This window comes from Streptomyces sp. NPDC002838, assembly GCF_040295365.1.
GTDB lineage: Bacteria > Actinomycetota > Actinomycetes > Streptomycetales > Streptomycetaceae > Streptomyces.
Genome location: NZ_JBEOVF010000023.1, coordinates 113,200 through 157,047, shown reverse-complemented (window position 1 = coordinate 157,047; position 43,848 = coordinate 113,200). Strand labels below are relative to the sequence as shown.

The window sequence follows — 43,848 nt, the reverse complement described above, 5'->3', positions numbered from 1 at the left end:
TCCGCACCACACGACACCGCCACCGCGTCGGGCACCCGCACCGCCTGCGCCTCGAACCACTCATGCACAAACCCACCCACGACATCCCCCTGCGGCACGGTCACGGTCCATTCACTGAGTCACGGAAGGTATGCATCGACTTCGATCTCGATCAGCAATTCGGGCAGCACCAATTTGCGGACCTCGACGATCGACGTCGCCGGCCGGGCGTCCCCGAGGAATTTCTTGTGCACGGCGCCCACGGCCTGCCACGCCTCGATGTCCGTGACAAAGAACCGCGTCCGCACGACATCGGCCCAGGTGGCCCCGAGCTGCTCCATCGCCTCGCCCGCCCGACGCATGGCCTCCGCGGCCTGTACGCCCATGTCCTGCGTGTCCGCGCCGATCAGGCCGCCCGCCGTACATCCGGAGACACAGACGAGCGGTCCGAGCCGCACCGCGCGCGAGTAGCCGAACTCGCGCTCGAACATGCTGCCCGAGTTGACCGTCCTCATGTGATTCCTCATGTCACCACTCCCTCTCGTCCGGACTATTCGGTGAGCTTGTGCTGGCCAGCGGCAATGCTCTGTTCCCAGTTCTTGCCGTCGAACTCCGCGTACTCGATGCTGTCCGCGAAGTCGAGCGATTCCAGGCACCGGGCGTTCACGCTGAAGAAGCCCTCGGGGTGCGAACGCGGTCGGTAGAAAGGCATGATTCCGCACACCACACAGAACGTGTGGTCTGCGATCTTCGTACCGAACCGGTACGGCTTCAGAAACTCCTGCCCGCGATGCAGGACAAAGAATTCCTCGGGCATCATCAGTTCCTGATGGCCGGATTTATAGCAGATCCCGCAGTTGCACATAGAGATCGTGAGATTCTGAGTCAGGGCAATCGAGAACGATACGTTCTCGCAGTGGCAGCTCCCGTCGACCCACTGACGCCCGGGGAGGTCGGTAAGCGCTTCGTGAGAGGTGGTCACGGTTGGCAGTCCTTTTCTCAGTTCGATCGGTTCCGGTAGTAACGGCCCTCGTGCACGTATCCGTCGAGCTCTCGGGCGAGTGCGTACTCGCGCACATCCGACAGACGATTGATGAACCCCTTGCCGTTGAAGTTCAGCGACGTGTTGCACAGCACACCGACGCCCGATGCCCGGTCCACGGCCGTGAGCAGGGCGTGGATACGCGGGTTCTCCTCGGCCGTGACGGTCTGCACCCGTGCGCTCGCGTCGACGTGGGTCACACCGGGGATCAACTCCGGCTCCCGGACCCGCTGGAAGAAGAGCATGAACGGGCTCGGCCCCGACCACTCGAAGTACCGCGACACGTCCTCGAGCCGGCACATCGGCGCCACGGGCCGGTACCCCTCGCGCCCCTTGATCCAGTTCAGGCGTTCCTGGATGCCGGGCGTCTGTGGGGAAGCGAGCAGCGACCGGTTGCCCAGCGCCCGCGGACCGATCTCGGCCTTGCCCTGGGCCCAGGCGAGGACCGCGCCGTCGGCGAGTGCGCGGGCGATGACGGCGGGATCGTCGGAGACGAACTCGAATTCGGCGCTCTCCTCCGGGCAGTCGACCACGAAGTCCTGCCCGCTGTAGACGTTCCAGGAAATCTTGGATTCCCCGGAGAGATGACGCTGGGCATCGATCGCGGTGCCGATCGCGGATCCGGAGTCGTTCGGCACGGGGGGCACGAAGACATCCCGGAAGAGGCCGCTGTCACGCCATTTCGCGTTCCAGTCGCAGTTCAGGCCGCAGCCGCCGGAGACGAGCAGCGGATATCCCTCGACGAAGACCTCCCGGGCGGAGTCGAGGAAGGAGTGGAAGATCCGCTCGGAGTGCCGCCAGGCCAGGTTCTTGAACTCCTGGCTCTCCACACCCACGTTGTAGAAGGGGCTGTCCAGGAAGTCGGACTTTGCCGCCTCCTTGAGGATCTTCCCCCTCGCGAGCACCGAGTCGATCAGCTTCCGCTGCTCGGGGGTGTCCTCGAGGGCGTCGGAGAACGCGGTGAGCGCCATCATCTTGCCGGCGTTCGAGTAGCGGAATCCGCCGTTCTCGTCGGTGGTCGTCGGATCGGCGAGGGCGAACACGTACTGGTACTTGTTGCCGGGGTCGAGCATGACGGACCGGAGCAGCTCGACCTCGCCGCCGGGCCGGTACAAATAGAGGCTGCCGATGTTCCCCTCCCAGACCAGGCCATAGGCCGGCTGGTCCGGCGCGAACGGCGACATGCCGAAGGCCGACATGAGATGTGACCGCTCGTGCGTCGAGGTGAAGGTGGTGACCTCCCGGCCGAAGATCCGTGACTTCCCGGTCCGTGTCTTCTCCTCGGACCAGCCGAAGTAGCCGGCGCCGAGCTGCCGGTCCGTGGAATGGAACCCCTTGGCCCAGCCGCTGATGCAGATGACGTCGGGAATGCCGTCGGTGTTCGCCATGGCCTCGGCGACCGCAGCCGGGGTGACTTCCCCGTACCGCGGAAACGAGTCTTTCTCGCTCTCGTACGAGAAACGGAGCTCGCCGTCCTCGACAAGCGCCACGGCACCGTCGTGCCCCGGCTTGAAGGAGAGAATCCTCACGGTGTTCCCTTCGACGTGCGTAGTTGCGGAATCTCGAGGAGCCGATCGGCCATCGCGGTGACGACGGATTCGGCGGCGGCGAAGTTGAGCCGGACCCAGCCGGGCACGCCGAACTCGCCGCCGTCGGCGGCAACGATCCCGACGTCGCGCAGCAGGGCCGTGGCGCCGGCGTCCTGCGGCAGCCAGGACCGCAGGTCCAGCCAGGCGAAGAAGCCTCCCCGGGGCCGCGGGGCGTGCGGGGACAGCACCGACATCGCGGCTTCCAGGTGCCGCGCGTTCCGCTCCAGTTGAGCGGTGACCCGGGCCGGCCAGTGCGCCCCGCCCCGGTGGGCAGCGGTCGCGGCGACCAGAGCGAGGGCCGAGGTGGCGGGCGAGCACCGGCGGTCACGCGCGTCCCAGGCCGACACCAGTTCGTCGGTACCGAAGACCAGATGGGCACAGGGCAGACCGGAGAGCCCCCATGCCTTGGTCACCGAGTGGGCGACGATCGAGTGGGCAGCCGCCTCGGCGCTCACGGCGGCGTACGGAGTGTGCCGGCCACCACCGAGCACCAGGGGTGCCTGGATCTCGTCGGCGAACACCAGGCCCCCGGACGCCTCCACGGCCTCCGAGATCTCGGCCAGTTCCCGGGCGGGGGACACGGCGCCGGTCGGATTGTCCGGGTTGCACAGGACGACGAGCGCCGGCTCCCCGCCCATCGCCCGCTCCAGCGTGTCCGCCCGGTTGACCCACGCACCGTCCTCGATCTCCGCCGCGACGCGCAGCACCCGGCGGCCGAGCCGGCGGGGGATCTCCGCGAGCGGTCCGTAGCCGGGGCTCGGCACCACCACGGGCCACTCCTCCGGCACGCAGTACCGCAGCACTGACCAGTACCCGGGCAGCACCCCCGGCGTCACCCGCGTGGCCTCCGGCGCCAGCCGCCAGCCGTACTGTGCGGCGGCCCACGCGGCAAACGCGTCACAGCATTCCGCGACGGCCTCCGGCTCCGGATACCCGAACCAGCTCCGCGCCACGGCGTCGTGGAGGGCCGACCGCACCTCCGGCGCGGTGCCGAAGTCCGTCTCCCCGACACCGGCGGCGACCGCGGCGGCCGGCGCTTCACTCCACTTGAGCAGGGCCCGTATCTCGTCGAGACCGGAAGCCGGAGCCCGGTGGCCGACTACACCCATCGGATGATGCTTTCGCCGAGTCTGCCGAAGAAGTAGTTGACGGCCACCCGCGGCTCATCGGCCTGATGCAGTGTCACCGCGTGCGGAATAGCCCCGTTGATCAGGACCAGATCACCCGTCCGCGGCTGGACGTCGATGTAGTCGTACGCGTCGAGGAAGCTCCCGGGGTACGGATAGCCGGAGTGGGCGATGCCGAGTTCGTGGCGTACCGCCGTGTTCGACATGACGTTCCATAGCCGGAGCTTTCCGCCCTCGGCCGGGCTCGACGTGTAGAGGTTGACCGCGATCACCCCGTCGTCGGGGATCCGCTGCGGCTCGAAACCCTTCTGTTCCGGATCGCGCAGCTGGCCGATGTCGTCGTGCGCGTCGAGCAGATAGTCGGTGCTCGGCAACCATGCCGACATCCGTGCGGTCGCCACGGGCGACCCGTGCCAGACGGCTGGCCGGTTCCGTGCGGAGGAGCCGGACAGCAGGGCGGCGCTGATCTCGTCGTTCAGGTGCTCGAGCGGATCGCCAGCCGCCTTGAGCAGCTCCGACAACACCTCGCTCGTACGATCGATCTGAGCTCGGTAGTCCTCGAAGGTACGGCGGTAGTGGTAGGCGCCGAGATACTTCCCCCACACCCCGTCCTGCCGCTCCTCGACCTCCGGGCACTGCAGGAAAGAGCTGGTCAGATGTTCGGCGTCGGCGGCCGAGAGGAACCACGGAATCCTGATCGCCGGCACCGCGCCCGAGCACAGGTCGCGCAGGGCCGTTCCGATGTCTTCGACGGCGTGATCGACGCAGCGGAACCGGCCGGGGTCGCAGTAGTGGTCCACGCGCATCACCGATCACGCACGACCGCGACGTCCACCCGACACGGGTGGCGGTCATGGGGCCGGCGTGAGTCGTAGTCGTACGACACATGCCCCTCGGCCGTGGGCTTGCGGCTGAAGAACGTCAGCACGTCACGCGTGGCCCGAGCCGTCGGGTGCTCGGCCCGGAGCGGCGACACGGAGTGCTTCCGTTCGTGGTCGACCACGAGAAGAATGTCGAGCAGATCCCAGTGCTGAGCCGTCGCGATGCGGTACTGGGGATCGATCTCGTCCCAGCGCACCCCGTTGACCTGCGCCATCTCGTGGACGTCGGTGACCGCCGAGTCCCGGCGCATGTTCACACGGCTGAGGAAGGTCGTCATCGACAGATCGACGCCGTCGCTGTGCACCCCTTCCAGCGCCGGCTCGCCGATCAGGTCCGGGGTGGTGATGGTGCGGGCGTTGAAGACCGTCGTGATCCACTGGTCGGACGAGTAGTCGAGCAGCGGCCGATGCCGGGGGTCCAGCGTCGCGAGTATGTACGCGTTGATCGTGAGGAGACCCTGGAACGCGGCATTCGCGCACAGCCGGGGGTCGAGTTCGTCGAAGACCCGCAGCTGCCCCGAGTCGAATCGGTCGAAGTCCTCCTCGGCCGTGAGCACGAACGGCTGGGGCTCGGTCCGGTACGCCTGGTGCGTATCGAAGTCGGTGCAGAACCGCCCGTTGCTCGCGGCCCGGAACGGCAGGGTCGGGTCGGAGCGAAGCAAATCGCTGAGCACGCCCATCTCATCCATCGCCGACTGCGAAACGCCGAGGGCGGTCAAGATTTCCCGGGTCTCGGCCGCTGGCACGAACGTCCAGCGCTGCCGGTCGATGGTGGCTCGATGCTCATTTAAGAGAGGATGGATTGCGCGTTCGACGCCCAGCACGAGATCCCTTCCTTACGAGATTCGGTCGACAGGGTCTACACCGGCCTTTGCGGATCCGCTGCGGTCACACACGGTGACGGCCTCTGCTAGAGACCCCGCAGGGCAGCCGGACAAGCACACGGTTCGAGCTCGCGCCCGGTAGTGAGGCGGGCGCGTGCTGATCGAAGGCTCACGGGTGGATTCCTCCCCGTTGTCGCTGGTGCGTAAGGCCGCGACAGCCATGGGATCGATCGACATAGCCCTGAGACTCACTGTTGGCGCAACGTGATGATCTCACCTTGAATGTCACTCCCCGTATACGCCTGTCGCCGACGGCGACAACAGCTTTCCAAGCTGAGTCGCATGGCGTTAGTCCGAACGCAGTGTCACTGCCGTGATTGTCACGTCGACGGGCAATGGGCGGAACCTCGAAAAATACAGGCTCCGAAGCCGGGTTCCCTGTGGTAGGAACGGGATCCGTTCTGCCCAGGTGGCGGTGATCGGGATGTTCGGGCAGGGCCTCAACTTCTCGACGAGCTGCCTGCTAGAGGACACAGTGACGACAGCTTCCGGATGGCACCAGCGGGACCTCCCCCGCCTGGTGGACACGCTGATACTGGATCTTGATTGATCCGGAGGAAGCGAGAAGGCCGCCGATGGCGATGAAGGACTACTCGGACGAGTTCAAGGGCGATGCCGTGGCTTTGTACGAGTCCACCCCCGGGGCGACGTACAAGAGCATCGCTGCCGACCTGGGAGGGCAGCCGGGCGACGTTGCGCGAGTGGGTGCTGCGGGCCCGGGAGCGGAACGGGGGCGCAACCGCCGCTCCGGCCGCTCAGCCGGCTGCACGAACGCCGCTGCCGACTGACGCGGACGGTGCGGCCGTGGCCCGAATCCGGCAGCTAGAGGAGCGGGTGCGGGAGCTGGAGGCGAGCGAGGAGAAGCCGACCGCCGAGCGGGACATTCTGTGCAAGGCGGCCAAGTATTTCGCCGGGGAGACGCGCTGGTGAGTCGCTGCCTGTTCGTTGAGAACCACCAGGACGCCTACGGCGTGAAGCGGCTGTGCCAGGTGCTTGAGCTCAACCGCTCCAGCTACTACAAGTGGCGCTCCGGCGCCAAGGCCCGCGAGCCAGCGGAATTCACCGACCTGACGCCCCGATAGACGAAAGGTACCGCTGAACTGCAAGGATGCGAGTGTCTAGGTCGTATCCAGCGCAAGAGTCGGGGCACTTTTCTGGTGAGCGAGCGTACAGGGTGGGACCGTCGGCTGGTCGTGGAGGCCGACGGAAAGGGGCTGCTCGGGCATGCGGGAGCGGTCCTGCTGCGCAAGCTGGCGGACCGCGTCGGCCTGACGAGCGCGCCGGCCGCGGTGATGCCGCAGGGCAGCGGGGTCGGATGGCGCGAGCGCGCCAAGTGATCGTCCAGCTCGCCGTCGCCATCGCGCTGGGCGCGACGAACCGCTGGAGACCGAGCACCTGCAGGCTCACCACCGGTTCCTGTTCGGGCCGGGCGTCTCGGACTCGACGATGCGCCGCACGCTGGCTGCCCTCGACGAGACGGTGCTCGCGAAGATCGGCCGGGTGCGGGCCCGGTTGCGTCGGCACGTATGGAGCCAACTGACCCTGCGGCCGGGAGGGTTCCCCTGGCCGACTATGGCGGGCAAGCACACCTGCACCGATGGATCGTGATCGATATGGACGCCACGATCATCACTGCGGCCTCCAAGAAGCAGGGAGCGACGGCGACCTGGCAGAGGATCTTCGGCTTCCACCCGCTCGCGGCGTGGTGCGCGAATACGGCCGAGTGCCTGGCGATGCGCCTACGTCCGGGCAACGCCGGATCGAACACCACGTCCGATCACATCAAGGTGCTGACCGAGGCGCTCGCTCAGGTCCTCGGCGCTTCCACTGCCAAGATCCTCGTCAGGGTCGACGGGGCTGGAGCCACCCACGGTCTGCACGAGCACCTGCGCGACCTGAACACCCGGCGCCGCACCGTCCGCTTCACCACCGGCTGGAAGATCACGGAGGAGGAGAAAGCCGTGATCGCTCTGCTGCCCGAGACGGCCTGGGAGACCGCCCTGAAACAGGACGGCAGCCTCCAGGAGGGGTGCTTCGTTGCGGAGTTGACCGGCCTGAACACCCGCAACGGCTGGATCAAGGGCATGCGGCTGATCGTGCGCCGGGTCCGCCCCTCCGGACGGCAGAACAAGGACCTGACCGCCTTCGAGAAGAAGACCGGCTGGTGAAGCCCCTGGTAGATGGGTTTTCGACCAAGAGAACCGTCTCCACCAGAGGCTTCGCATTGCTTGTCTACCCGTCCGGCATCGACGTGTCCAGCTCTGCCCTGCGCTTCCTGTCCGCCCGACTGCGGCACCACCGCCGTGTGATCGGCTCCCGCTGGCGGCGTCTGGCCCCGGGCCGGCAGGCCCTGCTCGCCCTCGCCCACCTGCGGATGGTACACACGTATGCCCAGCTCGCAGCCGGATTCGGCGTCGGAACCACGACCGCTTACCGATATGCGACCGAGGCAGCTGTCGAGCTCCTGGCCGGCCTCGCGCCCACCCTCGCCGACGCGATACGGACCGTGGCGACAAAGGCGTTCGTGATCCTCGACGGCACCCTCCTGCCTATTGACCGCATCGCCGCGGACCGGCCCTTCTACTCCGGAAACACAAGAAGCACGGGATGAACGTCCAGGTCCTCACAGATCCCTTCGGCCGGCTGCTGTGGGCAGCGCCGGCCCTGCCCGGCGCCGTCCACGACGTCCGCGCGGCTCGCGAACACGGCGTCGTCGACTCCCTCGCCAGGGCTGGCATCAAGTGCTGGGCGGACAAGGCGTACCGGGGTGCCGGCGGAACCGTCCGCACTCCCTACTGGGGACGCTGGGAAACTCTTTCCGCCGGTCAGAAGGCCATCAACCGGTCCCACGCGAAGATCCGGGCCCTCGTCGAGCAGGCCATGGCCACCCTCAAGTCCTGGCGGCTCCTCCGCAAACTCCGGTGCTCGACCACCCGCATTACCAGCGTCGTGCAAGCCGTCCTCGCCCTACATCTGGCCAACTCGGAGTGAGGTTGGAAAAGGCTCAGTGCTCTGGAAGCCCAGCGAGAACCACAGCACCTCGCCGTGCGGGTCCGTGACCACCTGCACGTTGACCACGTGACGACGGTGCTTGGCCGAGTAGTCGGCGCGGCCGTCGCCGAGGCGGTCGCACTCGGCCAGGGTGCCATCCAGCAGGACGAACTCGGGGGCTGTCTCGCGCAGCGCTCGCAACAGTCCGGGCGCACGGGCGGCCAGGAGATCGACGACCGCGGTGGTGTAGGCGTGCGCGGTGCCGACCGAAATGCCGAACCCGGCGGCGATCTGCGCGAAGGACTCGTGTTTGCGCAGGTACACCAGAGCGACCAGGGCATGCGCTCCTGTCGTACCCTCTCAGGCTAACCCGACAAAGCGGGATGTCTCACCCAAGGCTGACAGAGAGGGCCCGCGCAACTCTACGATCTTGGCCTTGGAATCCGGCATGAACGACCGGCGACGGCAAGGCTGGTTCTTCCTCACGCCCTCCATGATGAGTACCCCTGGGAACGAGCCCCCGACAGCGAGGGATCGCCGACGAGGCCGGAACGAACCTCCGGCCTCCCCTGGGCCACTTGCACTTTTGCACTTAACTCCACCACATCAGCAACGTGGTGGAGTTCATGTGTTGAAGCGGAACTCCACAACGTCCCCGTCCTGCATCACATAGTCCTTGCCCTCCATACGCGCCTTGCCCTTCGCACGGGCCTCCGCGACCGACCCCGTCTCCACCAGCTCGCCGAAGGAGATGACCTCGGCCTTGATGAAGCCCTTCTGGAAGTCGGTGTGGATGACGCCGGCGGCCTCGGGGGCCGTGGCGCCCCTCTTGATCGTCCAGGCGCGGGATTCCTTCGGGCCGGCCGTCAGGTACGTCTGGAGGCCGAGGGTGTTGAAGCCGACGCGGGCGAGGGTGGCGAGGCCGGGCTCCTCGGCGCCGACCGACTCCAGGAGCTCCATCGCGTCCTCCTCGTCGAGCTCGGCGAGGTCCGCCTCCAGCTTGGCGTTGAGGAAGATCGCCTCGGCGGGGGCGACCAGGGCGCGCTGCTCGTTCTTGAAGTCCTCGTCGACCAGCTCGTCCTCGTCGACGTTGAAGACGTAGAGGAAGGGCTTCGTGGTCAGCAGGTGCAGGTCGTGCAGCGGCTCGGCGCGCTCGCTGCCCTGCAGGATGCCGTGCGCGAAGAGCGTGTCGCCCTTCTCCAGGATCTCCTGGGCCTCCTCCACGGCCTTGACCTTCGGGGCGATGTCCTTCTTGATCCGCGACTCCTTCTGCAGGCGCGGCAGGACCTTCTCGATGGTCTGGAGGTCCGCGAGGATCAGCTCCGTGTTGATCGTCTCGATGTCGTCCTTCGGCGAGACCTTGCCGTCGACGTGCACGACGTTCTCGTCCTTGAAGGCGCGGATGACCTGGCAGATCGCGTCGGACTCACGGATGTTCGCCAGGAACTTGTTGCCCAGCCCCTCGCCCTCGCTCGCGCCGCGCACGATGCCCGCGATGTCGACGAAGTCGACGGTGGCCGGCAGGATCCGCTCCGACTTGAAGATCTCCGCCAGCTTGGCCAGCCGGGCGTCGGGGACGCCCACGACGCCGACGTTGGGCTCGATCGTGGCGAACGGGTAGTTGGCCGCCAGCACGTCGTTCTTGGTCAGGGCGTTGAACAGGGTCGACTTGCCGACATTCGGCAGACCGACGATTCCGATCGTGAGCGACACGGTTGCGACTTCCCGGAGTGAGAGGGCTGGAGAATGAGAGGACTGGAGTGAGAGGACCGGCGGCAGGCCCTGGGGGCCGGGCCGATCCACCAGTCTACGGCCTGCCCGCGCCCGCCCCGGCGACGTGTCGAACGCTTGCGCAAGGCCGGCTCGACGGCGTGTCTGAGGGGCTGTTCGACACATAAACCGACCTAAGTTGGTCCAGTGGAGCAATACAGGACCCGACCCCCGCAGTACCGACCGCGACGCGGCGGACGACCGTCCCTGCCCCCGCAGGCGACCCGGGGCGGGGTCGGCGCGCCGCGCCGACCGGCGGTCGTACGACGGCCCGCTCCACCCCAGCCGCAAGCCGCGCGCCGGTTCCCCAACCCCCGGCTGACCGGGCTGGGCGGCGGGCTGTTCTGCGGGGCGCTGATGTTCGCGCTCGGGTCGCTCGACGCGCTGCTGTTCGGGGCTTCGCTGACGGTGTACGGCGTGCTGTTCCTGCCGGTGTGCGTGCTGACGGCCGTATGGATCCGGCGCGGCGATCTGGTGACCGCACCCGTGGTCGTGCCGATCGCCTTCGCCGTGGGACTGCTTCCCGTGGCCGACAGCAGTGGGGGGCTGGGGGGTCGGCTGATGGGCCTGGTGACGGCCCTCGCCACCCAGGCCGGGTGGCTGTACGGGGGGACGCTCATCGCCGGGCTCATCGCGAGCGTACGGAAGGTGCGGCTGATGGCGCGCAGGGCTGCGGCGCGCCGTCGGCCGGTGTGACGGTCAGCCGGTGTGACCGTCAGCCGGTGTGACCGTCAGCCGGTGTGACCGTCGTCTACGACTCCGTCGCCGCCCGCATCGCCGCCCCCACGATCCCCGCGTTGTTCAGCAGCTGTGCCGGGACGATCTCCGCCTGGATGTCCTGGATGTGGTGCAGGAACTTCTGGGACTTGCGGCTGACGCCGCCGCCGATGATGAAGAGCTCGGGCGAGAACAGCATCTCGACGTGGGCGAGGTACTTCTGGACCCGGTGGTGGGCCCAGTACTCCCACGTCAGGTCCTCGTCCTCCTTGGCCTTGCTGGAGGCCCGCTTCTCCGCGTCGTGGCCGTGCAGCTCCAGGTGGCCCAGCTCGGTGTTCGGCACGAGGACGCCGTCGACGAAGAGGGCGCTGCCGATGCCCGTGCCGAAGGTGAGCAGAACGACCGTGCCCCGGCGGCCCCGGCCCGCGCCGAAGCTCATCTCGGCCACGCCCGCCGCGTCCGCGTCGTTGACCACCGTCACCGGCAGGCCGCCCAGGCGCTCGCTGAACAACGCGCGCGCGTCCGTGTCGATCCAGCTCTTGTCGACGTTCGCCGCCGTACGGATCGTGGACCCGCCCGTGACCACGCCCGGGAAGGTGAGCCCGACCGGTCCCGTCCAGCCGAAGTGGTCGACGACCTGTCTCACGCCGTCCGCCACGGAGTCCGGCGTCGCCGGGTGCGGAGTCAGCACCTTGAAACGCTCGTCCGCCAGGTCGCCCCTGTCCAGGTCCACAGGGGCGCCCTTGATCCCGGATCCACCGATGTCCACGCCGAAGATCTGCATGGCTCTACGTTACGTCGGACGACTGACAGTCACTCCGCCGGAGGTGGCCCTCACTCGGCGGACGCACCGGATCCGCCGCGTTCCTCCACCAGCGCCGCCGCTTCCTCACGCAGGTCGCGGCGCAGCTCCTTGGGGAGGGAGAAGGTGATCGACTCCTCGGCCGCCTTCACCAGCTCCACGTCCTCGTAGCCCCGCTGCGACAGCCATTCCAGGACCTGCTCGACCAGGACCTCTGGCACCGAGGCGCCGGAGGTGACGCCGACCGTGGACACGCCCTCGAGCCAGGCCTCGTCGATCTCGTCGGCGAAGTCCACGAGGAACGCCTCACGCGCGCCCGCGAGCTTGGCGACCTCGACCAGCCGCTTGGAGTTGGAGGAGTTGCGGGAGCCGACGACGATCACCAGCTCGGCCTCGGCACCCATCTGCTTGACCGCGAGCTGGCGGTTCTGCGTGGCGTAGCAGATGTCGTCGCTGGGCGGGGAGATGAGCTGCGGGAACTTCTCCTTCAGGGCGTCGACGGTCTCCATGGTCTCGTCGACGGAGAGCGTGGTCTGCGAGAGCCAGACGACCTTGGACGGGTCGCGGACCTCGACCTTGGCGACATCGCCGGGGCCGTCGACGAGCTGGATGTGTTCGGGGGCCTCGCCGGAGGTGCCGATGACCTCCTCGTGGCCCTCGTGACCGATCAGGAGGATGTCGTAGTCGTCACCGGCGAAGCGGACGGCTTCCTTGTGGACCTTGGTGACCAGCGGGCAGGTCGCGTCGATGGTGGCGAGCCGGCCGCGCTCGGCCTCTTCGTGGACGACGGGGGCCACGCCGTGCGCGGAGAACATGACGATGTTGCCCGGGGGCACCTCTTCGGTCTGTTCGACGAAGACGGCGCCCTTCTTCTCCAGGGTCTGCACGACGTACTTGTTGTGGACGATCTCGTGGCGGACATACACCGGAGCGCCGTACTGCTCCAGGGCTTTCTCGACGGCGATCACGGCGCGGTCCACACCCGCGCAGTAGCCACGGGGGGCGGCGAGCAGGACACGGCGGCCAGGCGAAGCAGTCATGCACCCCATCGTAAGGCCGCGATCGGACGGTCAGAGATCGCGCGTGTGACGGGTTGGTGGGGAGACCGAACCCGGGGTGGCGGGGCGTTGTCGTACGTGGCCGTTACCCTCGCGGCATGGCTGTCAATACGTCCGCGGAGTCTCCCCTGCCCGTCGGTGAGGTGTCGCGGCTCATCGGGGGCTGGATCGACCGGCTCGGGGCGGTGTGGGTCGAGGGACAGATCACACAGTTGTCGCGGCGGCCGGGCGCGGGCGTGGTGTTTCTGACGCTGCGTGATCCGTCGTACGACATCTCCGTCAGCGTCACCTGCTATCGCCAGGTGTTCGACGCCGTCGCCGATGTGGTGAGCGAGGGGGCGCGGGTCGTCGTACTGGCGAAGCCCGAGTGGTACGCGCCGCGTGGGCAACTGTCCCTGCGGGCTGCCGAGATAAAGCCCGTGGGGGTCGGAGAACTGCTCGCGCGCCTCGAGCAGTTGAAGAAGTCCCTTGCCGCCGAGGGGCTGTTCGCGCCGGAGCGGAAGAAGCCGCTGCCCTTCCTGCCCCAGCTCATCGGCCTGGTCTGCGGACGGGCCTCCGCCGCCGAGCGGGACGTCCTGGAGAACGCCCGGCACCGCTGGCCCGCCGTCCGCTTCGAGGTGCGCAACGTCGCCGTGCAGGGCGTGCACGCCGTGCCGCAGGTCGTGCAGGCCGTGAAGGAGCTCGACGCGATCGACGACGTGGATGTGATCGTCGTCGCGCGCGGGGGCGGCAGCGTGGAGGACCTGCTGCCCTTCTCCGACGAGCAGCTGATCAGGACCGTCGCCGGCTGTCGTACGCCCGTCGTGTCCGCCATCGGGCACGAGCCGGACAACCCGCTCCTCGACCACGTCGCCGATCTGCGCGCCTCCACCCCGACCGACGCCGCCAAGAAGGTCGTACCGGACGTCGGGGAGGAGTACGAGCGGGTGCGGATGCTGCAGGACCGTGCGCGGCGCTGCGTCGAGGCGTTCATCGAGCGGGAGGAACGCGGGCTAGCCCAGGCCCTCGCCCGGCCGTCGATAGAGGATCCGCACCGGATGATCGACGAACGGGCCGATCAAGTGGCGTCGCTCGTCGAGCGGACCCGGCGCTGCCTCGGCCATCACCTCGACCGCGCCGAATCGGAGCTGACGCACACGCACGCGCGCGTGGTGGCCCTCTCTCCGGCGGCGACCCTGAAGCGGGGGTACGCCGTGCTGCAGAAGACCGACGGGCACGTCGTCCGCGACCCCGGCGAGGTCACGGGGGACGAGGTCCTGCGCGCGCGGGTCTCCGAGGGTGAGTTCGTGGTTCGAGTCGATGCATGAGTCACTGCATAGGGTGGGCGAATGACCAGCAAGGTGGATGAGGCGCTCGGGTACGAGCAGGCGCGGGACGAGCTGATCGACGTCGTACGACGTCTGGAGGCGGGCGGTACGACGCTGGAGGAGTCCCTCGCGCTCTGGGAGCGCGGCGAGGAGCTGGCCAAGGTGTGCCGGCGGTGGCTGGAGGGGGCTCGGGCGCGGCTGGACGCGGCCCTCGCGGAAGAAGAGAAGGCGGAGCGGGAGGAAAGCGCCCAGGAAACCGAGTAGCGGGTAGGCAGCGCCGAGAGTCCCGCGGGGTGTGAAGCGGATCACCACACTCCGACTTTTGTTGAAGCTTGAACTTCATTCGCGTACCGTCGAGGACGTCAACCGGTCCCCGGTCCGTTTCCGGGTCCGACGTACGTCCCCAGAAGGTTCACCCATGTCTCTCGTTCTTGACGCCGCCGCCCAGGACCTGCTGTTCCGCGAGGCCCGTACCGCGAACAACTTCACCGACGAGCCGGTGACCGACGAGCAGGTCCAGGCGATCTACGACCTGGTCAAGTACGGCCCGACCGCGTTCAACCAGACCCCGCTGCGCATCACCCTGGTCCGCTCCCCCGAGGCCCGTGAGCGCCTGGTGAAGCACATGGCCGAGGGCAACCAGCCCAAGACCGCCGCTGCCCCGCTGGTCGCGATCCTCTCCGCGGACAACGAGTTCCACGAGGAGCTGCCGGCCCTCCTCCCGCACTTCCCGCAGGCCAAGGACCTCTTCTTCGCCGAGCGCCCGGCCCGCGAGAACGCCGCCGCGCTGAACGCCGCCCTCCAGGCCGCGTACTTCATCATCGGCGTCCGCGCCGCGGGCCTCGCCGCCGGCCCGATGACCGGCCTCGACTTCGCGGGCGTCCAGAAGGAGTTCCTGGACGACGACCACACCCCGCTGATGGTCGTCAACATCGGCAAGCCGGGCGAGGACGCCTGGTTCCCGCGCTCCCCCCGCCTGGAGTACGAGCAGGTCGTCACCACGGTCTGAGCTCTTCAGCGGTCTGAAGCACTTCACGCGAGAGGCCCCCGGCAGCAATGCCGGGGGCCTCTCGCGTGCGCCGTACTCACGCCGTCTTCAGCGCCTCGGCCATCTGTGTCAGCTGCCCGAAGGAGCCCGTACCCGCCACCACGGTCGTCGCGCCGTCGCCCTCGTACACCAGGGCGTCGTACCGGCCACCCGTGTACCGCGTCCACGTCCGGCCGTCGATCTTCTGGGTGGTCTTGGTCGCCTCAGCGCCCTGACTGGCCTCGTCGATGAATGTCGACGGTTTCTGAGTCGACTGCTCTATCTGGACGTACTCGCCGCCGGGGGCGTGGAAACCCAGATGCCAGGCGTCGAAGTCGTCACCCTGGAAGCGGACGGAGGTCGCCTTCCACTCGGCGGGCAGGCCCTCGGGCGCGGCCACCGGGTAGGACGCCGCGCGGCGCGCCGTGAGCAGTTCGACGCGGTAGTCGACTTTCTTGATCTCCGGAGCGGAGTCGTCGTGCGGAATGAAGAGGTATATGACCCCCGCCACGAGGGTGATCACGCCCATGGAAAGGATCATGTCCCGGGCCGTTTTCTGCTTACCGTTCGAACCTGCCACGCCCTTATCGTCGCAGGTGCCCTGGTCCGCTCATCCGTGGGGCCCCCTGCTCATTTTGTCTGCCTAACGATAGAGTCTGGCCCACACCCTCATCCGGCCGTCGTCGTATCAGAAAGGTGCGCTCCGATGACCGAGCATCATCATCTGCCGTCCGAACTCGAAGTTCCCTCCGAGGCCCCCGACCGCAACCTCGCCCTGGAACTCGTCCGGGTCACCGAAGCCGCGGCGATGGCCGCGGGCCGCTGGGTCGGACGCGGCGACAAGAACGGCGCCGACGGTGCCGCGGTGCGTGCCATGCGGACCCTAGTCCACACCGTGTCGATGAACGGCGTCGTCGTCATCGGCGAGGGTGAGAAGGACGAGGCGCCGATGCTCTTCAACGGCGAGCGCGTCGGCGACGGGACCGGTCCGGAGTGCGACATCGCCGTCGACCCGATCGACGGCACCACGCTGACCGCCAAGGGCATGACGAACGCGATCGCGGTCCTCGCGGCCGCCGACCGGGGCTCGATGTTCGACCCGTCCGCCGTCTTCTACATGGACAAGCTGGTCACCGGCCCCGAGGCCGCCGACTTCGTCGACATCAACGCGCCCGTCTCCGTCAACATCCGCCGGGTCGCCAAGGCCAAGCGGTCCACGCCCGAGGACGTCACCGTCGTCATCCTGGACCGGCCCCGGCACGAGGGCATCATCAACGAGATCCGGGAGACCGGCGCGCGCATCAAGCTGATCTCCGACGGCGACGTCGCCGGGTCGATCCTGGCGCTGCGCGAGAGCACCGGCGTCGACCTGCTGCTCGGCATCGGCGGCACCCCGGAGGGCATCATCTCGGCCTGTGCCGTGAAGTGCCTCGGCGGCACCATCCAGGGCAAGCTGTGGCCGAAGGACGACGAGGAGCGGCAGCGGGCGATCGATGCGGGGCATGATCTGGACCGCGTGCTGACGACCGACGACCTGGTGTCCGGCGAGAACGTGTTCTTCGTCGCGACCGGTATCACCGACGGTGAGTTGCTGCGGGGCGTGCGGTATCGGTCGGAGACCGCGACCACCGACTCGATTGTCATGCGGTCGAAGTCGGGGACGGTGCGGAGGATCAACTCCGAGCATCGGTTGAGCAAGCTGCGGGCGTACAGCGCGATTGACTTCGACCGGGCGAAATAGACGCCTACGACGTAGGGGCGCCCCCGGTGCGGTGGGGGCGCCCCTTCGCTTGTCGGCGTGCTATCCCGCCGCCGCTATGCGGCCCGCTGCCCTCGCCGCCTTCTTGAGTTCCATGTCGCGGCGGCGGCGCCTGGCCAGGACGACGCGGCGCTCTGCGGCGGTGAGGCCGCCCCAGACGCCGTACGGCTCCGGTTGCAGCAACGCGTGCTCGCGGCACTCGACCATGACCGGACAGCGGGCGCAGACGCGCTTCGCGGCCTCCTCGCGGGAGAGACGGGCGGCGGTGGGTTCCTTGGAGGGTGCGAAGAACAGGCCGGCCTCGTCGCGCCGGCACACCGCCTCGGTGTGCCAGGGGGCGTCTTGGTCCCTGTCCCGCACTGGCACCCGCTGGGCCGGAACGGCAGCTACCTGCAGGGACGAATGCGGCGGTTGCAGCACGGTCTACTCCTGACGACGGCTTCGCGAGCGAGAGACGATGCAGCAAGGCCTACCCGCTGTGCGCGCGCCTATGCACTGAGTTCCGAACCGCTGGCCCCGGCTGCTTCCGCCTGCCCTCCTGCGGGATCTGGGGGTCGACCACTTTGCTTCCCACACGGCGGAATTCACAACCGTCAACGATCCAGATGCTTGCGCAAACTCTTGTCGACCTTGCGCTGCACGCGATCGAGGATGTCCGCGACGAGCTTGCCGCGCTTGGGCCGGCCCTCGATGTTGCCCAGCACGGCCCAGCCGTCCACATAGACGACGGGTGCGTCGGGGTCGGCCGAATCGAGCGTGTCCACCTCGAAGTTGCCGAGGACACCGCCGCCGGTGCCGCGCAGCGAGACGTTCTCCGGGACGCGGACCTCGACGTTGCCGAAGACCGAGATCGCCTTGATGACGACCTGCCGGTACTCGAAGATCGCCTCGCTGAGGTCGATCTCGACACTGCCGAAGACCGCGTACGCGTGGATACGGCGGCCCGCGCGCCAGCGGCCCTTGCGGACGGCGCTGCTGAACACCGCGACCACGTTGTCGTCCGGGTCGGTGGGTATCGCGTCCGTGGGGCGGTTGGGGGCGGGGGTGTAGACGGGGGTGGCGCGGCGCTCGTGCGCGGCCGGCAGGTCCCGGATGAAGACCTCCAGCTCGCCGACCGTCTTGGCGTTCAGCACCCCCTCCACGCGCTCGGCGTGCTCGTCGGCGGTGAGGCGCCCCTCGGCGAGGGCCTCGCGCAGGATGTCGGCGATACGGTCGCGCTCGGCGTCCGAGGCGCGCAGCTCGGCGACGGGCGGTGCGGTCTGCGGCTGATCCTGCGCTCCGGTGCGCTTCTGAAGGTCCACGGCAGCAGCGTACCGAAACGCGATAGATCGCGACTAGACCTGTGGACGACCAACTGAGGACTACCTCACAAGCTCGTTGTCGGAGGCAGGTTCTACGCTGGTGGGCGCCCGCCAGTGTCGGCGGGCCGCCGTCTGTCGAGTGAGGAATGGGCGAGATGCCTGAGTTCGCGTACACCGATCTGCTCCCCATGGGAGAGGACACCACCCCCTACCGGCTGGTGACCTCCGAGGGTGTCTCCACCTTCGAGGCCGACGGGCGGACGTTCCTCAAGGTCGAGCCGGAGGCGCTGCGCAAGCTGGCCGAGGAGGCCATCCACGACATCCAGCACTATCTGCGCCCGGCCCACCTGGCGCAGCTGCGCCGCATCATCGACGACCCCGAGGCGTCGAACAACGACAAGTTCGTGGCGCTGGACCTCCTGAAGAACGCGAACATCGCGGCGGCGGGCGTACTCCCCATGTGCCAGGACACCGGTACGGCGATCGTCATGGGCAAGCGCGGACAGAACGTGCTCACGGCGGGCGGCGACGAGGAAGCGCTGAGCCGTGGCATCTACGAGGCGTACAAGAACCTGAACCTGCGCTACTCGCAGATGGCTCCGCTCACCATGTGGGAGGAGAAGAACACCGGCTCCAACCTCCCCGCCCAGATCGAGCTGTACGCCACCGACGGCGGCGCCTACAAGTTCCTGTTCATGGCGAAGGGCGGCGGCTCCGCCAACAAGTCCTTCCTCTACCAGGAGACGAAGGCGGTGCTGAACGAGGCCTCCATGATGAAGTTCCTGGAGGAGAAGATCCGTTCGCTGGGTACGGCCGCCTGTCCGCCGTACCACCTGGCGATCGTCGTCGGCGGTACGTCCGCCGAGTACGCGCTGAAGACCGCGAAGTACGCCTCCGCGCACTACCTGGACGAGATCCCGGCCGAGGGTTCGCCGCTCGGCCACGGCTTCCGGGACAAGGAGCTGGAGGAGAAGGTCTTCGAGCTGACACAGAAGATCGGGATCGGGGCGCAGTTCGGCGGCAAGTACTTCTGCCACGACGTGCGCGTGGTGCGGCTGCCGCGGCACGGGGCCTCGTGCCCGGTGGCCATCGCGGTGTCCTGCTCCGCCGACCGCCAGGCCGTCGCGAAGATCACCGCCGAGGGCGTCTTCCTGGAGCAGCTGGAGACGGACCCGGCCCGCTTCCTCCCGGAGACGACGGACGAGCACCTCGAGTCCGACGGCGACGTGGTGAAGGTCGACCTGAACCAGCCGATGGACGAGATCCTGGCCGAGCTGACGAAGTACCCGGTCAAGACCCGGCTGTCCCTCACCGGCCCGCTGGTCGTGGCGCGTGACATCGCGCACGCCAAGATCAAGGAGCGGCTGGACGCGGGCGAGGAGATGCCGCAGTACCTGAAGGACCACCCGGTGTACTACGCGGGCCCGGCGAAGACGCCCGAGGGCTACGCGTCCGGCTCCTTCGGTCCGACCACCGCCGGCCGTATGGACTCCTACGTCGAGCAGTTCCAGGCGGCGGGCGGCTCCAAGGTGATGCTGGCCAAGGGCAACCGCAGCAAGCAGGTCACGGACGCGTGCGCGTCGCACGGCGGCTTCTACCTGGGCTCCATCGGCGGGCCGGCCGCCCGCCTCGCCCAGGACTGCATCAAGAAGGTCGAGGTCGTCGAGTACGAGGAGCTCGGCATGGAGGCCGTCTGGAAGATCGAGGTCGAGGACTTCCCGGCGTTCATCGTGGTCGACGACAAGGGCAACGACTTCTTCCAGGACCCGGCGCCTCAGCCGACGTTCACGAGCATTCCGGTACGGGGGCCGGGGCTGGGGTGACCTGTTCGCCCACCCGCGCACCTGTCTCGGTCGGCTGAGAAGCCACCCCCGCCCTGGCGCTCCGCCCCGGACCTCGGCGGGGGCTCCGCCCCAATGCACCCCGCCGGGGGCTGCCCATGTTTCTCATCCGGGCGAATTTCTCATCCGGGCGAAAGGAACGGGCCGCAGGAACATCCGCACCCTCCCGATCGCTGTACCCGGCATGAGCGACTACCGCATCGAGCACGACTCCATGGGCGAGGTCCGGGTCCCCGCCGAAGCGAAATGGCGCGCCCAGACCCAGCGGGCCGTCGAGAACTTCCCCATCTCCGGGCAGCACATCGAGCGCGCCCACATCGAGGCCCTCGCCCGGATCAAGGGCGCGGCGGCGAAGGTCAACGCGCAACTCGGCGTGCTCGACAAGGACATCGCCGACGCGATCCAGGAGGCCGCGGACGAGGTCGCCCAGGGGCGGTGGGACGAGCACTTCCCCGTCGACGTCTTCCAGACCGGCTCCGGCACCTCGTCCAACATGAACACCAACGAGGTCATCGCCACGCTGGCCAGTGAGCGACTCGGCAAGGGCGTGCATCCCAACGACCACGTCAACGCCTCGCAGTCCTCCAACGACGTCTTCCCCTCCTCCATCCACATCGCGGCCACCGCCGCCGTCACCCGGGACCTCATCCCGGCCCTCGACCACCTCGCCGGCTCACTGGAGCGGAAGGCCGAGGAGTTCGCGGACGTCGTGAAGTCGGGGCGGACCCATCTCATGGACGCCACCCCGGTGACCCTGGGCCAGGAGTTCGGCGGGTACGCGGCCCAGGTCCGCTACGGCATCGAGCGGCTGCGCGCCTCCCTCCCCCGGCTCGCCGAACTGCCCCTCGGGGGCACGGCCGTCGGCACCGGCATCAACACGCCCCCCGGCTTCTCCGCCGCCGTCATCGAGGAGGTCGCCCGGGTCACGGGGCTGCCGCTGACCGAGGCGCGCGACCACTTCGAGGCGCAGGGCGCCCGGGACGGGATCGTCGAGACCAGCGGACAGCTGCGGACTGTCGCGGTCGGACTGACGAAAATCGCCAACGATCTGCGGTGGATGGCCTCCGGACCCCGGACCGGGCTCGCCGAGATCAGCCTCCCCGACCTGCAGCCCGGCTCCTCGATCATGCCCGGCAAGGTCAACCCGGTGATCCCGGAAGCCGTCCTCATGGTCTCCGCACAGGTCATCGGCAACGACGCCACGGTCGCCACGGCCGGCGCCGCCGGCAACTTCGAGCTCAACGTCATGCTGCCGGTCATCGCCAAGAACGTGCTCGAGTCCGTCCGGCTGCTCGCCAACGTCTCCCGGTTGCTCGCCGAACGGACCGTCGACGGGATCGTCGCCCACCGGGAGCGGGCTCGCGAGTACGCGGAGTCGTCGCCTTCCGTCGTGACGCCGCTCAACAAGTACATCGGGTACGAGGAGGCCGCCAGGGTCGCCAAGAAGGCGCTGGCCGAGCGGAAGACCATCCGTCAGGTCGTCGTCGAAGGCGGGTACGTCGAGCGCGGCGACCTCACCGTCGAGCAGCTCGACGAGGCGCTGGATGTCCTGCGGATGACGCATCCGTAACCGATCGCGGACCGATGACGGCCCCGGCGTGAACCGTGACACGCGCCGCAGCGTCGTATGCCTATGGCACCTAATATCTGTTCATGGCAGACGGTGGAGCGGTGAGAGCCGAAGTGGAAGCGGGCGGGTCGGCGGTCTTCTGGGCGCCCGGGAGTCAGATCCTGTGGCGTTACCGGGAGAACGGCGGCGCACGCTTCCACATCGCGCGCCCCGTCACCGTCGTACGGGACGACAGCGAGTTGCTCGCCGTGTGGCTGGCTCCCGGCACCGAGTGCGTGAAGCCGGTGCTCGCCGACGGCACTCCCGTGCACGTCGAGCCGCTGGAGACCCGCTACACCAAGCCGCGGGCCGTGCAGCGCGACCGATGGTTCGGGACGGGTGTGCTCAAGCTCGCGCGGCCCGGTGATCCGTGGTCGGTGTGGCTGTTCTGGGAGCCGGGCTGGCGGTTCAAGAACTGGTATGTGAATCTTGAGGAGCCGCTGGCCCGTTGGGACTGCGGCGTCGACTCCGAGGACCACTTCCTCGACATCACCGTGGACCCGGACCGCAGTTGGCACTGGCGGGACGAGGACGAGTTCGCGCAGGCCCGGCGGGACGGACTGATGGACGCTCAACTGGCCCGGAAGGTACGTGAGGCAGGCCTGTCCGCAGTGGAGGTGATCCGCGCCTGGGGGCCACCGTTCTCGGACGGCTGGCAGCACTGGCGCCCGGATCCGTCCTGGGTCGTACCGCCCCTGCCGGAAGACTGGGATCGTACGCCCGCGCACATGTCCTCATGAGACCCTTGCTGCGCCCCGGGGCAGGAAACGTAGGATCGTCCTCCGCAAGGATGCGCAGTGGCAACTACCGGAGCAAGCGCTGGGCTTGACCGATCGTCACCGAGGGGCGGCAGGACGTGAGCGAGGGGTACGAGGGCAACACCGGGACGGACCGTGAACGGTCCGTGGGTGGCACAGGAACAGCCTCTGACCACGCGGGAAATCCGTTCCTGGGACACCTATTCCGGGTATCGGGTCTTCGGCGGGACCAACTGCACGCGCGGCGCGCAGCCCCGGACGACGGATGGATTCGACACGCGTGACGGAGCAGCCGACCTCCTTCGAGCGCCCCCAGACGGGCGCCGACCCCGCGGATCCCCGCGGGGCGCTCGTGCGTGCCTCGACGCCGCCCGCCCCGCACGCCGGTGCCGGTGCGCCTGCGCCGGGCTCGTGCGCCGGCGCTTTACCGCCACAGGCGCGCGCCGGCGAGACACCGCCTTCCGGGCCCGGTACGACGACGCCCAGCACCGCGGCGACCCCCAGCACGACGACATCGAGCGGTAAGGACACCAGACCCGTCGGTACCGACCCCGAGCACTCCCAGCCGGCCGCTGCCGCCGAGCCCGACACCCACCGTCCGCGGCCCGTCCCCGAGACCATCCCGGCCCAGCCGGGCACCGAGCAGGACCGGTCCCCGGACGGTGCCGGCGGCCCCGAGCGCCGTAGCGGACAGGGGCTGCCGCCCGGTCGGCCCACGCCGATGCGGCGGGACGGCGACCGGCTGCGGTTCGTGGGCGCCGCGACCCGGCGGATCGCCCGGGGCATCGACCTCGACGAGATCGTGATGGGTCTGTGCCGGGCCACCGTGCCGACCTTCTCGGACGCGATCCTCGTCTATCTGCGCGACCCGCTGCCGGTCGGCGACGAGCGGCCCGTCGGGCCCTTGGTGCTACGGCTGCGGCGTACCGACCGGCTGCGGCCGATCGGGGAAGGTGTCGAGGACACCGAGGGCGGGTTCACGTCCGCGTTCCATCCGGAGCCGGCGGAGATCTCGGAACTCGACACGCTCGGCACCGAACTGTGCGAGGTACGGCCCGGCAGCGCGCTCGCCGAAGTGCTGCGCGGGGTGCGTCCCGTCTTCACGGACACACCGGCCGCACGGGCCGCGCTGCCCGAACTCCTGGGCGAGGGCGGCGAATTCGTCGTACCGAGCGGGCAGCGCGCCATCCTGGCCCCGCTGCGCGGCCGGCGCCGGGTGATCGGGGCCGCGCTGTTCCTGCGCCGCCCGGACCGCCTGGCCTTCGAGCCCGACGACCTGCTCGTCGCCGCCCAGCTCGCCACGCACAGCGCGCTCGGCATCGACAAGGCGGTGCTGTACGGCCGTGAGGCGTACATCGCCGACGAGCTCCAGCGCACCATGCTGCCCGAGACCCTGCCCCGGCCCACGGGCGTACGGCTGGCGTCCCGCTACCTGCCCGCCGCCGAGACCGCGCGGGTCGGCGGCGACTGGTACGACGCCATCCCGCTGCCCGGCAGCCGCGTGGCGCTGGTGGTGGGTGACGTCATGGGGCACTCCATGACGTCCGCCGCGATCATGGGACAGCTCCGGACGACCGCGCAGACCCTCGCCGGCCTCGACCTGCCCCCGCAGGAGGTGCTGCACCACCTCGACGAGCAGGCCCAGCGCCTCGGCACCGACCGCATGGCGACCTGCCTGTACGCCGTCTACGACCCGGTCTCGCACCGCATCACCATCGCCAACGCCGGCCATCCCCCGCCGGTCCTGCTGCACCTGGGCGGCGAGGCCGAGGTGCTGCGGGTTCCGCCGGGCGCGCCGATCGGCGTCGGCGGCGTCGACTTCGAAGCCGTGGAGCTGGACGCGCCCGCCGGGGCCACCCTGCTCCTCTACACGGACGGGCTGGTCGAGTCGCGGCTGCGGGACGTGTGGACCGGGATAGAGCAGCTGCGGGAGAAGCTCGAAGCGACCGCACAGCTGACCGGTCCCGATCATCCGCCGCCGCTCGAGGCCCTGTGCGACGAGGTCCTCGACATGCTCGGCCCGGGCGACCGGGACGACGACATCGCGCTGCTCGCCGCCCGCTTCGACGGGATCGCGCCGAGCGATGTGGCGTACTGGTTCCTGGAGCCGGAGGACGCGGCGCCCGGCCGGGCCCGGCGACTGGCGCGCCGGGCGCTGTCCCGCTGGGGCATGGAGGATCTCACCGACTCCGTGGAGCTGCTGGTCAGCGAGGTGGTGACGAATGCGGTGCGGTACGCCTCCCGGCCGATCACGTTGCGGCTTCTGCGCACCGACGTGCTGCGGTGCGAAGTCGGTGACGATGTGCCGCAGTTGCCGCGGTTGCGGCAGGCTCGGGCGACTGATGAGGGTGGGCGTGGGTTGTACTTGGTGAATCGGCTGGCCAGGCGGTGGGGGGCGACTCGGTTGAGTACCGGGAAGGTTGTGTGGTTCGAGCTCAACCGGGGCTGAGTGCTAACACAGCACGGGCCGGTCCCAGCACGATGAGGACCGGCCTGTCATCGGAGCGGTCGCGGCGGGAGGCGCCGCGACCAGCACAACCAGTAACCCCGGCAGGGGCCACCGCCCGCTGCTCAGGACTGCTGTCGGGCAAGGCGTTCGGCGGCATGCCTCCGCGACGGCTGGAGCGGGTCGACGCCGGAACCTGCCCCCCTACCGGGAGTCCAGTCCCAGCCTCGGATCTTCTCCGCGAGCTTCAGCAGTCTGCCGTCACCGGACTCGACGTCGACATAGAACAACGCCTCGTCCGGGTGCTTGTCGTCGCCGCCCCACCGGACCACGCCGTCACAGTCGGCGAGAATGTCCCGGATGGTCACGACCTGGTTCGGGAAGAACCCGCCCCGCACGCCAGAGGGGTAGAAACCGGGCCGGATCTGCACCGCCGTACCCGATGCCTGGTTCGACTCGGCAAGCCCCTTGCGCACCTTGCCAGGGTGGCGCCAGCCGATCACATCCCCCCGGCGTAGTTCGTCGATCTCATAGTGGAAGCGACGGATCACGTGCAGCAAAACGACCGCGACGTCACCGCCGCGCAGGGTGACGGTCACTCCACTGGCACCCGCAACGTCGTGGAGATGGATCGAGCTGTCCACGTCGAGGACGTTTTCCATCTCCCACCCGTTCGTGGAGGGTCTTCCCGTCAGGATGCGGCGCTGACGTGCCCGGAATCGCCGGATCGCTTCCTTCAGTTCTTCGTCATCCGGCCCGGGTGCGGGACCGGCAGCGTGAGCGGGCGAGGACAGCAGGCCCGGAACGGATGTTGCCAGGGCCGCAGCGGCGGTCAGGCCGGCGGCTCTTGTCAAAACACTCCGGCGTGAGACGGGTTTCATGATCGTGACTCCTTCTTGCCTGGAGCCGCCGCCCGCCGCTGAATGACCGACATGCAGATGCAGCAGGCCATCAGCAGGAGAAATGCGGCGGCAGTCGGGTTGATGTAGTCGGGAACGATGGCGGTGTAGCTACGGCCGTTCGGCATGTGGCAGATGAACCGAAGAGGGACGAACTCGCCGATGTATCCGTCAACTTGGCGTGCTTTGTCCTCGCCGCCGGCCTTCGCGCACTCTTCGACCATGTTCCGGTCGTCGACGAACATCAGGTGCAGGCATCCCCACATGTACACCGCGATGGAGGCTGCCAGGGCCAGCGCAGCGCAGCATTCCCAGAGCGCACCGGGACGACCCTCTCTCCACCTGCGTCCGGCAGCAGCCGCGTATCCGGCCAGGGCGAGCAGAGCAGCCGGTCCGGCGAGCAGCATGATGGCCAGCAGGACAAAGTAGTTGTGCCCCTCGTAAGGGTCGGATGCCGCAAGCACGGGAGATCAGGACTCCCGCATGATCCGGTTGTACTTCTCGAAGATCGCATACAGGGGCATGCGCAGGCGGGCGTCCGCTTCGGCTACGGTTCCCCACCCCTGGTAGCGGCGGAGGATTTCGTACGTCTCGCTGTCGGTGTAGTCGAGGGCAGGGCGCCGTTTCCTCGTCTCCTCGTGGGGATCGCCTGCCTTGCCGTCGGCGCACCAAATCTGCACATGCGGGACCGTGGCCAGGCAGAACCCGTTTTCGGCGCGGACCCGGTCCCACGTCGCGAACAGCTCGGAGTCGTTGCCGGGGTCGAGGATCGTACCCTCGAGGAGACCGGCCCGGATCGAGTTGTTCCGGGCAAGGATCGCGGTACGCCCGAACATCTTCGCCACTCCGGTGCTGCTGTCCCTGAGCTTCGTCACGCCAGGCAGATCCTTGCCCCAGTCGGGGATGGCAGCAGTGTGGTACCACACCACGCCAGCGGCTCCGGCGAGGTCCTTTATGTCGTAGTGGCAGAACTCCCAGAAGGCGGTCGTCTGGATGAGTGCCTTGCGCATGCGGAGTCGACGAGCCCAGGAGGTGAGCACGGGATCATAGGACATGATCACATCCAGGCATTCCTCCTTGGTGTAGATGAACCGCGGCTCGTCCTCCCGGACCGACCGCATGTAGTCGACGGCCTCCTTCTTCAGCGCCTCTCCGTAGGAGCCGTCGAAGCGGACGTCGAGCTTCTGCGCGGGTGCCGGGCTGAAGTCGCCCTGGCCGAGGTCGCGACCGGAGGCGATGTTGTTGTCGATCTCGATGGCGCCGGCGCCGGAACCGACCGTCTTGGTGGCGATCTGGTCGAACGCCCAGTTCTCAGGCATCGAGTAGCCCAGGTTGCCGGAGAACCCGGACGACATGTCGGAGACGAAGCTCGCATCGGCGAATCCGGCGGCAGAGACGCGGGAGCAGACGTTCCGCGGACCGTAGATGCCGATCCGGTACGGGCTTTCCAGCTTGGACATGATGTCTCTGATGCTGCGGAAGTACGGCAGGATGTGCGAGGTGACCTCGTCGTCGACGGCGTCGTAGTCGACCGCGAAGTAGATCCGCGCCCCAGCCATGAAGCCGTGCTCCTCGGCCTTCCAGACGGCATTCCGGCAGTCGATGGTGCCCTGATCGGGGCTGTAGTAATCGACCGAGCGGGCCCAGGTCTGGTAGATCGGGAAGCAGCGCAGCCCGTACTGCTTGATCGTGGCGAGTTCGCCCGGCTGGATCTCCTTCTCCGGCAGCGACGTGGTCGAGGGATTGTATAGATACCGGCCTATGTACATGTAGCCGGCGTCCTTCAGCGCCTGCGCACGAGCGGGGGTGATCATGGTGACGCCGTCGCATGCGGTTCCCTTGCGTGACTGGTCGCCGTAGGAGACCAGCAGGGAGGCCCAGGTCTGGAAGTCGCCGATGCCTGTGACGGGGAGCTTGACGAACGACTGGAAGGCTTCGACGCCGGCCTTCACGTCCCCGGTGAAGTTCCCGAATGGCACGCTGCGCCTGTTCAGGATCATCGCGGCGGTGAACAGTGATGCCCATGTGCCGGTGGTGCCGACGGCGACGGTGTGGTTCCTCAGGCCGGCCTGAGTGCCAGGTCCGAAGACGCCGTTGGCGGTACCGTCGGCCATGCCGAGCTCGTACTGGATCGCGAAGAGCATCGACTTGGCGACGTCACGGGAGTGGTGGCCGTCGCAGGGGATGATGTAGAAGTCGCGGCGGTTGATGTAGCGCCGGTTGAGCCACTGCTGAATGCTGCGAATGGCGTCCGAGCCGCTATTGACGGTGACGTAGGCGTCCATGTTCAGCAGGCCCTTGAACACCTTCGGTGTCAGGTCCCCACCTGGGTAAACCGTGTCGACGCCCATGTCGGCCTTGAGCTTGGCCATCGCGGTCTGGACGCGGGAGTTGTACGTGCCGTCGATTTCGCCGCCGTCGTAGCCCTTGCAGTACAGGGCGGACTGGATGATCCGGCAGAAGTCCGCCGACGGCGTGGTGGAGGCGTTCAGCTTGGGGTATTTCGAAGTGAGTGTCGACAAGGTGGTGGGGCCGAACGCGTTCGACAGGGCGGTGATGCCCAGCTCGTACTGAAGTGCCCGGGTGAGGGCATACATAGTGTTCCAGCCGGTCTTACCGTCTTCCTGGACGGTCATCCCGATGCGGCCGCCGTAGGTCTTGTTGACGAACTGCTGGGCTCTGAGCACCATCTCATCGGCCATAGGCGTGGCTCTCCTTCAGAAAGGTCGTGTCCGAGTACTGGGGTCTGCAGCACCTCTGTGCAGTGCGGGACAGGGAGGAGCTGAAGAGTGACGCGGCCTCACCACGAGGTCAGACAGCTCAAAGACCCGGCGTGGGGGCACAGTTGCGGTGCGGACGCACGCATGGCTGACGGCACTGCGGCATCAGGAAGCCTCCCCGTGATGATGATGTCCCCGGTCGTTTGGGAGTGCACGTTCCGGCTGCGTGGTCAGAGCACCGGGCGAGGCGATCACCATAGGCACAGCCCTAACACCGGGAGCAAGGGCTTACTACTGCGCCACCTGTTGCGATGGCGTGAACACGACCTGCCCGCACGGGCGGTTCCGGAACACGGGGCTGAGCTGCCTCACTCGTCACACCTGTGACGATTCCGTGAAGCGGAATGAGTGGAGCGCAATTCTGCACGCAGCAAAAGAGGCCAAAACTGCCCCTACAGAGGGCAGCCTCGAACCGCCCGCCCTCGGCCGGGGTGACGGCCTGAGGTGGTCGCTCTACCTTGCGCGGCATTGGTCACACCTGCGAAATCCCAGCCGAACACCTACGATCCGAAAGGAAGTTCGAGTTCCGCCCGAGATCAATGACCACGATTCGAGGACGAGACGCCTGATGAAGCGCACGCTCGGTAGAACCATCGCCATCGCTGTCGCGGCCGCGGGGATCGCGTTGACCAACACGTCCGCCTACGCCGACGGATCCAACGTCACCGCCTACACACAACAGGACAGCAGCGGCACGTCGGGGGGTGAAGTCACCTTCAAGCCGTACGGCGAGCACCTGTACATCGTCGACGACGTCAAGAACGGCGAGTCAGTCGTCGCACACATGCAGTACGGCTCGAAGGACCAGTGGTGGTTCAACAGCGAGGGCGCGGGGACCACGCGGCACCTCAACTTCGACATCGCCGAAGGGACCGAGGTGGCCATCGCTGCCTGTCGTGGTCACTGGAAGGGCAGCGTCGCCAAGAGTGAGATATGGGCCTGTGGCGTCTGGAAAGTGACCACAGCTTAGCGCCCGTCGGCTTTTCGGCGGAGGCCGGGAGTATAGGGGGAGGTTGTGGGCGCCCGGCGAATACCGGGCGCCCTTGTCTTGTCGCTACTGACCTTCGACCGGGTCCGTCGGATTGTCCTCCGGGATCTCCTCCACGGGCGGAGTCGTCGACGGGCTCGGCGGCGGGGTCGTCGGCGGCTTCGTCGTCGGGGTCTGCGTCGGCGGCTTCGACGTCGGGGGCTTCGACGTGGTCGGTTCCGTCGTCGGGGGCTCCGTCGTCGGCTCCTGCGTCGGCGGGCGGGTCGGGGTCCGGGTCGGGGTCGGCTTCTCGGACGGCTTGACCGCCGCGCCCTGGTCGGTGTCCAGGTCGAACTTGGTGTCCTTGGCCGAGACGCCGAAGGTGTACGCCGCCCAGATCTGCGCCGGGAAACCGCCGCCGTTGACGCGGTCCTCGCCACCCGCGCCGTACATCTCGACCTGCGGATGCGGAGGCTTGTCGTCCTCGCCGAACAGGCCTACCGAGGTAACCAGGTCGGGCGTGTAGCCGGTGAACCAGGCCGACTTGTTGTCGTCGGAGGTGCCCGTCTTGCCGGCCACCGGCCGGCCCTCGCGCTCCGGGTTGTCCCGCACGGCCACGCGGGCCGTACCGTCGTCGACCACTCCGGTCAGCACCGAGGTGACCGTGTCGGCGGCCTCGCGGGTGAGGACCTGGTCGCCGACCGGGTCGGGCATGTCGACCGTGCGGGTGTTGTGCTCGGCCGACTTGAGGATGGTCGGTGTGACCTTCTTGCCGTGGTTGTCGAGGGTGGCGTAGACCCCGGCCATCTGCAGCGGGCTCGCGCCCATGGTGCCGAGGGTCTGCGCGGGCACCGCCTTCAGGTCGGCGGTGTCCATGCCCAGCTTGCTCGCCACCTCCAGCACATTGTCCATGCCGACGTCGACGCCCATCTGTGCGAAGACAGAGTTGATGGACTTGTTCATCGCCGTCTGGACGGTGACGTCGCCGTAGTCCTTGTCGTCCTCGTTCTCCGGGGCGAAGCCGATGGCGCTGCCCTTGACGGGGCGCTTGCTGGTGCCGTCGTAGATCGTGTTCGCGGTGATCGGCTTGTCGTCCTGCGTCTTGGCGCCCTCTTCCAGGGCTGCGGCGAGGATCACGGGCTTGAACGTGGACGCGGGCTGGTAGTCCGTGCGGGTCGCGTTGCTGGTGTAGTGGTCGAAATAGTCCACGCCGCCGTACAAGGCGACGATCTCGCCCGTCTTGGGGTCGACGGAGACCGCGCCGGCCTGGACATCCGCATCGACCGATCGCTTCTTCTTGTCCAGCTTGCTGGTCAGCTGCGCCTTGACGGCCTTCTCCAGCTCGGCCTGCTTCTTCTTGTCGATGTTGAGAGTTATGGTCCAGCCCTGGTCCACGACCTGGGCCTCCGCCTCGGACTTCGAGATGCCCTGCTGCTGCATCAGCTGCTGTTCGAGCTGCTGGTTGGCGAGCGCGACCAGGTAGCCCTTCTGTCCCTCCAGGCCGGCGGCGGGCTTCGGCTCCTTCGGCACGGGGAACTTCATGGCGTCGCGGTCGGCCTTGTCCAGCCAGCCCTCCTCGACCATGTTGTCCAGGACGTAGTTCCAGCGCTGCTTCACCAGTTGCTTGCCGGTGTCGGTCGCGACCGCCCAGTCGTACTGGCTCGGCGCCTGGAGGAGCGCGGAGAGGTAGGCGCCCTGCTCGACCGTGAGCTTCTCGGCGTTTATCCGGTAGTAGGCCTGGGCGGCGGCCTGGATGCCGTAGGCGTTACGGCCGTAGTAGCTGGTGTTGATGTAGCCCGCGAGAATCTGGTCCTTGGTCATCTGACGGTCCACCTTCAAGGAGATGATCATCTCCTTGAGCTTGCGAGTGACAGTCTGTTCCTGGCTGAGGTAGTAGTTCTTGACGTACTGCTGGGTGATCGTCGAACCGCCCTGTGTGCCTCTGCCGGTGACCGTGTTGAACAGGCCTCGGGCCGTGCCCCTGAGGTCGATGCCGGAGTCGCTGTAGAAGGTCTTGTTCTCCGCCGCCACGAAAGTGTGCTGAACATCCTTGGGGACCTTGGAGAGTTCCACGATCTCGCGGTTGAGCGTGCCCTTCCGCGCCAGGACTGTGCCGTCGCTGTACTTGTAGACGTTGCTCTGCAGCTGCGCGGCCCGCGCCGCCGCGTTGCCGTTGGGGACCTCCACCATCAGGTACAGCGCGATGAAGGCGCCGATGCCGAGCAGGCACAGGCCGAAGAAGGTGCCGAGGATCTTCTTCCAGGTGAAGAGCCTGCGTATGCCGCTCTTCCCGGTCTTGCCAGCCGCGCGAGACGAGCGACGGCGGCTCTTGGGCGCCGCGCGGTGACCGCCGCGCTGGCGCGCTCGTCTCTCTTCCGCTCGTCCCATGAGTCCGTTCGCTCCCCTTCGTTCTCGGCAGTCACACAAGGTTCCTGGCTCACATCAGCTGAGAAAGCTAACACCGCTTGATGTGACAAAGGACGTTCGATCCGGTCTTTTACGGACGTGACAATCAGCACCCGTCTCCATGGAACCGACCATCGAGGAGGGGTTGTGAGCAGGTGAGGATCGACGGTACTTGAGCGTGTTCTGGCGCGCATGAGTGTGCCTCCCGGCAGCGACAGGCATCCTCTCCGGCGACGAACGGGAGTTCTTGCATCGAATGTGTGACCTTCGCCGGTGGTGGTCGTTGGGTGTGGTGAGGGATTCGACACTGGGCCGGGGGTGACGGGGTGGGTGAGCTGCGGGACGTGGTGGCGCCGTTCATGGTGCCCGGTCCCTCGGGGGTCGCGGTCCGTACCCGGCTCAAGGGCCTGACCGCTGGGGACGAGAAGGTGCTTCGCCTGGTCGGCGACCTGCTCGGTTCGCTTGCTTCCCGTGATCTGAAGGCGCGGTGCGCGGCCGGTCTGGAGCACGACACCGAGCAGTGGGCCAAGCGCAAGCGCACCCTCACGGAACAGTCCTCCTCCCGCTGGGCCGGGTCGATCACGAAGGCCGCCCACGATCAGTGGGCGCTCGCCCGGCGTGGCCAGCTCGCGCACATCCAGAGCCTTGCAGCCGGGATCGAGACGATCGAGCACCGACTGTCCCAGCCCATCGGCGAGAAGGGCACCAAGCAGGCGCCGGGCGGCTACCGCAGCAGGCAGGAGTGGTTCGCCAAGTCCCGCCGCCTGCGCGCGCTCGAAGACCGGCTACAGACGGCCCGGGCGGACCGGGAGACCGGGGCCGTGCGCGTGGTGCGCGGCGGGAAACGGCTGCTGAACACCCGGCACAACCTGGATGCCGCCCGGCTCACCCAAGAGCAGTGGCGCGCCCAGTGGGAGGCCGGGCGCCGGTTCCTGCAGGCCGACGGCGAGTCCGGGAAAAGGTACGGCAACGAGACCATCCGCGTCACCGACACCGGACAGGCCTCGATCAAGCTCCCGGCGCCGCTGGCGCACCTGGCGAACGCCCCGCACGGCCGGTACGTGCTCACCGCCCTCGTGGCGTTCGCGCACCGGGGCGAGCAGTGGCGCGACCGGGTCACCGCCAACCGGGCCGTCGCCTACCGCATCCACGAAGACGCCGTGCGGGGCCGCTGGTACCTGACCGCGTCATGGACGCGCCGGCCGGTCCAGATGGTGCCGCTGGAGGCGGCCCGCGCGGGCGGCCTGGTCGGCGTGGACACCAACGCCGACCACCTGGCTGCCTGGCGCCTCGACCAGCACGGCAACCCCGTCGGCGAACCGCTCCGGTTCGGCTACGACCTGTCCGGCACCGCGGCCCACCGCGACGCGCAGGTGAGGCACGCCCTGATCCGCCTGCTGCACTGGGCCAAACGCCATAGCCTCGCGGTCGCGATCGAAGACCTCGACTTCCAAGCGGACAAGACCCGGGAGAAGCACGGCCGCCGCAAAAGGTTCCGCAACCTCATCTCCGGCATGCCCACCTCCCGGCTGCGGGCCCGGCTCGTGTCCATGGCGGCCGAACTCGGCATCACCATCGTTGCCGTCGACCCGGCCTACACCTCCAAGTGGGGCGCCCAGCACTGGCAAAAGCCCCTCACCAGCAAGACCCGCAAGACGACCCGCCACGACGCTGCTGCCGTGGCGATCGGCAGGCGCGCCCTGGGGCATCCGATCCGGCGACGGACGGCACCGCCCCGCACCCACCGGAGCGATGGGTGCGGGCATCGGACCGTCCAGGCCCGACCGGGCGCTCCGGGGCGTGAGGGAAACCGCCCCCCGCGTCCCCGGACCACGGACACGATCCGTGCGCGCCGGACGCGGAGCGAACGCGGTGGACCAGAACGCCCAACACCGTTCGGGGCGCTCGGCTGAGCATGAGTTCTGGCGACAGGACTCCCTCCCGCTCAGTCTTTAGGAACGGTAAGGGTTGCCGGGACGGGTTAAAGTGATATCACTTAGATAGACTGAAGCTATGAGCGAAGCCGGCCAGGGCTTCGCCGCACCAGAACGGGGGGACCCATGTCCACACACGACACGTCCACGCACGACTCCACACCCACCGCCGACGTACCCGAGATGCCCGCCCCGCGCGTGCGGGAGTTCGCCGCGCGCTGCATCGGCGGCGGGCTCGCGCTGCTGCTGGGCCTGGCCGGACTGCTGCTCGGCATAGGCATGGTCGTGACCGCCACGGCGGTCGACGGGACCGGCGCCAAGGCCGCCCTGATCATCGGCGGCGTCCTGGTCGCCCTCGTCGCGTTCCTCGCCATGTGCGGGCTGAACATGGTCGCGCCGGGCGAGGCCCGGGTCGTCCAGCTCTTCGGGCGCTACCGCGGGACGATCCGCGAGGACGGGCTGCGCTGGGTGAACCCGTTCACCTCCCGCACGAAGATCTCCACCCGCGTCCGCAACCACGAGACCGCCGTACTGAAGGTCAACGACGCTTACGGCAACCCGATCGAGCTCGCCGCGGTCGTGGTGTGGAAGGTCGAGGACACCGCCCAGGCCACCTTCGAGGTGGACGACTTCCTGGAGTTCGTCTCCACTCAGACCGAGGCGGCGGTGCGGCACATCGCCATCGAGTACCCGTATGACGCGCATGACGAGGACGGCCTCTCGCTGCGCGGCAACGCCGAGGAGATCACCGAGAAGCTCGCCGCCGAGCTCCACGCGCGCGTGGAGGCGGCCGGCGTGCACATCATCGAGTCGCGCTTCACGCACCTCGCGTACGCCCCCGAGATCGCCTCGGCGATGCTCCAGCGGCAGCAGGCCGGCGCGGTCGTCGCGGCGCGGCGGCAGATCGTCGACGGAGCGGTGGGGATGGTCGAGGCGGCGCTGGCGCGGATCTCCGAGCGGGACATCGTGGAGCTGGACGAGGAGCGGAAGGCGGCGATGGTGTCGAACCTGATGGTGGTGCTGTGCGGTGACAGGTCCCCGCAGCCGGTCCTCAACACTGGGACCCTCTACCAGTGACCGCATCCGCAGATCCTTCAGGGGGATCCTCGCCCAAGCGGCGGCCGCAGCAGCGCAAGCAGGTGCTGCTGCGGCTGGACCCGCTGGTGTACGACGCGCTGGCGCGGTGGGCCGGGGACGAGCTGCGCTCGGCCAACGCGCAGATCGAGTTCCTGCTGCGGAAGGCGTTGGCGGAGGCGGGCCGACTGCCCAAGGAGACGGGGCCGTTGCCTCGCCGGGGCCGGCCGCCCGGGAGTTCGGGCCATGTAGCAGAACCGTGACAATGGGCCTCCACCTGCACCGCCGTCCCCCCGGCCCCGCTCTAAACACTCGACGTATACATCCGGCGTATACACCGCATGTACAGTCCTCCCATGTCCATCGGTCACACCCTTCTAGGGCTCCTGGAGTCCGGCCCGCGTCACGGCTACGACCTGAAGCGGGCCTTCGACGAGAAGTTCGGTCACGACCGGCCGCTGCACTACGGCCAGGTCTACTCGACGATGTCCCGCCTGTTGAAGAACGGGCTCGTCGAGGTCGACGGGATCGAGCCCGGCGGCGGACCGGAGCGCAAGCGGTACGCGATCACCGAGGCCGGGATCACCGACGTACAGCAGTGGCTCGCCACGCCGGAGAAGCCCGAGCCGTATCTGCAGTCCACGCTGTACACCAAGGTCGTCCTCGCGCTGCTCACCCGGCGCGACGCGGCCGACATCCTCGACACGCAGCGCGCCGAGCACCTGCGCATGATGCGGATGCTCACCGAACGCAAGAGGAAGGGTGATCTGGCCGACCAGCTCATCTGCGACCACGCGCTGTTCCATCTCGAGGCCGATCTGCGCTGGCTGGAGCTCACCGCCGCGCGGCTCGACAAGCTCGCCGAGGCGGTGACCAAGTGACCCCTCCCGCCGGTTCCCTGCTCGCGGCCGAGCAACTGCGCAAGGCCTACGGGCCGACCCTGGCGCTCGACGGCGCCGAGTTCTCCATTCATCCCGGTGAGATCGTCGCGGTGATGGGCCCGTCCGGGTCCGGCAAGTCGACGCTGCTGCACTGCCTCGCCGGGATCGTGCCGCCCGACTCCGGGTCGATCACGTACCAGGGCCGGGAGATGGCCACCATGAACGACGCCCAGCGCAGTGCGCTCAGGCGCAGCGAGTTCGGGTTCGTGTTCCAGTTCGGGCAGCTGGTGCCCGAGTTGACCTGCGTCGAGAACGTGGCCCTGCCGCTCCGGCTGAACGGCACCTCCCGCAAGGAGGCCGAGCGGACCGCCCTGTCGTGGATGGAGCGGCTGGAGGTCGACGACCTGCGCAAGAAGCGGCCCGGTGAGGTGTCCGGCGGGCAGGGGCAGCGGGTCGCGGTCGCGCGGTCGCTGGTCACCAGTCCGCGGGTGCTGTTCGCGGACGAGCCGACCGGCGCGCTCGACTCGCTCAACGGCGAGCGCGTGATGGAGCTGCTCACGGACGCCGCCCGGTCCACCAACGCCGCCGTCGTGCTGGTCACGCACGAGGCGCGGGTGGCCGCGTACTCCGACCGCGAGATCGTCGTACGGGACGGGAAGTCCCGGGACATGGAGCGGATCGTATGAGCGTGCGGCAGTGGGCCGCGGATCTGGCCATGGGGGTCCGGTTCGCCTTCGGCGGCGGGCGTGAGGGATGGGTCCGGGCCCTGCTGACGGCCGTCGGCGTGGGACTCGGGGTGGCGCTGTTGCTGCTGACCACCGCGATCCCGAACGCGCTGTCGGTGCGGGACGACCGGGAGGCCGCCCGCACCGACCTCCTCTACGGCGACACCGACACCAAGGTGTCCAGGTCGGACCACTCGCTCCTGATCGCGAACGTCGGTACGACGTTCCGCGACAAGGACGTCCGAGGGCGGGAGCTGGAGCCGGAGGGGCCGCGGGCGCCGCTGCCGCCGGGGGTGGAGAAGTTCCCGGCGCAGGGCGAGATGGTGGTCTCCCCCGCGCTGATGGACCTCCTGGAGTCCGGCTCCGGGAAGCTGCTGCGGGAGCGGCTGCCGCAGCGGATCGTCGGCACGATCGGCGAGAGCGGGCTGGTCGGCTCGGCCGAACTCGCCTTCTACCGGGGTGGCCAGGGCCTCGCCGACGCGCTCGGAGACGGCGAGGTGGGCCGGATCGACCAGTTCGGGAAGTCCCGGTCGACGTCCGAGGAGATGGACCCCGTCCTGCTCCTGCTGATCCTCGTGGTCTTCGTCGTGCTGCTGATGCCGGTCGCCGTCTTCATCGCCGCGGCCGTACGGTTCGGCGGCGAGCGGCGTGACCGGCGGCTGGCGGCGCTCAGGCTGGTGGGCTCCGACAGCCGGATGACCCGGCGAATCGCCGCCGGTGAGGCACTCGCGGGCGCGGTGCTCGGGCTGGTCCTCGGCGCGGGCTTCTTCCTGATCGGCCGTCAGGTGGCGGGATCGGTGGAGGTCTTCGAGGTCAGCGTGTTCCCTAGCTATCTCAACCCCTCCCCCGCGCTGGCCCTGCTGGTCGGTCTCGCGGTGCCCGCCGCCGCCGTTCTGGTCACGCTGTTCGCGCTGCGGGGAGTGGTGATCGAGCCGCTCGGCGTGGTGCGTACGGCGAAGCCCGCGCGGCGCCGGCTGTGGTGGCGGCTGCTGCTGCCGCTGGCCGGACTCGGCCTGCTCTACCCGATGATCGGGCAGGGCCGCGGCGACGGCGACTTCAACCAGTACCTGGTCATCGGCGGCGTCATGCTGCTGCTCATCGGCGTGACCGCGCTGCTGCCGTGGATCGTCGAGAGGGTCGTCGGCCGGCTCGGCGGAGGCGGCGTGGCCTGGCAACTTGCCGTGCGCAGGCTCCAGTTGAGCAGCGGTACGGCGGCCCGCATGGTCAACGGCATCGCGGTCGCGGTGGCCGGGGCGATCGCGCTGCAGATGCTGTTCGCCGGGGTGGAGGGCAACTACACGAAGGACACCGGCTACGACGTCTCGCTGGCGCAGATGCAGGTGTCGGTGACGCCGGGTGAGATGCCGCTCGACGAGGCCGCCGAGAAGCTCCGGCGGACCGAGGGCGTGCGCAAGATCTACGCGTACTCCGAGGGCTATCTCGGCGACCGGCCCAGGGATCCCCAGCTGGGCGCCTCGGTCGCCGTCGGGGACTGCGCGTCGCTGCGGGAGGTCGCCGACCTGCCCTCGTGCCGGGAGGGCGACGTGTTCGCCGTACGGGGTGCCGAGTACGACACCGACACCCCGAAGCTGGCGAAGGCAGGCCGCACGCTGTACTTCGACCCGTCCTACGAGGGCGACCCGAAGACCGCGGAGACCCCCTGGGTACTGCCGTCGGGCCTGAAGCAGGCGCAGAGCCGCGAGGACCCGACCGGCATGCGGCGCGGCGGCTTCCTGATCACCCCGAGCGCGCTGCCCGCGGCGGCCGCGCCGACGCTGCGCGGGGAGCTGTATCTCAACCTCGACGAGTCCGTGCCGGACGTGCGCGACCTGGTGCGGAACACGGCGGCGAGCATCGACCCGATGACCGAGCCCATGGTCTGGCGCTCGGTCGAGCGGGCCAACCGGTACACCGCCATCCGCACCGGCCTGTTCGCGGGCGCCACGTGCGTGCTGGCGCTGATCGGGGCGAGCCTGCTGGTGTCGCAGCTGGAGCAGCTGCGCGAGCGCAAGAAGCTCCTGTCGTCCCTGGTCGCCTTCGGCACCCGGCGCAGCACGCTGAGCCTGTCGGTGCTCTGGCAGACGGCGATCCCGATCGCGCTGGGCCTGCTGCTGGCGTCGGCGGTGGGGATGACGCTGGGCGCTGTGCTGCTGCGGATGACGGACAACGCGGTGCGCTTGGACTGGCCGAGCGTGCTGTCGATGACAGGCGTCGGCGCGGCGGTCGTCCTGGTGGTGACGCTGCTCAGCCTGCCGCCGCTGCTGCGGCTGATGCGGCCGGACGGCCTGCGCACGGAGTGAGCCACTGACGGCCGGCCCCTCTCTTCCGGGAGGGGCCGGTGGCTTGTGTACGGCCGTGTGTCCCAGGGCCGTCTCTGCTACGACCGTCTCCCCTACGGCCGTTCTCAGGCGTCGGCGTCCAACACCCGTACCGGCAGCGGGCGCAGGGCCGTGCGCAGGGCGGCCGCCAGTTCCTCGTACTCGGCACCGCGCGCCGCCCCTGTCCGCATGGCGAGGGCGATGCGGCGGGTCGGGGCGGGGTCGGCGAAGTAGCCGGTGAGGAGCTGATCGCTGCGGGTCGTCTCGACCTTGAGGGCGGTGCGCGGGAGCAGCGTGACGCCGAGGCCGCCGGCGACCAGCTGGACGAGGGTGGCGAGCCCGGCCGCGGTCGTCGTCACCGGCGCGTCCTCGCGGCCCGCCTCCCGGCAGATGTCCAGGGCCTGGTCGCGCAGGCAGTGACCCTCGTCCAGGAGCAGCAGGTTGAGCTCCTTCAGGGCCTCGCGCGGGATGCCCTCGCGACCGCCGAGCCAGTGGTCGAGGGGGGCGACGAGCACGAAGTCCTCGTCGAAGAGGGGGAGTTCGACTACGCCCGGGACGCCGAGGGGCACGGCGAGCAGCAGCAGGTCGAGGCGTCCGCTGGTGAGTCCCTCGATGAGATTGGCGGTCTGCTCCTCGTGGACCTGGAGGTCGAGGTCCGGGTAGCGGTCGTGGACCAGCCCGATGACGGTGGGCAGGAGGTAGGGCGCGACGGTGGGGATGACGCCGAGGCGCAGGACGCCCGTGAACGGCGCCCGGACGGCCTCCGCCTCCTCCAACAGCGCCCCGACTTCCTCCAGTACGGCCTTGGCGCGTACGGCGAGCCGCTCGCCTGCGGGTGAGAGCAGCACCTTGCGGGTGGTGCGCTCCAGCAGGGTGACACCGAGGGTCTCCTCCAGGGCGGAGACGGCGCCCGAGAGGGCCGGCTGGCTCATGCCGATCGCGGCGGCCGCGTCCCGGAAGTGGAGGTGCTCGGCGACGGCGGCGAAGGCGCGCAGCTGGGCGAGACTGGGCTGCCTCTTCTTGTTCAGGGTCATGCTTCACCCACGGTCACTAATAGCCACCTCCGATCAACTCGACCGAGTGTAGCTATTTCCATAATCAATGCACCCTGTGCCACCATCGGGATCGTCCAACCCATGGGAAACACCTGGCACATATCGGGTGTTTCTTCGCTGCAAGGAGAGCCTGTGCTCACTGTCGGTGACAAGTTCCCCGAGTTCGAACTGACCGCCTGCGTCTCACTGGAGAAGGGCGCGGAGTTCGAGAAGATCAACCACAAGACCTATGAAGGCAAGTGGAAGGTGATCTTCGCGTGGCCCAAGGACTTCACCTTCGTGTGCCCGACCGAGATCGCCGCCTTCGGCAAACTGAACGAGGAGTTCGCCGACCGCGACGCCCAGGTCCTCGGCTTCTCCGGCGACTCCGAGTTCGTCCACCACGCCTGGCGCAAGGACCACGACGACCTGCGGGACCTGCCGTTCCCGATGATGGCCGACTCCAAGCACGAGCTGATGCGCGACCTCGGCATCGAGGACGAGGACGGCTTCGCCAAGCGTGCGGTCTTCGTCGTCGACCAGAACAACGAGATCCAGTTCTCCATGGTGACCGCGGGTTCGGTGGGCCGTAACCCGAAGGAGGTCCTCCGGGTCCTCGACGCGCTCCAGACGGACGAGCTCTGCCCGTGCAACTGGAGCAAGGGCGACGAGACGCTGGACCCCGTCAAGCTGCTGGCGGGTGAGTGATCCTATGTCGCTGGATTCCCTGAAGTCCGCGATACCGGACTACGCCAAGGACCTGAAGCTCAACCTGGGCTCGGTCATCGGCGACTCCGAGCTGCCGGCGCAGCAGTTGTGGGGCACGGTGCTGGCGACGGCGATCGCCTCGCGGTCCCCGATCGTGCTGCGGGAGCTGGAGCCGGAGGCGAAGGCGAACCTGTCGCCGGAGGCGTACACGGCGGCGAAGGCCGCGGCCGCTGTGATGGCGATGAACAACGTCTTCTACCGCACGCGGCATCTGCTGTCGGACCACGGGTACGGCAACCTGCGGGCCGGTCTCCGGATGAACGTGATCGGCAACCCCGGTGTCGACAAGGTCGACTTCGAGCTGTGGTCGTTCGCGGTCTCGGCGATCAACGGTTGCGGGATGTGCCTCGACTCGCATGAGCAGGTGCTGCGGAAGGCGGGGGTGGACCGTGAGGTGATCCAGGAGGCGTTCAAGATCGCCTCGGTGATCCAGGCGGTCGGCGTGACGCTGGATGCGGAAGCGGTGCTGGGGGAGTAACTCCGGTTGTGGTTCTGGGGTCCCGTTCACCCATGTGGTGGGCGGGGCCTCGGCTTTTTCCCACCACCCGACTCGGTTGGTGAATACGGCCTCCGGCCGGGTGGTGACCCCTCGACCCACCGAGTCGGGTGGTGGGTGAGCGAAGGCTCGGGGGTCTGGGGGCGGAGCCCTCAGAGGGGCACCTCTTGGCCGACCGAGTCGGGCCAGTGAGCCTGCGCTACGGCGCCGGGGGCGCGTTCGGTGGTTCGGGGGCCGTCGGTGTCGTAGCCACCCCCCGCCTGGGCGACTGCTTCAGCGCCGCCTCGTGGGAGTACGCCCGCAGATAGCCGACCACCGTGTTCGTCACCGCCACCAGCGGCACCGCCACCACCGCGCCGCCGATCCCCGCGACCATCCCGCCCGCCGCGACCGACAGGACCACCGCCAGCGGGTGCACCCGCACCGCGCGGCCCAGGATGAACGGCTGCAGGATGTGGCCCTCGATCTGCTGCACCGCCAGCACCACCGCCAGCGTCATCACCGCCGTGAACACGCCCTGCGTCACCAGGGCCACCACCACGGCCAGGGCGCCCGAGGCCACCGCGCCGACGAGCGGGATGAAGGAGAAGAGGAAGATGAAGACGGCCAGGGGCACGGCCATCGGCACGTCCAGGAAGTAGATGCCGATGCCGATGAAGATCGCGTCGATCAACGCCACTATCACCGTGCCGCGGACATAGGCCGTCAGCGTCCGCCACGCCCTCGGGCCCGCACCCGCCACCCCGGGCCGCGCCGCCGCCGGCACGAGCTTGAGCGTCCACTCCCAGATGCGCCGGCCGTCGTAGAGGAGGAAGAGCGTCGAGAACACCGCGAGCAGGATGCCGGTCAGCGCCTCGACGACGACCGTGACGCCCTCCAGGCCCGCCGACGTGATCTGGTCGGTGTTCGCGCCGACCGCCTCTCGCAGGTTCTCGGCGATGTCGTTGATCTGCTTGTCGGTGACGTGGAAGGGGCTGTTCAACAGCCACTTGCGCAACTCGTCGATGCCGTCCTGGACCTGGTCGGAGAGGTTGTCGATGTTCTCCATGACCTGCCAGGTCACGAACCAGCCGATCAGGCCCATGATGACGAAGCCGAGGATCGCCGTGAGGGCGGTGGCCAGACCGCGCGGAAAGCCGATCCGCATCAGGCGGGCCACCGCCGGCTGCAGCAGGGCCGTGATGAGCAGCGCCGCCACGAACGCCAGCACCACCAGCTGTACGGCGCTGATGACCCGCATCAGGACCCAGAGCGTGCCCGCGAGGACGAGCAGCCGCCAGCCGGCCTCCGCCGCCACCCGCATTCCCCACGGCACGGCGTGCGCGGGGTCAGGTCGCGCGGCGACCGCGGGAGCGTGCTCCGGTGGCGGCGGAACGTGGTCGGCGGGCGGTGGGGCCTGGTCGGCGGGCGGAGGCGGTTCGGCCTCGGCGTTCTCCCGCTCCACCTCGGCGCGGCGTTCGTCCAACCGATTACTGACCGCGGTCAGTCCGGCGCCGACCCGGCCGAGCCACCCTGGCACTCGCGACATGATCCGTCCTCTTCCCCCGTCTCTCCCCACCACTCCCCCGGAGTCGTCCCGTCAGACCGTACAGGGCGAAAGCCCCTCCCCTAAGGACGGGGAGGGGCTGCGCGAGGTTGAGACGAGGCCGGTCGCGAGAGGCCGACGGCGCGAAGACTCAGTACCAGCGGTTGGCCTGCCAGAAGGTCCAGGCTTCACAGGGGCTGCCGTACCGGTCGTTCATGTAGTTGAGGCCCCACTTGATCTGCGTTGCCGGGTTGGTCCGCCAGTCGGAGCCGACGGACGAGTACTTGGAGGCCGGCAGGGCCTGGAAGAGGCCGTAGGCCCCGGAGGAGGGGTTGACCGCCTTGTAGTTCCAGCTGGACTCGTGGTCCACGATGTTGCTGAAGCACTGGAACTGCCCGCTGGGCACCACCTGCGCCGCCATCGACTGGATCTGCGAGATGGAGTACGAGCTGTAGACGGGGAAGTCGGACGGGTCCTTGGCGGCCTTCGCCTTGGCCTCGGCCCGTTCCTTGGCCTCCTGCGCCGCCTTCTCGGCGGCTTCCTTCTTCTCCCGGGCGGTCTTGGCGGCCTCCTTGCGGGCCGACTCCTCCGCGACCTTCTTGGCGCTCGCGTCCGCGGCGATGGCCTGTGCGTTGGCCTGCTGCGTGAGGGACGCGGTCTGCACCTGAGCCTGCTGACCCGCGGGTATGTCCGCGAGGAGCGTCGAGTCGGCTGCCGTCGTCTCGGCGTCGTTGTTGTTCTGCGCGGTGCTGCCCGAAGCAACTCCGACGACGCTTCCGACAGCGGTGACCGCCGTGGCCGAGGCCACTGCGAATCCCCGGACCGAAATCGGGCTCACACGGTTTCCTTCCAGCATCGCCCGCTTCGGTGACCCTGGCGGACGCAATCGTGCCCCTGGCACTGGCCTCCCCAACTACGGGGTCACGGGAGGCGCGGGCCCGGTGGGCAACTCCCTTGCGGGGAGCGCCGCGTGGTAACTCGGGCGGCATACGACAGCCATATGCAGTTGATGGTGGTGCTTCTGTTGTGCCGTACCGCTGGGGGTACAGGTGTGTCGTATGCGGGGCCTGACAGGAGTGAGACTCTGCCGTAACCGGACGCCGCAAGGCAATTCTGCGTTGCGTGTGAAAGCTCACATCCTGTTTGACCCAGG

At 68.5% G+C, this 43,848-nt stretch carries 42 protein-coding genes and 3 pseudogenes; 25 read left to right on the top strand and 20 right to left on the bottom strand.

What is annotated here, in order from left to right; all coding sequences use genetic code 11:
- Positions 1-119: 119 nt before the first annotated feature.
- Genes ABT063_RS27630 through ABT063_RS27605 form a run of 6 tightly spaced genes read right to left on the bottom strand, consistent with a single transcriptional unit; the run spans position 120 to position 5,442 of the window.
- Positions 120-506: a RidA family protein gene (locus tag ABT063_RS27630; protein ID WP_351061717.1), complete on the bottom strand. Its 387-nt coding sequence runs from the start codon at positions 504-506 to the stop codon at positions 120-122.
- Positions 507-529: 23 nt separating this feature from the next.
- Complete coding sequence (locus tag ABT063_RS27625; protein ID WP_351061714.1) at positions 530-961, bottom strand: GFA family protein; 432 nt, start codon at positions 959-961, stop codon at positions 530-532.
- A 17-nt stretch (positions 962-978) separates the two neighbouring features.
- A complete protein-coding gene (locus ABT063_RS27620; RefSeq protein ID WP_351061711.1) occupies positions 979-2,550 on the bottom strand; it encodes a carbamoyltransferase C-terminal domain-containing protein in 1,572 nt (523 codons plus the stop codon).
- On the bottom strand, positions 2,547-3,719 hold the full coding sequence (locus tag ABT063_RS27615) for an aminotransferase class I/II-fold pyridoxal phosphate-dependent enzyme (protein WP_351061708.1): 1,173 nt from the start codon (positions 3,717-3,719) through the stop codon (positions 2,547-2,549). The genes ABT063_RS27620 and ABT063_RS27615 overlap by 4 nt, the downstream gene beginning before the upstream one ends.
- A complete protein-coding gene (locus ABT063_RS27610; protein ID WP_351061705.1) occupies positions 3,710-4,537 on the bottom strand; it encodes a 2OG-Fe(II) oxygenase family protein in 828 nt (275 codons plus the stop codon). The genes ABT063_RS27615 and ABT063_RS27610 overlap by 10 nt, the downstream gene beginning before the upstream one ends.
- 5 nt (positions 4,538-4,542) lie before the next feature.
- Entirely contained in the window at positions 4,543-5,442 is a 900-nt protein-coding gene (locus ABT063_RS27605; RefSeq protein ID WP_351061702.1) for a 2OG-Fe dioxygenase family protein, read from the bottom strand.
- A 635-nt stretch (positions 5,443-6,077) separates the two neighbouring features.
- On the opposite strand from ABT063_RS27605, the gene ABT063_RS27600 reads away from it, so the two are divergent.
- The 7 genes and pseudogenes from ABT063_RS27600 (at position 6,078) to ABT063_RS27570 (ending at position 8,493) form a co-directional block, all read left to right on the top strand.
- Entirely contained in the window at positions 6,078-6,290 is a 213-nt protein-coding gene (locus ABT063_RS27600; protein ID WP_351061699.1) for a transposase, read from the top strand.
- Between the two features lie 16 nt (positions 6,291-6,306).
- Entirely contained in the window at positions 6,307-6,432 is a 126-nt protein-coding gene (locus tag ABT063_RS27595; protein WP_351061696.1) for a hypothetical protein, read from the top strand.
- Positions 6,429-6,584: a hypothetical protein gene (locus ABT063_RS27590; protein WP_351061693.1), complete on the top strand. Its 156-nt coding sequence runs from the start codon at positions 6,429-6,431 to the stop codon at positions 6,582-6,584. The genes ABT063_RS27595 and ABT063_RS27590 overlap by 4 nt, the downstream gene beginning before the upstream one ends.
- 75 nt (positions 6,585-6,659) lie before the next feature.
- A complete protein-coding gene (locus ABT063_RS27585) occupies positions 6,660-6,839 on the top strand; it encodes a hypothetical protein (RefSeq protein WP_351061690.1) in 180 nt (59 codons plus the stop codon).
- Between the two features lie 109 nt (positions 6,840-6,948).
- Positions 6,949-7,110: a hypothetical protein gene (locus ABT063_RS27580; protein WP_351061687.1), complete on the top strand. Its 162-nt coding sequence runs from the start codon at positions 6,949-6,951 to the stop codon at positions 7,108-7,110.
- A 5-nt stretch (positions 7,111-7,115) separates the two neighbouring features.
- A complete protein-coding gene (locus tag ABT063_RS27575; protein ID WP_351061684.1) occupies positions 7,116-7,670 on the top strand; it encodes a transposase in 555 nt (184 codons plus the stop codon).
- Positions 7,671-7,726: 56 nt separating this feature from the next.
- Positions 7,727-8,493, top strand: a pseudogene (locus tag ABT063_RS27570) (transposase family protein).
- Positions 8,494-8,526: 33 nt separating this feature from the next.
- On the opposite strand, the pseudogene ABT063_RS27565 reads toward ABT063_RS27570, so the two are convergent.
- Positions 8,527-8,832, bottom strand: a pseudogene (locus ABT063_RS27565) (helix-turn-helix domain-containing protein); the annotation flags it as partial.
- A 285-nt stretch (positions 8,833-9,117) separates the two neighbouring features.
- Positions 9,118-10,206 carry a redox-regulated ATPase YchF gene (ychF, locus tag ABT063_RS27560; protein ID WP_351061682.1) on the bottom strand — a complete coding sequence of 363 codons (1,089 nt, stop codon included), beginning with the start codon at positions 10,204-10,206 and terminating at the stop codon, positions 9,118-9,120.
- 204 nt (positions 10,207-10,410) lie between these two features.
- Here ychF and ABT063_RS27555 point away from each other — a divergent pair, with 204 nt between their 5' ends.
- Positions 10,411-10,959 carry a DUF6542 domain-containing protein gene (locus ABT063_RS27555; protein ID WP_351061679.1) on the top strand — a complete coding sequence of 183 codons (549 nt, stop codon included), beginning with the start codon at positions 10,411-10,413 and terminating at the stop codon, positions 10,957-10,959.
- Positions 10,960-11,014: 55 nt separating this feature from the next.
- On the opposite strand, the gene ppgK is transcribed toward ABT063_RS27555, so the two are convergent.
- On the bottom strand, positions 11,015-11,764 hold the full coding sequence (ppgK, locus tag ABT063_RS27550) for a polyphosphate--glucose phosphotransferase (RefSeq protein ID WP_351061677.1): 750 nt from the start codon (positions 11,762-11,764) through the stop codon (positions 11,015-11,017).
- A gap of 50 nt (positions 11,765-11,814) precedes the next feature.
- A complete protein-coding gene (locus tag ABT063_RS27545) occupies positions 11,815-12,831 on the bottom strand; it encodes a 4-hydroxy-3-methylbut-2-enyl diphosphate reductase (RefSeq protein ID WP_351061675.1) in 1,017 nt (338 codons plus the stop codon).
- A 107-nt stretch (positions 12,832-12,938) separates the two neighbouring features.
- On the opposite strand from ABT063_RS27545, the gene xseA reads away from it, so the two are divergent.
- The 3 genes from xseA to ABT063_RS27530 all read left to right on the top strand — a co-directional run bounded on the left by xseA (position 12,939) and on the right by ABT063_RS27530 (position 15,156).
- Positions 12,939-14,147, top strand: a complete 1,209-nt coding sequence (xseA, locus tag ABT063_RS27540; protein WP_351061672.1) for an exodeoxyribonuclease VII large subunit — start codon at positions 12,939-12,941, stop codon at positions 14,145-14,147.
- Between the two features lie 21 nt (positions 14,148-14,168).
- Positions 14,169-14,411 (top strand): exodeoxyribonuclease VII small subunit, encoded by a 243-nt coding sequence (locus ABT063_RS27535; protein WP_351061669.1) that lies wholly within the window; start codon positions 14,169-14,171, stop codon positions 14,409-14,411.
- A 154-nt stretch (positions 14,412-14,565) separates the two neighbouring features.
- Positions 14,566-15,156, top strand: a complete 591-nt coding sequence (locus tag ABT063_RS27530; protein ID WP_351061666.1) for a malonic semialdehyde reductase — start codon at positions 14,566-14,568, stop codon at positions 15,154-15,156.
- A 76-nt stretch (positions 15,157-15,232) separates the two neighbouring features.
- Here ABT063_RS27530 and ABT063_RS27525 read toward each other — a convergent pair whose 3' ends face one another.
- Positions 15,233-15,754: a DUF4245 domain-containing protein gene (locus ABT063_RS27525; RefSeq protein WP_351061663.1), complete on the bottom strand. Its 522-nt coding sequence runs from the start codon at positions 15,752-15,754 to the stop codon at positions 15,233-15,235.
- Between the two features lie 126 nt (positions 15,755-15,880).
- Between ABT063_RS27525 and glpX the strand changes: the two genes are divergently transcribed.
- Positions 15,881-16,915 (top strand): class II fructose-bisphosphatase, encoded by a 1,035-nt coding sequence (gene glpX / locus ABT063_RS27520; protein WP_351061660.1) that lies wholly within the window; start codon positions 15,881-15,883, stop codon positions 16,913-16,915.
- A gap of 60 nt (positions 16,916-16,975) precedes the next feature.
- On the opposite strand, the gene ABT063_RS27515 is transcribed toward glpX, so the two are convergent.
- On the bottom strand, positions 16,976-17,353 hold the full coding sequence (locus tag ABT063_RS27515; RefSeq protein WP_095753794.1) for a WhiB family transcriptional regulator: 378 nt from the start codon (positions 17,351-17,353) through the stop codon (positions 16,976-16,978).
- A gap of 173 nt (positions 17,354-17,526) precedes the next feature.
- Positions 17,527-18,234 (bottom strand): DUF1707 SHOCT-like domain-containing protein, encoded by a 708-nt coding sequence (locus ABT063_RS27510; RefSeq protein WP_351061657.1) that lies wholly within the window; start codon positions 18,232-18,234, stop codon positions 17,527-17,529.
- A 146-nt stretch (positions 18,235-18,380) separates the two neighbouring features.
- On the opposite strand from ABT063_RS27510, the gene ABT063_RS27505 reads away from it, so the two are divergent.
- The 4 genes from ABT063_RS27505 (at position 18,381) to ABT063_RS27490 (ending at position 24,891) form a co-directional block, all read left to right on the top strand.
- Entirely contained in the window at positions 18,381-20,057 is a 1,677-nt protein-coding gene (locus ABT063_RS27505) for a fumarate hydratase (RefSeq protein ID WP_351061654.1), read from the top strand.
- A 202-nt stretch (positions 20,058-20,259) separates the two neighbouring features.
- Entirely contained in the window at positions 20,260-21,645 is a 1,386-nt protein-coding gene (locus tag ABT063_RS27500; protein WP_351061651.1) for a class II fumarate hydratase, read from the top strand.
- A gap of 83 nt (positions 21,646-21,728) precedes the next feature.
- Positions 21,729-22,424, top strand: a complete 696-nt coding sequence (gene fomD / locus ABT063_RS27495) for a cytidylyl-2-hydroxypropylphosphonate hydrolase (RefSeq protein WP_351061648.1) — start codon at positions 21,729-21,731, stop codon at positions 22,422-22,424.
- A gap of 283 nt (positions 22,425-22,707) precedes the next feature.
- A complete protein-coding gene (locus ABT063_RS27490) occupies positions 22,708-24,891 on the top strand; it encodes a SpoIIE family protein phosphatase (protein ID WP_351061645.1) in 2,184 nt (727 codons plus the stop codon).
- 122 nt (positions 24,892-25,013) lie between these two features.
- On the opposite strand, the gene ABT063_RS27485 is transcribed toward ABT063_RS27490, so the two are convergent.
- The 3 genes from ABT063_RS27485 to ABT063_RS27475 form a co-directional block, all read right to left on the bottom strand.
- Positions 25,014-25,550 carry a hypothetical protein gene (locus ABT063_RS27485; protein ID WP_351061642.1) on the bottom strand — a complete coding sequence of 179 codons (537 nt, stop codon included), beginning with the start codon at positions 25,548-25,550 and terminating at the stop codon, positions 25,014-25,016.
- Between the two features lie 215 nt (positions 25,551-25,765).
- Positions 25,766-26,251, bottom strand: a complete 486-nt coding sequence (locus ABT063_RS27480; RefSeq protein WP_351061639.1) for a hypothetical protein — start codon at positions 26,249-26,251, stop codon at positions 25,766-25,768.
- Positions 26,252-26,257: 6 nt separating this feature from the next.
- Positions 26,258-28,489, bottom strand: a complete 2,232-nt coding sequence (locus ABT063_RS27475; protein WP_351061636.1) for a glycoside hydrolase domain-containing protein — start codon at positions 28,487-28,489, stop codon at positions 26,258-26,260.
- Between the two features lie 646 nt (positions 28,490-29,135).
- Here ABT063_RS27475 and ABT063_RS27470 point away from each other — a divergent pair.
- Positions 29,136-29,537 carry a hypothetical protein gene (locus ABT063_RS27470; protein WP_351061633.1) on the top strand — a complete coding sequence of 134 codons (402 nt, stop codon included), beginning with the start codon at positions 29,136-29,138 and terminating at the stop codon, positions 29,535-29,537.
- 84 nt (positions 29,538-29,621) lie between these two features.
- On the opposite strand, the gene ABT063_RS27465 is transcribed toward ABT063_RS27470, so the two are convergent.
- Positions 29,622-31,922, bottom strand: coding sequence for a transglycosylase domain-containing protein (locus ABT063_RS27465; protein ID WP_351061630.1), 2,301 nt, complete (start codon positions 31,920-31,922; stop codon positions 29,622-29,624).
- Between the two features lie 344 nt (positions 31,923-32,266).
- Here ABT063_RS27465 and ABT063_RS27460 point away from each other — a divergent pair.
- From ABT063_RS27460 to ABT063_RS27435, 6 genes and pseudogenes are all read left to right on the top strand, one after another.
- Positions 32,267-33,896, top strand: a pseudogene (locus ABT063_RS27460) (IS200/IS605 family accessory protein TnpB-related protein).
- A gap of 104 nt (positions 33,897-34,000) precedes the next feature.
- Positions 34,001-34,951, top strand: coding sequence for an SPFH domain-containing protein (locus ABT063_RS27455; protein ID WP_351061628.1), 951 nt, complete (start codon positions 34,001-34,003; stop codon positions 34,949-34,951).
- Positions 34,948-35,211, top strand: a complete 264-nt coding sequence (locus ABT063_RS27450) for a type II toxin-antitoxin system antitoxin (RefSeq protein WP_351061625.1) — start codon at positions 34,948-34,950, stop codon at positions 35,209-35,211. The genes ABT063_RS27455 and ABT063_RS27450 overlap by 4 nt, the downstream gene beginning before the upstream one ends.
- Positions 35,212-35,304: 93 nt before the next feature.
- The gene (locus tag ABT063_RS27445; protein WP_351061622.1) at positions 35,305-35,829 is read left to right on the top strand and encodes a PadR family transcriptional regulator; all 525 of its coding nucleotides are present in this window, start codon (positions 35,305-35,307) and stop codon (positions 35,827-35,829) included.
- Positions 35,826-36,515 carry an ABC transporter ATP-binding protein gene (locus ABT063_RS27440; protein ID WP_351061619.1) on the top strand — a complete coding sequence of 230 codons (690 nt, stop codon included), beginning with the start codon at positions 35,826-35,828 and terminating at the stop codon, positions 36,513-36,515. The genes ABT063_RS27445 and ABT063_RS27440 overlap by 4 nt, the downstream gene beginning before the upstream one ends.
- Positions 36,512-38,854 (top strand): ABC transporter permease, encoded by a 2,343-nt coding sequence (locus tag ABT063_RS27435; RefSeq protein ID WP_351061617.1) that lies wholly within the window; start codon positions 36,512-36,514, stop codon positions 38,852-38,854. Before ABT063_RS27440 ends, ABT063_RS27435 begins: the two co-directional genes overlap by 4 nt.
- A gap of 104 nt (positions 38,855-38,958) precedes the next feature.
- Here ABT063_RS27435 and ABT063_RS27430 read toward each other — a convergent pair whose 3' ends face one another.
- Positions 38,959-39,906: a LysR substrate-binding domain-containing protein gene (locus ABT063_RS27430; RefSeq protein ID WP_351061614.1), complete on the bottom strand. Its 948-nt coding sequence runs from the start codon at positions 39,904-39,906 to the stop codon at positions 38,959-38,961.
- 153 nt (positions 39,907-40,059) lie between these two features.
- Between ABT063_RS27430 and ABT063_RS27425 the strand changes: the two genes are divergently transcribed.
- Positions 40,060-40,614, top strand: a complete 555-nt coding sequence (locus tag ABT063_RS27425) for a peroxiredoxin (protein ID WP_095753810.1) — start codon at positions 40,060-40,062, stop codon at positions 40,612-40,614.
- A 4-nt stretch (positions 40,615-40,618) separates the two neighbouring features.
- A complete protein-coding gene (locus ABT063_RS27420) occupies positions 40,619-41,152 on the top strand; it encodes an alkyl hydroperoxide reductase (protein ID WP_351061610.1) in 534 nt (177 codons plus the stop codon).
- Between the two features lie 217 nt (positions 41,153-41,369).
- Here the strand turns inward: ABT063_RS27420 and ABT063_RS27415 are convergent, their stop codons facing one another.
- Both ABT063_RS27415 and ABT063_RS27410 read right to left on the bottom strand, forming a co-directional pair.
- Positions 41,370-42,698, bottom strand: a complete 1,329-nt coding sequence (locus ABT063_RS27415) for an AI-2E family transporter (protein ID WP_351061607.1) — start codon at positions 42,696-42,698, stop codon at positions 41,370-41,372.
- Positions 42,699-42,846: 148 nt separating this feature from the next.
- Positions 42,847-43,533 carry an aggregation-promoting factor C-terminal-like domain-containing protein gene (locus ABT063_RS27410; protein ID WP_351061605.1) on the bottom strand — a complete coding sequence of 229 codons (687 nt, stop codon included), beginning with the start codon at positions 43,531-43,533 and terminating at the stop codon, positions 42,847-42,849.
- Positions 43,534-43,848 lie beyond the last annotated feature (315 nt).

Excerpts from the sequence above, each read along its gene's own strand:
- ABT063_RS27630 (WP_351061717.1), bottom strand. The coding sequence starts at position 506 with ATGAGGAATCACATGAGGACGGTCAACTCGGGCAGCATGTTCGAGCGC.
- ABT063_RS27615 (WP_351061708.1), bottom strand. The coding sequence starts at position 3,719 with ATGGGTGTAGTCGGCCACCGGGCTCCGGCTTCCGGTCTCGACGAGATA.
- ABT063_RS27600 (WP_351061699.1), top strand. The coding sequence starts at position 6,078 with ATGGCGATGAAGGACTACTCGGACGAGTTCAAGGGCGATGCCGTGGCT.
- ABT063_RS27580 (WP_351061687.1), top strand. The coding sequence starts at position 6,949 with ATGCGCCGCACGCTGGCTGCCCTCGACGAGACGGTGCTCGCGAAGATC.
- ABT063_RS27575 (WP_351061684.1), top strand. The coding sequence starts at position 7,116 with ATGGACGCCACGATCATCACTGCGGCCTCCAAGAAGCAGGGAGCGACG.
- ppgK (WP_351061677.1), bottom strand. The coding sequence starts at position 11,764 with ATGCAGATCTTCGGCGTGGACATCGGTGGATCCGGGATCAAGGGCGCC.
- ABT063_RS27545 (WP_351061675.1), bottom strand. The coding sequence starts at position 12,831 with ATGGGGTGCATGACTGCTTCGCCTGGCCGCCGTGTCCTGCTCGCCGCC.
- xseA (WP_351061672.1), top strand. The coding sequence starts at position 12,939 with ATGGCTGTCAATACGTCCGCGGAGTCTCCCCTGCCCGTCGGTGAGGTG.
- ABT063_RS27535 (WP_351061669.1), top strand. The coding sequence starts at position 14,169 with ATGACCAGCAAGGTGGATGAGGCGCTCGGGTACGAGCAGGCGCGGGAC.
- ABT063_RS27530 (WP_351061666.1), top strand. The coding sequence starts at position 14,566 with ATGTCTCTCGTTCTTGACGCCGCCGCCCAGGACCTGCTGTTCCGCGAG.
- glpX (WP_351061660.1), top strand. The coding sequence starts at position 15,881 with ATGACCGAGCATCATCATCTGCCGTCCGAACTCGAAGTTCCCTCCGAG.
- ABT063_RS27505 (WP_351061654.1), top strand. The coding sequence starts at position 18,381 with ATGGGCGAGATGCCTGAGTTCGCGTACACCGATCTGCTCCCCATGGGA.
- ABT063_RS27500 (WP_351061651.1), top strand. The coding sequence starts at position 20,260 with ATGAGCGACTACCGCATCGAGCACGACTCCATGGGCGAGGTCCGGGTC.
- fomD (WP_351061648.1), top strand. The coding sequence starts at position 21,729 with ATGGCAGACGGTGGAGCGGTGAGAGCCGAAGTGGAAGCGGGCGGGTCG.
- ABT063_RS27490 (WP_351061645.1), top strand. The coding sequence starts at position 22,708 with ATGGATTCGACACGCGTGACGGAGCAGCCGACCTCCTTCGAGCGCCCC.
- ABT063_RS27485 (WP_351061642.1), bottom strand. The coding sequence starts at position 25,550 with ATGGAAAACGTCCTCGACGTGGACAGCTCGATCCATCTCCACGACGTT.
- ABT063_RS27475 (WP_351061636.1), bottom strand. The coding sequence starts at position 28,489 with ATGGCCGATGAGATGGTGCTCAGAGCCCAGCAGTTCGTCAACAAGACC.
- ABT063_RS27470 (WP_351061633.1), top strand. The coding sequence starts at position 29,136 with ATGAAGCGCACGCTCGGTAGAACCATCGCCATCGCTGTCGCGGCCGCG.
- ABT063_RS27465 (WP_351061630.1), bottom strand. The coding sequence starts at position 31,922 with ATGGGACGAGCGGAAGAGAGACGAGCGCGCCAGCGCGGCGGTCACCGC.
- ABT063_RS27455 (WP_351061628.1), top strand. The coding sequence starts at position 34,001 with ATGTCCACACACGACACGTCCACGCACGACTCCACACCCACCGCCGAC.
- ABT063_RS27445 (WP_351061622.1), top strand. The coding sequence starts at position 35,305 with ATGTCCATCGGTCACACCCTTCTAGGGCTCCTGGAGTCCGGCCCGCGT.
- ABT063_RS27435 (WP_351061617.1), top strand. The coding sequence starts at position 36,512 with ATGAGCGTGCGGCAGTGGGCCGCGGATCTGGCCATGGGGGTCCGGTTC.
- ABT063_RS27430 (WP_351061614.1), bottom strand. The coding sequence starts at position 39,906 with ATGACCCTGAACAAGAAGAGGCAGCCCAGTCTCGCCCAGCTGCGCGCC.
- ABT063_RS27420 (WP_351061610.1), top strand. The coding sequence starts at position 40,619 with ATGTCGCTGGATTCCCTGAAGTCCGCGATACCGGACTACGCCAAGGAC.
- ABT063_RS27415 (WP_351061607.1), bottom strand. The coding sequence starts at position 42,698 with ATGTCGCGAGTGCCAGGGTGGCTCGGCCGGGTCGGCGCCGGACTGACC.